Below are 56,993 nucleotides of genomic sequence, written 5' to 3'. Positions count from 1 at the left end.
GGCGGGCACCCGGCCGCGCTCGTTGATCGCGAGGTATTCCGGGGCCCTCTGGTCCCCCGCCGCGAGGTTCAGCTTGATGCCCTCGAACGGCAGCCCGGATTCCTCCAGGATGATGTGGGCGGCCAGCGAGCAGGCCCCGGGGGCGTAGTAGAGGGTGCGAGTCGTCATTCGGGTTCTTTACGCTTTGAGCATGGAGAGCAGCAAACCCGTGATCACAATCCCGGATCCGCGAAGTAGAGATATCAGCCTACAGGCCGATGCGTTTCGCGATCTGATGGCGAGCCTCGGCGAGAACCGCAGCGGGTGCGGCGCCCAGGCGTCTCAAGATGCGGGCACGCGGATCGATCGAGCGGACCTGATCCGTTAGAACCGCACCTGTGACGCCGAAGCCGGGTGGGAGCATGACTTTCGTCGGCCAGGGCTCGATGTTGCGCGTGATTGGGCACACGATGACCCGCCGCGTCGCGACGTTCATCAGCGCTTCCGAGATAACCAGCGCCGGACGGCGTCCGTCCTGTTCCGTGCCAAGTACGGGGCCGAACTCGACGAGGATCAGATCTTCGGCTTCCAGCACCCGATCAGCGGGGATCGTCGTCATCGACGATCTCGGAACCGCGGTCCGGCCCCCAATCGACGGTCGGCGGCTCAAAGTCCGAGCCAAGACGGCGCATCTCGGCGACCATCTCGTCGAGGGTATAAACCGGCAGGCCGTCGACATACCGGCGACCGTGCCATTGCCGAGACTCCACCGGCGGTGGAGTCTTCGACACAATCTCGACGGTTTCGCCCTCGCGGATGCCGAGTTCCTCGGCTTCCGCGCTGCTCAGCCGCACGGCGAAATCTTCGCCCCAGCGTATGACCTTGGCTTCCATCGCTCCGCCTCCCGCGAGGACAACGGAACATAGCAGATCCGGGCCGGCGCTTCCTACAGCGGCTCCGACCCACGCCCCATGGCGCTGATGCCGGTGCGGCAGATCTCCACCAGCCCGATCACGCTCATCAGGCGCACGAACCGGTCGATCTCCTCGGTGGCCCCGGTGAGCTCGAACACGAAGGAGTTGAGCGTGGCGTCCAGCGTCTTGGCGCCGAAGGCGGCGGCCAGCCGCAGCGCCTCGCTGCGGTGCTCGCCCTCGCCCTTGACCTTCACGAGGCAGATCTCGCGCTCCAACGCGTTGCCCTGGAGGGTCAGGTCCACGACCCGGTGGACCGGCACGAGCCGGTCGAGCTGCGCCTTGATCTGCTCGATCACGGCGTTGGTGCCGGCGGTCACGATGGTGATCCGCGAGATGTGGCGCGCCTCCTCGGTCTCGGAGACGGTGAGGCTCTCGATGTTGTAGCCGCGGCCGGAGAACATGCCGGAGATGCGGGCGAGCACGCCGGGCTCATTGTCGACGATCACGGCGAGCGTGTGCCGGTTCACCGGCTCGACGCGCACGGCGTCGGGATAGTGGGTGTTCATCGCGTTCATGCCGGCTTCGTCCTCGTCGTCCAGTCCGTGCTCATCGGCGTCCGCACGCCGCCCATACGGCAGGCGGCGATCCCGAAAGGGCCGCCGCCAAACCCGTCACACCAGCATCTTGCCTTCCTCGGAGATCACGTCGCCAAGCTCGACGCCGGTCTCGCCGAGGTAATCGGACAGCAGCATCTCGTTATGCGCCTTGCCCGAGGGGATCATCGGGAAGCAGTTCTCGGTCTTGTCGACGATGCAGTCGAACAGAACCGGCCCGTCATAGGCCAGCATCTCCGCGATGGCGCCGTCGAGGTCGCCCGGCTTCTCGCAGCGCATCCCCTTGGCGCCGTAGGCCTCCGCCAGCTTGACGAAGTCCGGCAGGCTCTCGGAATAGCTCTGCGAGTAGCGCGAGCCGTGCAGCAGCTCCTGCCACTGCCGGACCATGCCCATGTACTCGTTGTTCAGGATGAACACCTTGACCGGCAGCCGGTACTGAACCGCCGTCGAGAGCTCCTGCATGTTCATCAGGATCGAGGCTTCGCCGGCGATGTCGATCACCAGCCCCTTCGGGTGGGCGAGCTGCGTGCCGATCGCCGCCGGCAGGCCGTAGCCCATCGTGCCGAGGCCGCCCGACGTCATCCAGCGGTTCGGCTCATCGTACTTGAAGTACTGCGCCGCCCACATCTGATGCTGGCCGACCTCCGTGGTGATGTAGGTCTCGCGGTCCTTGCAGGCCTCGTAGAGACGCTGCACGGCGTATTGCGGCTTGATGATCGTCCCCGACGGCCAGTAGGCGAGGCAGTCGCGGGCCTTCCAGGCGCCGATCTTCTGGAACCACGGATCGAGGTTGGATGTCTCCGGCCGCGACGGCAGGGCACGCCAGGCCTCCAGCATGTCGGCCAGCACCGAGGCGCAGTCGCCCACGATCCCGACATCGACCTTGACCACCTTGTTGATCGAGGAGGCGTCGACGTCGATGTGGATCTTCTTCGAGAACGGCGAGAACGCGTCGAGCCGGCCGGTGATCCGGTCGTCGAACCGGGCGCCGACGCAGATCATCACGTCGCACTCGTGCATCGCGAGGTTGGCCTCGTAGGTCCCGTGCATGCCGAGCATGCCCAGGAACTTCGGATCCGTGCCCGGATAGGCGCCGAGCCCCATCAGGGTCGAGGTGACCGGGAAGCCGGTCTCGGCCACCAGCTCGCGCAGGAGCCGGGAGGCCTCCGGGCCCGAATTGATCACGCCGCCGCCGGTGTAGAAGACCGGACGACGCGCGGTCGCCATCAGCTCGACCGCCGCGCGGATCCGTTCGCCGTCGCCCTTGACCGCCGGGCGGTAGGTCTTGTGACTGGAGATCTCCGGGCGCTCGTAGAGGCCGGAGGCGAACTGGATGTCCTTGGGCAAGTCGATGACGACCGGGCCGGGCCGGCCGTTCGCCGCGACGTAGAAGGCCTCGTGCAGGATGCGCGGCAGGTCCTCAATCGATTTGACCAGATAATTGTGCTTCGTGCAGTGGCGCGTGATGCCGACCGTGTCGCATTCCTGGAACGCGTCGGTGCCGATGAGATGCGTCGGAACCTGCCCGGTGATGCAGACGAGCGGGATTGAGTCGAGCAGCGCATCGGTCAGGCCGGTGACGATGTTGGTGGCGCCGGGGCCGGACGTGACCAGCACGCAGCCGACCTTGCCGGACGAGCGCGCATAGCCCTCGGCCGCATGGACGGCGCCCTGCTCATGCCGGACGAGCACGTGCTTCACCGCGTCCTGGTGGAACAGAGCGTCGTAGATCGGAAGTACGGCACCGCCCGGATAACCGAACAGCGTGTCCACGCCCTGATCCCGGAATGCCCGGATGACCATCTCGGCCCCGGTCATGACCTCGCCGCCCATGCTCTCCTCCTCCGCTCCCCGGATCGCCGGCGGCGGTCGTGCGCCGCCGGACGGACCGGTTCCTTTCGTCCTGCACCTTCGTCACGCGAGGCGGCATCCGCCTCGCCCGAAAGCACTGTGTTCGTCGGTATCTCGAACGCGTGGATCTCGTTGGCCGTGATGCGTCACCGGGCAGCGGGCAATAAAAAAGGGCCCCGAGGGACCCTGCATGCGCCACCGCTCGGATTGCAGCCCTGAACTAGGGCCGCCCCGTCGGTGACGCTTCCGCTACAATAAGAACCGCGTTCATCGGATATCCGAGCCTGCCTCGCGGCGATCGACAAATCCAGGATCGGATTCAGTCCAGTCGCACGTGACGTGTTGGGCCTCATACCGGAGACCCGAGAACCGGTCAACGCGAAAGCCGAGGATCGGACGCGCGCTCAGTGCAGGGGCGGCGGGCGGCGGCGGACCCAGTTGCTCGCCGCGTCGTAGGCCGCGCCGAGCTGGAGGCAGGCGAGTTCGCCGTGATTGCGGGCGACGATCTGGATGCCGGTCGGCAGCCCGGCCTCGCCGAAGCCCGCCGGGATATCGAGGGCCGGGAGGCCGGACATGGTCACCGGGACCACGGTCTGCATCCACCGGTGATAGGTGTCCATCGGCTGGCCGCCGACCTCGCGGGGCCAGCGCAGGTTCTTGTCGAAGGGGAAAACCTGCGCGCTCGGCATGACCAGGAAATCGTAGCGCTCCATGAACCGGCGCACGGTCTCGTACCAGCGGGTTCGCCCCTCCAGGGCGGCGGTGAGCCGGTCGATTGTGAGTTCGAGACCGCGCTCGGCCTCCCAGATCGCCTCAGGCTTCATCTGCGCCCGGTGGGCGGGCACGTCGTAGAGAGGCCGGAGCACCGGCGCGACCATCAGGGCCCGCAGGGTGATGAAGTCGCGCCAGAGTTGCTCCATGTCGAACCGGGGCGCGGCCTCCTCGACCACGCAGCCGATCTCCGTGAAGGTCGCCAGCGCGGCGCGGCCGAGTTCGAGCACGCCGGGATCGAACGGGATCTGGCCGTCGAAATCCCCGAGCCAGGCGATCCGCGTCCCGCGGAAATCCCGGGCCAGCGGGCTCGCGAAGGCCGAGGGGTCCTGGCGGATCGTGTTCGGGCAGCGCGGATCGTAGCCCGCCTGCACCGACAGCATCAGGCCGATATCGGCGGGGCTGCGCCCGACGGCGCCGAGCACGGACAGGCCGGGGGTGAACACGTCCTTGGTCTCGACCGGGATCCGGCCCCAGCTCGGGCGCAGGCCGTAGCAATTGTTGAAGGCAGGTGGGTTGCGAAGCGAACCGCCGAAATCGCTGCCGTCGGCCACCGGCTGAAGCTTCAGGGCGACTGCCACCGCGGCGCCGCCGCTCGACCCGCCCGCACTCTTCTCCGGATCGTAGGCGTTTCCGGTGGTGCCGTAGACCGGATTGAAGCTGTGCGAGCCGAGCCCGAATTCGGGGATGTTGGTCTTGCCGATGAAGATCGCCCCGGCCGCGCGCAGCCGGGCGACCATGATCGTGTCAGCTTGCGCGATCCGGTCGGCGAAGATCGGCGACCCTTGCGTGAACGGCAGCCCGCGCACCGCATCGAGGTCCTTCACGGCGAGCGGAAACCCGTGCAGCGGCCCCACGGCCTCGCCGCGGGCGAGCGCGGCATCCCGCGCCTCCGCCTCCTGCAGGAGCGCCGCATCGTCCTGTAGCCCGACGATGGCGTTGACCTGAGGGTTGAGCCGGTGGATCCGCTCCAGATAGGCGCGCATCACCTCGACGCAGGAAACGACCCGGCCGCGGATGGCGGCCGCGAGATCGACGGCGCCGAGCGCCGTGATGCCGTCCTGTCGCGCGTCCTGCATGGTCGGGCTCCGATCGAGGTCTGCGGATTGGCATGACCAGTCACACGCCTGCGCGCGCGAAGGTCTAGTACTGGTGATCGTCGGAGAGGCAAGAGATGTGCTGAAATTCGGCCCACCATCCCGTCGCAGGGCTCCGCACCGTCATTGCGAGCGCAGCGAAGCAACCCAGGGAGACCCGACGACCTGAAATCGCCCGCTGCCCTAGGTTGCTTCGCTGCGCTCGCAATGACGGAGAGGGCCGATGCCCCCTATCGGCGTGGTGTCAGACCACCGCCCAAGGCAGCGTCTCATCCCCCCGGAACACCACCACGGCGGTGTCTTCGACGGTCACCGCCTCGATCACGTGGCTCTCGCGGCGCTCGAGGGTGACGGTCGCCGCGTTGGGCTCGAGCCCGTGGAAACGGGCCCCGTTCAGCGCCGCGAAGGCCTCGAACCGGTCGAGCGCGCCCTCCTCGTCGAAGACCTGCACGTAGGTCTGCAGGGCGGTCGGGCCGCAGAACACGCCGGCGCAGCCGCAGGACGCCTCCTTGGCGCCGCGGACATGCGGAGCGGTGTCGGTGCCGAGGAAGAAGCAAGCCTCGCCGGAGGTCGCGGCCGCCCGCAGCGCCAGGCGGTGCCGCTCGCGCTTGGCCACCGGCAGGCAGTAGAGATGCGGCCGCAGGCCGCCCTGGAAGATGTGGGTGCGGTTGATGACGAGGTGGTGGGGCGTGATCGTCGCCGCCACCCGGGTCCGGTTGGCCCGCACCACATCGAGGATCTCGGCGGTGGTGGCGTGCTCGACGGTAACCTTCAGGCCCTGGTGCCGGGCGAGCAGCGGAATCAGGCTGCCCTCCATGAAGGCGGCCTCGCGGTCGAAGATGTCGATCTCCGGGTCGGTCGCCTCGCCGTGGATCAGGAGCGGCATGCCGATCCGCTCCATCCGCTCCAGGACGGGCGCGAGCCCGATCAGGTCGGTGACGCCGGCATGGGAGTTCGTAGTCGCGCCGGCCGGATAGAGCTTGGCGGCGATCCAGATCTTCTCGGCAAAGCCGCGCTCGATCTCGTCCGGATCGGTGTCGTCCCGCAGGTAGCAGGTCATCAGCGGGGTGAAGTCGAGCCCCTCGGGCAGGGCCGCCAGGATCCGCTCGCGATAGGCGCGCGCGGCCGCCACCGTGGTCACCGGCGGGACCAAGTTCGGCATGATGATGCCCCGGGCGAACTGGGCGGCCGTGTAGGGCAGCACCGCCTTCAGCATCGCGCCGTCGCGCAGGTGGATGTGCCAGTCGTCCGGCCGGCGGATGGTGATCCGGTCGGCCGGCTTCGCCTCCTGGCGCTCGGCGGGAAACAGGTCGGCGACGCCCATCTCGAGAACCCCTCAGGCCTGCCCAAACGAAGAAATGCCGCCATGGGCCGCAGACCATTCCGCCGGCCCGTTGAGGAAGCTCTCGACCTCTTCCAACGTCTTCGGATCGAAGGTGCCCATCTCCTTGGCGACCGCCAGCACGTCCCACCAGGTCGTGAGGTAGTGCAGCTTGATCCCGGTCTCCTGCATCAGCGCGGCGCTGCCGGGGAAGATGTCGTAGTAGAACAGCACGAAGCAGTGATCGACCTGCGCGCCGGCATCGCGCAGGGCCTGACAGAAATTGACCTTGCTGCGCCCGTCGGTGGCGAGATCCTCAACCAGCAGGGTCCGGGCGCCCTCGACCACCTCGCCCTCGATCTGGGCGTTGCGACCAAAGCCCTTCGGCTTTTTGCGCACATACTGCATCGGCAGCATCAGCCGGTCGGCGATCCAGGCGGCGAACGGGATGCCGGCGGTCTCACCGCCCGCGATATGGGTGAGCGACTCGTAGCCGATCTCGCGCACGATCGTGGCGGTCGCGAAATCCATCAGCGTCGCGCGCAGGCGCGGGAACGAGATGATCTTGCGGCAATCGATATAGACCGGGCTGGCCCAGCCCGAGGTGAACTTGAACGGCTCGTCCTTGTAGAAATGGACGGCCTGGATCTCCAGGAACATCTTGGCCGCCTCGCGGGCGATCAGCGTCCGGTCGATGGGCAGGAAGGACGTGGTCATGCGGCGTGCGCGCTCCGCTGGGGGCACTCTCCGCCGGGGACCGGTTGAAGAGCGCGAGGATAGGGAAGGCCTGACCGGTCTCCTCCGCCCTGTCTTTGCCAGCGTCAACCCTGAAGCGGCCGCTATCCGCCGCTCAAGCCGCGCCGGCCTTGGCTCGCAGCTGCGCCAGATGCCGGATTGCGAGCGCGTAGCCGTGCGTTCCGAAGCCCGCCAGCACCGCGGTCGCGGCGAGCGCGATGTAGGAATGGTGCCGGAAGGCCTCGCGCCGGTGGACGTTCGAGATATGGCACTCGATCACCGGCACCTCGCAGGTATTGAGCGCGTCGAGGATCGCCACCGAGGTGTGGGTATAGGCGCCGGCATTGATCACGATGCCGGCGGACCCGACCCGGAAATCGTGGATCGCGTCGATCAGCGCGTGCTCGGCGTTGCTCTGGCGGAAATCCACATCGAGGCCGAAGCCGGCGGCGGTCTCGCGGCACAGGGCCTCGACATCGGCCAGGGTCTCGCGCCCGTAGATCTCCGGCTGCCGCTTGCCGAGCAGGTTCAGGTTCGGTCCGTTCAGGACCAGGATCGTGTCGTTCATCGCGTTCCCCGCCGCCCCGTGCGGCCGGCCTCGAGCCTCGATGCGCTGAGACCTTCGCTCGCTTGCTCCCACCCAAACCCTCATCCGGAGGTGCCCGCGCTGGCCGGAGGCCTCCTTCGAGGTCCCTGCTCCGCTGCGGAACGTCAGGATGCGGGCGCGGCATGGTCGCTGCGTTGTGGCCGTGCGTTGGATGAGCGTCAAACACGTCGCCGCAATCGCCCTGTCACCGGCGCCGAGATGTCCCGCCCCGGGCGCCCCCTCTCCGCCGCGGCGGTTCAGTTTCCCGGCCCGCGGCGCTATCCCGGGCTTGACCGAGACAAATGACCAGGGAGAACAGGCGGATGGCAGGATCCCGGAGCGAGGTGCCCGTCGTGATCGCGGTGGCGATCACCGGCTCGGTGCCGCGCAAGACGGACAACCCGGCCGTGCCGGTCACCGTGGCCGAGCAGATCGAGTCAACCCAGCAGGCCTTCGAGGCCGGCGCGACGCTGGCCCATATCCACGTGCGCAACGACGACGAGTCGCCCTCCTCCGACCCCGACAAGTTCGCCGCCGTGCAGGAGGGTCTGCGCAAGCACTGCCCGGGGATGATCGTGCAATTCTCTACCGGCGGCCGCGGGCGCGATCCGGCCGCCCGGGGCCTCTCGCTCAAGCACCGGCCGGACATGGCCTCGCTCTCCACCGGCTCGGTGAACTTCCCGACCATCGTGTACGAGAACAGCGCCAGCCTCGTCACCGACCTCGCCGGCCAGATGAAGCAGTTCGGGATCCGGCCGGAGATCGAGATCTTCGACCTGTCGCACCTTCATGGTGCCAGGAGGCTGGTCGAGGCGGGCCTCATCGATGCGCGCCCGCACGTGCAGTTCGTGATGGGCGTCCAGAACGCGATGCCGGCCGAGGAGCACCTGCTCGACATCCTGCTTGCCGAGACGCGGCGGATCCTGCCGGGAGCGACTTGGACCGCCGCCGGGATCGGCCGCAACCAGGCGGTCGTGATGGAGTGGGCGCTCGCCCGCGGCGCCGACGCGGTCCGCACCGGGCTGGAGGACAACATCCGGGTGACCAAGGACAGGCTGGCGGCGAGCAATGCCGAGCTGGTCACCATCGCGGCCGAGGCGGTGCGCCGCCACGGCCGCCGGGTGGCGAACCCGGCCGAGGCGCGGGCCGCTCTGGGCCTGGCCTGACCCGGGCAGCCGGAGGCCGGCGCGGGCCGCATTTTCACGCGGCCCGGACGGTCTCCAGGAAGTGCCGGACCTCGACCGCGAGGTGCTCGGACTGGCGCGACAGCGCGGAGGCGGCGCTCAGCACCTGGGAGGCCGCCGCCCCGGTCTCGTCGGCGGCTCCGGCCACGCCGGCGATGTTCGTCGTCACTTCGGCGGTGCCGGTCGCGGCCTGGCCGACATTGCGCACGATCTCCTGCGTCGCCGCGCCCTGCTGCTCCACGGCCGACGCGATCGAGGTCGCCACGCCGCTGATCTCCTGGATCCGCGCCGTGATACCGCCGATCGCCGTCACCGCCTGACCGGTCGTGCCGCGGACCTGCGTGATCTGGCCCGAGATGTCCTGCGTGGCCTTCGCGGTCTGCTCGGCGAGCGCCTTCACCTCGGACGCCACCACCGCGAAGCCCTTGCCGGCCGCGCCCGCGCGGGCTGCCTCGATGGTCGCGTTGAGCGCGAGCAGGTTGGTCTGCCCGGCGATGTTCGAGATCAGCCCGACCACGTCGCCGATCCGCGAAACCACCGTGCTCAGCTCCTCGACCAGCGCGCCGGTCTGGTCGGTCTCCGAGACCGCCAGCCGGGCGAGTTGCGCCGAGCCGTCGACCTGACGGCCGATCTCCTGGACCGAGGAGCCGAGCTCCTCGGCGGCGGCCGCCACGGTGTTGACGTTGACCGCCGCCGCCTCGGCCGCGGCTGCCACCGTCGTCGATCGGCTGGCGGTCCGGGTGGCCGTGACGGTCATCGTCTGCGCGGTGGCCTGGAGTTCGGAAGCCGCAGCCGAGACCTGGCCGATGATGCCGCCGACCGCGGCCTCGAAGCTGTCGGCCATCTGGCGCATGCCGAGCTTGCGCTGCTCCTCCGCGGCCAGCCGGGCCTGCGCGGTCTCCCGTTCGAGGCTGCGGGCGCGGATCATGCTCTCCTTGAAGATCTGGACGGCGCCGGCCATCGCGCCGACCTCGTCGCGCCGGCCGACGGCGGGGATGGCCGTCTCGGTATCGCCGGACGCAAGTTGATGCATGGCGGCGGTCATGCGGCCGAGCGGGCGGCTGATCTCCAGGACCAGCATCACGACCGCCCCAATCGCCAGGATCGCGGCAACCGCCAGGAAGACCATCATCTGCTGCCGGGCCTGATCGTAGGCGGCCTGCGCCTGCGCGCCGCTCGACTCGGCGGCTGCGTTTTCGAGGTCCGCCAGGGATTTCAAGGTCGCGACGAGGCCCCGGATCGAGTCGGACATGGTCGTGTTGTACTGCTCCTGCGCGCCGGCGCCGTCACCGGCATCGGCCTTGGCGAAAGTCTCCGCCTGCTCGTTCAGATACGCCGCCCATTGCTGCTCGAAGGTCCGAAACAAGGCCCGTTTGGCGTCGGTTTCCATCAAGCTCGTGTACCGCGTCTTGTAGCCCTGCAGCTCGGCCATCCGCTGGTCGATCGACGTCATCGCGTCCGCACGCTGCTGCGGTGTCTTGCCGAGGAGGAGACGGTTGCCGTTGACCCGGATGCGCAGCGTCATGGTCTGGATGCCGCCGAGCGCTTGCGTCGCCGGGAGACGCAGGGCGCGCAGGTCCGTGGCCACGTGATTGATCGTTTCGATCTGGTGGTAGGACAGGGCCGCCAGGCCGCCGATCAAGGCGAGCATGATCGAGAAGCAAGCGATCAGCTTGCCTTTGATAGACACAGAATCGAGCATTATACTTCCAGGTCGCGACAGTCTCCGCGCTGCATGCGCGCGGGATATGCCTTATCGTTATAAAAGAAATATATCCTTAAGCCCCGACAATTCTTCGCAGGCCATGATTTATAGTGTCGAATGTTACTGATGTCGGAGCCGCGGGATTGCCGGCGCGCCTGGGATGGCAGCTTTGCCCCACGTCGAATCAAGCACAGGGCCGCCGCTGTTCCCACAATGGGCCGGGTCGGAACCGGCCCTGGCCGGCCGCCGCTTCGAGCGGAACCGCCCCTAACTCCCACCTTCTCACGCGCCGAGCGGCGTGCTAACGATCCGCCCGCGCGGGTGTAGCTCAATGGTAGAGCAGCAGCCTTCCAAGCTGAATACCCGGGTTCGATTCCCGGTACCCGCTCCACCTTCTTTCCGGCGATAGCTTCAGTCTTCGCATCCGCTTAGGCGCCCTGCGGTGGTATCCCCGGCTGAATGCACGACCGCCGGATACCACCGGGATACCACCTCGATAGGCGGGATTCGTCCTAGGCCGCAGCGCCCTTCGCCACCCGGCGGACCTTCTTCTGGGCGGTGACGGTGTCCCGCATCAGCGCCACGAGGGACTGCCCCGGGACGCGGTAGTGCTCGGGCGCGGCGCACTCCAGGACCTCGCTTCCCCGGTTGACCACGAGGCGCGTTGGCAGGGTCCCGGTCCCGATGATGATTTGTCGGTCGACCGACCGGGCCCAATTGGCCAAATGACCGAGGTTGTAGATCTCGAAGAAGCTGTTGACGGCCCGCAGGCGGACCCGCTGTTCCTCGATCCGACGCATCAGGTCGCCGAGCTTCACGAGACCCAGCCGGATCTCGCGCGTCGTCACGCCCGGCTGGCGCAGGCTTTCGAGCGTCATCGCGACCTCGATCTCGATGTCGTACAACTGGTTGGACACCGACGGGCCGGACCGGAAGAGTTCGGCGCCGTGCAGGGCATCGCCCTGGACCATCACGCCCCGGACCCGCTCGCTCCCGCTTCCGTAGTCGCGCAGTTGCTCCTCGGTCGAGAGCATGCCGTCGCCGTTGGCGACCCGTTCGAGCCGCGCCCAGACGTTCTTCCCGAGCATCGCCCGCAGTTGCCGCTGAATGTCGGCGAAGGCCTTAACCGCCGGGTCCCGGGCCATATCGGCGATCTGGTCGACGAGATCGGTCCGCTGCGAGAGAACCGTCCGCTGGCGTTCAACGTAGTCGCGCCGATCCCGCGCCGCGTCGAAGTCCTTCACCAGCTCGTCGAAGACCACGCCGTAACGCTTGTGCGCGCAGTCCCGCCCGACGAGGCGGCGCCCGCCGGAGCGGTAGAGCATGACCACCCCCTTATCGTGGTTGGGGTGCTTGCAGAACACGCATTGGGCGCGGCCGCGCTCCCGGCCGGCGACGTTATAGGCTAGTTCGACCATCGCCTCCTCGTCGGGCGGCGGGTCGTTCGAGACGTTGTCCAAACTTTCCGGGTCATCGGTGGTGAACTCCATTTCGAGGAGTTCGTCGTCGGAGCGGGTCTTCCAGAAACCGGCACCCGAATTGTCGAAGAGAGCTTCGAGATCTGCCAAGGGCATCTTCCTCATGAGCAATCAAGGGAAGATGGAAACACAGTAAGCAGTCCGCCACCAGCGCGCAGCGAATCTTAACGCGATTCGCTGTGGATATCCCGGCCTGAATACCGCTAAATCGTCTGGACAAGCCTGGCTGGCGCAGACTATGCGCCCGCGTTCATGAGAGTAACGGCCTCGACGTCCGCCTCGTCCGAAATGAAGGTCTCGCCTTGAGATCGGATGCGCAGCCCACCGGCGAACACGTCGATCGCTTCCTCGACCGGGACGCCGGCCGGCGGCGCCCAGAGGCCTGCAACCACCGCCTGCCGAGCGAGAAGCAGCAGCAGCGGATACGGGAGGTCGACCCGCGCCTCCGGCTCGGACGCCAGCGCCCGGGCCAGGACGTGGCCTGCGAAGGGTGCGGTCACCGTCATGCCTCACCTCCCTCGATCCTGATCACCGGCGAGACGGGCTCGTCCGACCACGGCAGGACCGTCATCGGTCTGTTTATCTCGCGCCGCAGCCCCTCCCGGATCTCCTCCACGGTGCTCTCGGCTTCCCCGAGCGGGTAATCGAGGGGCGCCTCGTTGCCGCCGGCGTCGACCCGGAATGGCTCGACGCTCATCGGGGTCATGCGAATGGACCCGGGGAGCCCACCCGCCGCGCGGGCATAGAGACTCTGGAGGTACCTAACCGACCGGGTCGTGTTCGCTGAGCGCGCCTCGGCGATCTCCGTCTCGACCCGGGTGATCTCGGCCTCGATGGGCACACTTGGCTGTTCGAAGGCGGGCTCGATCCATGGCTCCGCGCGCCACAGGTTCGGGACCGCTAGAACGCCGCCATCCATCGTTCGGAAGACCCGGTGGCCGCGCACGTTCCTCGACGGGGCGATCCGGAACGTCACGGCATCCACCTCACCGAAGCCTACATCGCCAGTCGGCATGACCTTTGGAAACACGATGTCGCCAAGGTGCAGCTTCCAGGTGAGATCCTCGTTCATGGTCGCGAACTGGCTCACGTGACCCCGGGCGCGAACAGTCACCGTTTCAACGGTGGAGCTACCTAGGCTGATCTCGTGCCCGGTGAGGATGCCTCGGTTGATGGCCTGCTGGATCGCGGCTAGGCGCTCGCGACCCCTCAGGATTTGGAACGGCTCGTCCGGCCCGGCCCTGTATAGCACCACGTCATCCGGGCACTCGGGCACCTCGCCGGGTGGGTTGATTGGCCCATCCCCGACGACGTTGCGGATCATGCTCTGGGCCGCCATCCGAAGGTATGGGTCGTTCCGGATGAAGAAGGCGGCGTCGCGCCGGATGCGAGCACTTTCGGCCGCTGAGGCCTGCTCCTGCAGTTCCCGCGCCTCGACGGCGTCCCGGAGATCCTGAGGTGCCTTATCCGGCCGCCGAGTCATGCCGTCCGCCTCGGTTACGGCAATGCTCTGCGGGATGCAGCCGGCTGCACGAAAGGCAGCGACGAGGTGGCGGAGTTGGCGGACCGACCAGCCGGACGGCGCGCTGTTCTTCGGGCCGCGGGCTTCCTCGATGTCGGCTTCGGTGCGCTCACTGTTGGTGTCGACCTCGACCAGCAGGTAGCTGAGGCCGTCCGCCTTCCTGAGCGACCACAGCCCCTCCGAGACCATGTCCTCGTTGCCGGCGGTGTGACTGCCGTAGTCGCCGCTGTCGAGGCAGTTGCCCATGCAGACGCCCTCGCGCTTGAGGGCCTGCTTGGTGACGAGGCGGACCCAGTAGCCTCCGTCGTCGGCCTCGATCCGGTCGGCGGTGCCCTTGTCGGTCGCGGGGGTGCGCTCAGACATGGAAGGACCCTACCTGCGGGAGGTCGGCGTCCTTTGTCGGCGATCTCCGTGCCTGCGCAGCGGCAGCGCGCCGGGCGGCCCGGTTCGGGCCCTGCTCCGTGAGACCGGCAAGCGCGCGAACCATGGGCGTCGCGTGCACCATCTTCATGGCGAACTCTTCGGTGGTCTCGATGCGCCGCGCCACGTGCCTGGCGTACTCAGGGACGCCGACGCGCGTCATCTTCAGGCGCTTGCCCATGACGTCGATCTTGCCGTCGGGGCCTAAGGCATCCTCGTCCCCGTGCGCCGCGCCGGCGCGCGCGAGACCGTCCAGTTCGTCGTCCGTGAGCATCGTTGATCCCTTCCCACAGGGATCGTGGACCGCACATGCCGATTCGGCCACAGGGCGCTTGACGGCGGGGCAGCTTTCGGTCTTGGATCGAGTCGCCCCTCGCTCCGGCGGGGGCAAACCACTCCAGCCCTGCTTTAGGGTGACCACTACGCTGATCCACCCGCTTGCGGGTGGGCAAACCCGGACTGGCAAACGCTCAGGCCAAGTCGATGTGACCCTCCCGGTGGGAGGGCGAACCTATCCCGCCCGCACCCGAATCCCCGCGGGTTACCAAGTCTTCTCCCGGGTTCGGGAGGGCGAACCACGTGAAGACAGCGGCCGACCGAAGACCGCGCCAACCTCCCCGTGGGAGGGCACACCGAATGGGGCTCGCCGCGAGGCGGGCCTTTTTCGTTTCGGGGCTTGCAATCCCATTAATGTCGCTTTAAGTATGACATTACCGCCGCGGCACCGCCGGGTGGAACGACCAAGGGATCGCCATCATGTCCAACTCCTACGTCCGCATCTCCACCGAGGCCGCCGACCACATCTTCGAGGTCGAGACCTTTTCCGAGGCGCGTGACGCCTTCGCCCGCCAGGCCGGCTGCCGCGACTACGCCGAGCTCGCCCGGACGCTCGGTCAGACCGTCGACGAGGCCGAGGCCGACCTCATCATCAATTACGTCTCCGCCGCCGACGTCGTCCGCGGCATCGCCGACGAGGCCCTCGCCTCGGACCCGGCCGATGACGGCGCCGACCGGTTCGCCACCTCCGAGGACTGGGCCGACTGGTGCATCAAGGGCCAGGACGGCGACGCTGTCCGCTCGCTCGCCGAGCTCCACGGGCTCGACGCGGCTCCCCTGGTGAAAGCCCTGCGGGACATCCTCTCCGAGCGGGACCTCGCCGCGATCAACGCCGGATTCGCCGCCTGAGCGCGACGCTCCCTTCTCCCCCGTCGGTCACCGGCGGGGGAGCGGGGAGCGCCGACAGGGCGACTTCCCCGCCGCGGGTCCTCCGGGTGGGCCGACACCGAGGATCGAGACCATGTCCGAGACCACTATCGACACCGCCATCGCCGCCTGGAAGGCCGCGACCACGAAGTCCGGCCGCGACGTCGCCGCCGAGGCCATCGAGGAGCACATCGCGCACCGGACCCCCGAGGATGGGGACTACCAGGCCGCCACGGCGGAACTGCTCGCCCGTCTGGAGGCGGAGGCCGGCCCCCTCGGCAAGGAGCCCGGTGTCTACGATGACGACACCTTGCTCGACGGAGACGCCAGGCTCCCCCACGTGTTCGTCCACCTCGACGGCATGGGGAACGAGGCGCGCTACTGGTACATCGGCCTGGAGACCTACGAGGTCCACGATTACGACCGGGACCGGCGGGCGTGGATCGGGCGCGGCACGAACCGCTACGCCGACGACACCACCGTCGAGGACTTCCTCGCGCTGCAGGACGTCGACTGACCGCCCCACATCTCGAATCCCCTATACTCAGGGCGGTCCCGGCCGGGGCCGCCCTTCCGCATGCCGGGAGCCACCTATGCCTCGCCTCGTTCTCCGCCCCATGCCCCAGCCGCCCCGGGGCGCGTGCATCGGCACCCTCGACGGCGAGCCGCTTATGCTCGTCGGGCGGGACTACCACGTCGGTGACCGGGTCATCCCCCAGGCGGAGATCGGCGAGGACCTCGTCGAGGCCGTCGACGACGCGGCGACGCGCGTCCTCGGGCATGAATGGGTCACCTCCCTCGCCAGGCTGATGCAAATCAACCGGCGGTCGACGTCCAAGGACCGCATCGCGAAGTCGGGCCTGCCCGAGTACACGCTGCTGTTCCTCGGCGCGGCCGCGGCGCACGCCCATCCGCGCGCCCTCGGTCATGCCCTGCTCTGCGTCGTGGAGCTCCAGGAGGCGCACACGACCGCCTCGCACACGAGCGGGCGTCCCGCCGCCGTCGACATCGCCGAGCGGAACCTGGCGACCGCCACCACGTACCGCCGCGCCCTCCACGTGCTCGACGAGGTTCTGGCCGAGCGCGAGGCGTTCCGGCGCCGGAAGGACCCCGAGTGGGATTACAGTGGCAAGCCCTTAACCGACCGGTAAGGAATCCCTGCTACTACGGCCTCTGAGCTGCGCCTGCGGAACGTCCGAGGCGACTGGCCAAGGGGACCGAACATGACCAAGCGCACGCCTTTCGAGGCAGCGGCCGCGCTGATGCGCGCCGAGATCCAGGCCAGCAGCCGGACCACCCAGAAGCGGAACGAGGACACCGTCCTCAGCGCGCAGGACCTCATCCACGGGGCCGTGCCAGACGAGCCGCTCCGGCAGGCCGAGCTCGCCGCCCGCGCCGCCCTGGCCGCGCCGCGCCCCTACCGCCTCAGCCGAGAGGTTCAGGACGCCCTCGTGGCTGTCGCCGCTGACGCGACCCCGCAGGGGCTCCGCCGGTTCGTCTGCGCGTGCGACGCCGTCCTGCAGAACGACGACACCGTGCCCGTCTCGCGCATCATGCACGAGGCCTGGCGCGATCACTCGGCCATGCTCCTGATGATGATGGGCGACCGCGTCGGCGCCCGCATGGCCGTCCGCCGGGCGTACGCGATGATGACGACGGGGGACCATACGTCCCTCGGCTACCTGGAGACGTGGACCACGCTGATCGAGGCGATGGACGTCGTCGTTAACGGCCGCGTCGAGGAGGATGATCGCCCCGACTTCTACTACCGTCCCTCGCGCCGCGAGAGTGCCCGCCTCATCGCGAGGAACCACCTCGCCATGCTCACGGAGGTCGTGCTGCTGCACGAGGCTGCCACGGACATGCTGATCTTCGAGGGAGATCCCGATGCCGTGGACATGGTCGACCTGGAGCGACCCGGCCCTCTGCGTAGGGCGCCCCTCCGGCCCACGCCCAAGGCGGCGCCGAAGGCCATCCGGCCGGCTGCCGAACCGGAGCCGGAGCCCGGCCCGGCCCTGCGTCCGCTCGTATCGGGGAGCCTGGATCATCTCAAGGGCGGTCCCCTCAAGGATTACCGTCTGAGCGCCACGCAGCCGCTCAAGTCGGTGGCGGTCCCCGATCTCGCCGAGGTCCGCGAGCGGCTCGTCGAGGACAGGCCCTGGGCCGCGTCCGAGATCGCCCGCATCATCGCGCCGCTCGCCGGCCGGGACCGGGTGGTCTTAGGACCGTACCTATTCGTGGGCGGCCAGGGCACGGGCAAGACCGAAGGGGCGGTAGCCGTCGCCGAGGCCCTCGGCCTGCCGACCACGGTCATCCCCTGCGGCGGGCTCGCGGACGGCATGTACGGGGGCACGTCGAGGGCCTGGTCGACGACGCGCCTGGGCGGGGCCGGCCAGCAGATCCTGACGTTCGGCTGCATGACCGTCGCCGCGGTCCACGACGAGCTCGATAAGACCGCCCGGTCCGACCACAACGGGTCGCACCACTCTGCCCTCTTGGCGATGCTCGAACCGACCCGGCGCCACGCGTACCACGACCCGGCCTTGGAGGCGGCCTGCGACTTGTCGGGCGTCTCGTTCCTCGCGACGGCCAACTCCGTGGAGCCACTCCGTGGACCGCTCCTCGACCGGTTCACGGTCATCCAGTGGCCCGCCCCGCGGCGCCAGGACCTCCCCGTTGTCGCCCGCGGCATCCTCCGGGCGCTGCGCCGAGAGGGAGGGGACGATCCTGCCTGGACGCCCGACCTCGACGCCCCCGAGCTCCGGGCTCTCCAGGGCTGGCAGGGGGGCAGCATGCGCCCGCTCCGCAGGGCAATCGAACGGCTGGTCGCACTTCGGTCCGACCCGCGGCTGGCCAACTGAGGGAGGGGACGATGCAGCACAACGACACCGATCTCGCCCTCCGTCGCCAGCAACTTGGCGTGCTCGGGCTCAACGTGACTCGGTGGGCCATGGCAGGCGAGCTGAACGGCGCCGACGCCCTGGCCGTCGTCGAGGCCATCCGCGCCGTCCGCGACGCGCTGCCCGAAGCGCCCGTCGAGACCGAGGAGGCCTCCGATGCGGCAGCCTGAGGAGGGCCTCCACGCCATCCGCGACAGCGTCCACTCCGCATGGGCGACCCGCCGGGTCTGCGGCCTCATCGGCATCGCGATGACGCTCCGGGTCGAGCGCATCATCGCCCTGGACGAGGCCGGCCGGATCAGCCGGTCGGACGCTGTCCGGATGGCCCGGGAGGCGGAGGCGGAGGCGGTGGCGCTGTACCTCCCCCCTCTCCCGAGGCTGTAGAGGCGTACTGGAACAGGACGCGGCGGTTGTTTTCGGTCCGCCGCGACGGTCGCGTCGTCGCCCACGTGCCCGCCCTGACGCTCGCGGGATGCCGCTTCCGAGCCTCGGAGGCCGGCCGGTTGAGGTGCCTGCAGCATAGGTCTGGGGACGTCCATGCGGTCGTGGCCGGCGAACCCTGCGAGGCGCCCAGGCCCGCCCACGCGGTCCGCGTCGGGTACCGCCTGTCCGAGGCGGGCTTCCGGCGCCGAGACACCGGCGAGATCATCACCCACGCCGACGTCGTATGGCTGGAGCCAGACGGATCGGCGTGGGCCCTCAATCCTTCATAGGAGCCCCGAGAATGCGCACCCTGATCCTTGCGCTGGCCGTCGCCAGTCCTTCGGCCACCCTCGCCGAAGACCTCTTCCCGACGTTCGACAGCGGCTGGCGCTGGGCCATCACGGAGCCTGCACCGGGCGGCCTGCAGCGGTTCGGCTACGTCGACGGCGAGCCTGGGCGCCCCGGCTACTGGCGGGTCCGCGTCGAATGCGGGCTTCAGGATCCCCGCACCGGCCGGGTCCTCAAGCGCGTCATCGGGACCGGCGAGGGCACCCGCGGTCGGATGCCCGGGTTCGGGGGACGGTGGGACCTGCCGGACGGCCGCTGCGGCTCCTACATCGTCACCCAGGACGACCGGCATCCGGAGCGCCTAGACCTGTACGGCGAGATGACCGGCGTGGACGAATGCCCTCGCAGTGGCCGTGGCGCACTATCGACCGGGGACTGATCGCCTACCCTGACCTAGCGGGGTCGTCCCGAGGGGGCGGTTTGTTCCATGACCGGAACGCTGCTCGCGCGCCCCAGATTCGGCTAGTGGCCCACAATAGGAAAACGCCACCCCTACGCATTTTGGGCGGTAGTTCCCGCCCAAAGCGCACGCCGTCCCGTCAACGATGCTCGCGCCAATGATTTAGAGTGGCATCCTCGTCGACCCAGGGCGGCCCGAAGGCACGTCCCAATGTCGGCTTTGATTTTCGGAGACCAGGGTGCCGCATCCGTCGCTTTCGCCGTTGACCTATGCATCGACATCCGTACGCTCACCTATCGGGACGGGACCAAGCGGATTCGATTTGCCATGAGAGGCAAATTGAACGCCGTTCAAAAACGAGTTTCCGCCCGCCGATCCAGACGCAAACCCTCGCCGTCATGGGCGGCCCCACAGGCAGGCAGATGTCCCCGACGACACAAGAATTCCTACCGCCCGAGACCCCGCCCGCCATCGCCGACGTCCTCGCCCGCTACGGCGCGACGCTCGTCCGCGTCCGCGTCGCCTCGGAGATCGACCGCGAGACCGAGGCCGCCGAGGCCGCCGCCCAGGCCGCTGCCGCCGAGGAGCGCGCCCGCAAGGACGCGTGGGAAGCCGAGGCGCGCCGCCAGCGCTTCAGCGCCGTGGCCCCGACGTGCGTCGCCCACGGCTGGAGCCTGTTCCCGCAGGCGCGCTCCGGCCGGCGCGGCCCGATCCTCGTCAAGCAGCCCGGCCGCAGCCGGAAGGGCCTGGAATGGAAGCCGCTCCAAACCCGCCTGCCCACCGCCGACGAGCTCTCCTGGTGGGCCGAGAGCGACGGCCCGCGGAACCGGGCGAACACCGCGCTGATCATGGGCGAGGTCTCGGGTCGGGCCCTTTGCCTCGACATCGACGTCAGCGATCCGGCGCTCGCCGAGGCCATCCTCGCACTCGTCGACCGGCACCTCGGGCGGACCGAGTTCCGCCGCGTCGGGCGCGCCCCGCGCCTCGTGCTGATCTACCGCTCCGACGCCGCCGACCCGGTCCGGAACAAGGTTTACGCCCTCGACGCCAAAGACGCCGACGGTCACGACCAGGCCATAGAGGTCATCGCCGACCGGAAGCCGGTCACGGGTTTCGGCGCCCACCACAAGACCGGCCAGCACTTCGACTGGATCGGCGCCTGCCGCCCGGACACGCACGGCCCCGAGCACGCCCCCGTCATCACGCAGGTCCAGGTCGAGGCCCTCATCTCCGCTGTCGACGCGGCCGGCATCATCGTCCCGGGCCTGCGGAATGCCGTGGCCTGGGGCGACGGCGTCGCGCTCGATCCGGCGCTCGTCTCCGCAGAGGGATTCGTCCGGCCCGCCGTCAACACCGCCATGGCCGGCGTGAAGTGGGGCGCGAAGGGCAAGATCATCGCCGGCCGCGAAGCCTTCCTACACAGCCGGGCTTTCTCGTACGTCGTCAAGAACCCGGGCTTGGCCCTGACGGACGAGGGCCGCTACACCCTCGCCGGGCACCTGATCGCAGAGTGCGAGGAGATCTTCGCGCCGGGCGGCGACCGCTTCCGATCCTCGACGGAGCTCGCCCGCGGCTGCCGGGAGCGCATCGACAGCGCGGCGGCGAAGCTGGCCCGAGGCGAGGTCAAGGCGCGCGGCATCGTCCGGGACGAGGCGACCGGCAAGGTCTCGGTCGCCCCGGTCGTGCCCCACGCCGTCGAGCGCACCGAATCGGATGACCTGTCCTGGCTCCCGGCGGAGCGCGCGCAGCTCCCCGAGGACGTCGTCTTCACCCCCGCCGACCCGGCCCTCGCCCGCGACCGGGCGCTGATCTCGGACGCCGCGCGGGGCGAGCAAGCGGGCCGCGTCGCCACGCAGATCGTCGGCGTGATGGAGAACTTCCTCGCCGAGGTGCGGCGCGACCGCATCCTCGGCGCCGACGCCCCGGTCCGCCCGGTGCGGCTGCTGCGCGCCCCGACCGGCGCAGGCAAGTCGTCGACCGCGGTCAAGGTCGTCACCGAGGACCTCGCCCAGCGCGGCCCCATCGGGGGCGCGCTGCTGTTCCTCCAGCCGTCCTACGAGAACATTTACGAGAACGTGTCGCGCTTCCAGGCGACCTCCAGGGGCGCCTGGGCGGTATTCCGGAAGAACGCCGAGGCGGCCGCCCGCGACCTGCCGCAGGGGACCAAGTACCTCATCCTGGAGGGCAAGGAACGCGGCGGATGCCTCCGGACGGAGGAACAGGGTATCCTGCGCGCCGCCGGGATCTCGTCGGCGGGCCTGTGCAGGGCCTCAGTCGAGGACGGCGTCGGCGGCAGCGAGGAGAAGCGCTGCCCGCACTACGACGTCTGCCCCGTCGTCGCCGCCCGCGCGAAGATCGCCGAGGCCGAGGTGATTTTCGCGCCGACGGCGTTCCTCACGAGCCCGTCGCTCCCGGCCGGGCTGGAGAAGGCGGTCGCCGGGGTCATCGGGGACGAGCGGACGTGGACGGAGGTCCTGCGTTGGGCGACCTTCCCGACGCTGATGCTCGACACCCCCCGCGCCCCGCCGCGCACGTACAAGCGGGACGGCGGAGAGACCGGGGACGAGCTGATGGCCGCCCGGCACTACGCGGCCGCCACCGCCGCCGAGGCGATCCGTGGGCACTACGACGTCGCCGCGATGCTCGTCCTTCGGCATGGGCTGGAGAAGGCCGAGGCGATGGTCGAGGCCGCCGTGAAGGTGACGGGGCGCGCGCAGGAAGCGGGCCGGAAGCTCCGCCCGGATATGTCGGTCGAGGCCGTGCGCGCCCTGGCCGAGCGCCCGACGGGCAAGCACCTGAGGGATGAGTGGCGCTTCTGGAAGATCGTCGGCGAGCGGCTGCTGGCGCTGAAGATGGACGCGACCACGCGGGACCTCAACGGCGGCGTCGATCGGCTGGGCAACGACGGGCGCCCGATGCCCGGTCTCGCCCGGGGCGAGCGGGACTACCGCATCCAGAGCCTCGACGGGGGGAAGACCATCCGTATCTCGTGGCGGGCGGACGCCAACTTCGCCGAGCACCCCGTGCTGCTCCTCGACGCCTCGGCCGACGTCGGGCTGACGAGCAAGTGCTGGGGCGGCCGGGACGTGTCGGTCGCCGACGTCGACGCCAAGCTCAACCTCCGCACGATCCTGCTCGCCGACCGGACATGGCGAACCTCCGCATTCCGGATGGACTTGGCCGGGGAAGACAAGAAGGCCCGCCGCGCGGTCGCCATGACTATTGGGCAGGTCCGCTCGGCCATCACGACGGCGGCGGTCCTGTACGGTCACGGACGCATCGTCGTCGGGGCGCCGAAGAGCGTCCGGAGCGCCCTCATGAACACCTGGGCGGAGCCGCCGAACACCGACTGGATGCACTACGGCGCGGTGCGCGGCCTCGACTTCGCCCGTGAACACCTCGTCGCGATGAGCGTCGGAAGGCACGAGTTCCCGGTGCGGTTCATCGACGGCGTCGTGGCCGCGGCGACCTACGACGACGAGAAGCCCGAGCTCCCCATCGACGTGTGGGGCGACGGCTACCTGCACGCCGAGGACGGCTCGTTCCTGGTCGACGATTACGGCCACGCCATCGAGGTCCGCCCGCCGCAGGTCCGGCGCACCCACCCGCTTCGGAACGGCGGGACCGTGACCGTGACGGTCTCGGAGTACGCGGGCCCGTGGGCCAAGGTCATCTGCCAGCAGTTCCGGGAGGAGGAGCTCAAGCAGTTCGCCGGCCGTCTTCGGCCGGTCTACCGGCTCGGCGAGGCGCCCCTGTGGATCGCCGGGAGCCGGTGCCTGCCCGAGGACTTCGTCATCGACGAGGTCGTCAGCATGTCCGACCTCGCCGATCCCGCGCGGGTCGGCGCGGTCGCCGACGCGCTGCGGCGGACCGGCGTCGCGGACGTCGATGTCATTGGCGAGGTCGCGTTCGATTCTTGGCTTAAGGGCGCGCCGGCAACCGTCCTGCACGAGCTCGGCCTGGATGGAGCCGACCTGACCAGCCGGTGGGCCAAGTCAATGAAGGCGGTCCGGATCGAGGTCGACGGCGGCGAGGCGGTCGAGCGGCAGGTCCCGGCGTGGGTGCCCGACGCCGACCTGCGCGACCACGTCGTGGCCGCCTACCGCGCCGCCGGCCGCGAGGTCGAGACCGTGGAGTACCTCGGCCGCGGCGCCCAGCCGGCGGGCGGGATCGCCAGGTCTGAGGAGGGCGACAAGGTCGTGGCCTTCGTCGGGACCCGTGCCCAGCGCGCCAATGCCGAACTCGCCGCCCGGGACGCGGTCGCCGAAACGTTCGAGAAGATCGCCTCGAACTTCCGGACGGATGCCAGGAAGTTGTTCACGCCGGGCGGCATCGACATGGGCATCCAGGTCATCCTCCACGCCAACCCCCCGGTGCCGACCGAGGAGGGCGAGGTCATCGCCCTGCCGGGACCTGGGGACGCAGCGCCCGCAGACCCGATGGCACCGGACGAGGCCGCGGCCGCCGCATAGCCGTCGGCGTGCGCGTCCTCGCCGGCGCGCACGCCTCCCTCGGGTCGCTCACCCGTAGCCGCAGGCATTTGACCGCGTTCTTGATGGGCGAGCGTTCGTATGCCCACTCGAAGGTGATCCCGACCCGGCGGAGATCCTTCGCGATCGGGCGGAGGAGCTGCTGCTCCATTGCCGACGGCGTGGGAATGCCGCTGGCTCCGAGGGCCTCCTGCATCTCGACGGCGCGGATCTCCATGCTCATGAGACCTCCCCGGACGCGCTTGGCGCGCCATCCCGGCGGCAGATTCGCGCCGGCCTCGGTCCACGCCATGAGGCGCAGGTAGACGACCGGGCTGTACCGGCACGCAAGGGCCGCCATGACCGTGGGGTCGTAGCCGAACGGCGCGGCCTGGACCTCGTCGTCGTCCCCGTCGGCGTAGAGATGGGCGACCGCCGCCAGCGTCCGGTCGACGCGGAAGTCCAGCGACGTGGCTGCCTTAGCGATCCTGGGCTTGGCCTGACCGGCCTGCGCATGGACGCCGGCATAGAGGATGGGGTGCTCCCCGAAACTCGGCTCGCCGAGGATGCTCGCGCGGATGGTGGCTGCCCGACCGTGCGCCTCCACGAGCCCGCCCAGCGTCGCCCTGCCGAGGTCGACCCTCAGCCGGGCCAACGGAACCGTCACGGTCTCGCGTGGTCGTCCGGACAGGTGTTCGTGGTCCCATCGGGCGTCGAGCCAATCGTCGCGGTCGACCTGCCGCGTGGCGGCCCGGGACAGCACGGTCAGGGCGAGGCGGACCGCCTTGGCGTCAACGCGGTCGCTGGCCGAGATGGGTTTGCCGTCGGCGAGGACGGGCAGCTTCGAGGACAGGACGAGGTGGGTCGCCGCGTGGCGGCTGATGGGCAGCATGACAGGGTCCGAGGTGGTCCTATCGAGAATGATGGACCTCACGTAGGATTGTCACAATAGCTGTTTCGGCACAGTCGCTTGCAAAACGCAAAAAAGGCAGTCCAGGGGGATTATAGGGGGTTCCCACCCTACGGAGTTAAGCGAGCGAAGCGAGCGCTGAGGTAACCACCAGTGTCCTAGGGGTTCCTTGGCGCGCGACTTCGCGCCAGCAAGCTGGCACTCGCCGCGCGTAAAGGTTGGGCTTTCCGCTGTGGAATGCTGACCTCAGGGGTGGGCTTCGCCCCTACCTAGGGCGAGTGAGAACCGCCGCGCTACCGCCGCCGCCGCGTTGCCGCCGCCGCGACGCAGGGGCGGCCGGCATCGGGCCTCCTGCCGCCGTCGCGGGTCCTTCCTCATCCGCAGGTGCGAGGACGCTCCACGGGCCTCCCTGGACCGAGCCGGATCGCGGCGTCGGCCCGTTGGAAACTTCCGTCGCCCAGTGCTTCAATGCCTGCATGATCCCGACCCCCAACCTCGACAGCCAACACGAGACCGCCGCGGCCCGCACGGCCCGGCAGCGCCGCGACGCCGCGGACCGCGCCCGCGAGCACCGCGAGCGGCAGCGCGCGGAGGTCGAACGCCTGCGCGCCCGCGTCGCCGAGCTTGAGGCGCGGGTCGCCGAGCTTGAGCCACTGGTGACGAACGCCGAGGTCGATTGCCTTGTCGTAGCCGGCCTCGCTCGCGCCATTGCCAGGGCGCCGAGCCACCGCCCCGAGGCGCCCGTGGCGGGCAGCGTCGCCGTGGCCGCCATTATGGATCAGTGCGGCAAGGCCGGGCGCGCTGCGGGTGGTGACTACGCGGAGTGCGCCCACGCCGCCGGGGGCCGCATCCAAGCAGCGGTCAAGCAGTTCGCCCCGGTCAAGCGACAAGCTTCATGACAGGTCGCCTTGTCGCGAATCGCCTGCTACGCTACCTTAAGTGCGTCTGTTTGGAGGCACCGCACGCGGTGTTGTCAGCGACTGGATCAAGACTGGGCCCCAGGTCGGCTATCATGCCGCCGGGGCCACTTTTTTTGTGTCAAAGATCCGCCGAACAGGCTGTCGAAGTCGAGAACGCCGAGGGGGCACTGGCTCGCAAGCTCGTGGCCCCAGCCGAGCAGGAAGACCGTCGAGCTCTACCTGCCGCGCTCGGCCGAGAGTGCCGCCGAGGTCCAGCCCGAAAACCATCTCTCACTGCGGCGGGCGACCTCCGGCGAGGTGGTGCTCTTGGTCGAGGATGAGCCTGCGGTGCTGGAGATGGCGGTCGAAAGCTTAGGCGAGCTCGACTACCGGACGCTGACTGCGACCCAAGCCTCGGAGGCCCTGGAACGTGGGGCGGCCGCGAGCGCATCGACATCCTGTTCTCGGACGGGGCGATGCCCAGCGGCATGAATAGCGCGCAGCTCTAGGTCGCGAGGCCCAGCGCCTGCGTCCGCGCCTGCGGGTGCTCCTGACGTCGGGCTACACGGGCACTGCCCTCGACGAGCATACGGTGCCCGCCGACATGCCGCTACCGAGCAAGCCCAAACAACGGGAAGAACTCGCCAACAAGCCCAGGGTCGTCCTCGGCTGCCCCCTTCTGTGGGTGCGCGGTATTTCGGACCTGCCTTCACGCGGCTTCGAGGATGCGCCGCAACTCCCGCTTGGTCGTCAACGCATCCGCAGGCTTCGGCAATCGTCGCCGGGACGGGTCATGCCTAGGCTTACAATGGTCTCCATGGGTGCCGCCGCCCCGCCTCTTGGGGAACACCCAGGGCGGGGACCACTCCAGCTAGAACGCGTCAGGCCTCGCCGGTGGCGCGTACCCGGGCCATCCCTGTGTCAGTGTTCGGGGTGCCCAGCTGGACGCGCGGAGCCGTTCGGAGGTCACGCTGTTCGACGACCTGATCGGGAGCTACCGCGTCTTGGGCCAACTGACGGCGTAGGGCCTGAGGTCACGGACCACCAGGTAGGGCGCGCGCCCGCTGTCAAACGAGAGCGTCATCGCCCCGCAAGCAAGGCGAGACTCGCCTTACTTGGGAATGCCCTTGATCTTCGACCAAGAACCGGACGGTCCGCATCCGACCCAACGCAGTCGTTCACGTGCGGCTGCGCGCCCCCCGGAAGCGGACACAGCCGCGGACGCCGAGCAGAAGATAGACCTGGGATCTCCCGCAACCACTACATCAAGCCGCAGGACGAGGGCCTACACGCTTTTGAGGTCGGTTGAGGGTTGAGGTCGCAGTCAACCCTGGAGCCAGCTCAGGCCATCAGGCGGTGGGTGTTGTCGGCGACGAGCTCCCGGTAGCGGGCGATGACATCGCCGTGGCTGCCGCCCGCCATCAGGGTGTTGGCGGCCTCCATCGCGGCCACGACCTTCTCGCCGACCATCGAAACCATCTCCGCTTGGCCCTCGGCGCCGCCCCAGGCGATCCGTACGAGCCGCAACTCGATAACCTTCTGCGCCTCAACTGCGAGAAGGAACGCGGCATAGAACGGGTTCAACATAACGGCTCCGGTCGGTCGGTCGTGACCGACAACGCGGGGACGGGCCCCCGGTCACTGCGGACGATGACGCAGGTCGACCTCTGCCGGCAGCTTCAAGCCTCGGCGATGAGATCCTTGATGCGGGTGGCGAGAGTCTCCAGCACGAACGGCTTGGTCAGCACCTGCATCCCGGGGCGCAGGTAGCCGTTCCCGAGCACCGCGTTCTCGGCGTAGCCGGTGATGAACAGCACCTTCAGGTCGGGGCGCCGCTCGCGGCCGGCATCGGCCATCTGGCGCCCGTTCATGCCCCCCGGCAGCCCGACGTCGGTCACGAGCAGGTCGATGCGCACGTCCGATTGCAGCACCTTCAGCCCGGCGACGCTGTCGGCCGCCTCGATGGCGGTATAGCCGAGGTCCTCCAGCACCTCGGTCACCAGCATCCGCACCGAGGGCTCGTCGTCGACGATCAGCACCGTCTCGCCCTGGCCCGCCTGTTCCACCTCGGCGAGCCTGCGCGCGACCTCGTCCTCGTCGGCCTCGCCGTAGTGCCGGGGCAGGTACAGGCACACGGTCGTGCCCTCACCGACCTCGGAATAGATCCGCACCTGCCCGCCGGATTGCCTGGCGAACCCGTAGACCATCGACAGGCCCAGCCCCGTGCCCTCGCCGGTGGGCTTGGTGGTGAAGAACGGCTCGAACACCTTGTCGACGATGTCCGGCGCCATGCCGGTGCCGGTATCGGTCACGCAGACGCTCAGGTACTGGCCCGGCGGCAGGTCGTGCTGGCGCCCGCCGGCCTCGTCGATCCACCTGTTGGCGGTCTCGATGGTGATGCGACCGCCGTCCGGCATGGCGTCCCGCGCGTTGATGCACAGGTTCAGCAGCGCGTTCTCCAACTGACCGGCGTCGATCAGCGCCGGCCATAGTCCCGCGAGGCCGACGACCTCCAGGTGAACCGACGGGCCGACCGTCCGGCGGACGAGTTCCTCCATGTCCTTGACCAAGCGGTTCACGTTGGTGGGCTTGGGGTCGAGCGTCTGGCGCCGCGAGAAGGCGAGCAGGCGATGGGTCAGCGCGGCGGCGCGCCTGGCCGCGCCCTGGGCGACGCTCATGTAGCGGTCGAGGTCACCCATTCGTCCCTGGCTCATCCGCGTCTGCATCAGTTCCAGGGAACCGGAGATGCCCGCGAGCAGGTTGTTGAAATCGTGTGCGAGGCCGCCGGTCAGCTGGCCGACCGCCTCCATCTTCTGCGACTGCCGCAGAGCCTCTTCCGTCTTGGCCAGCGCCTCGGCCTGCTGCTTGATTTCGGTCACGTCGCGCACGGACGAGTAGATCAGCCCGTCGCGGGGCACCGCGTTCCAGGACAGCCAGACATAGCTGCCGTCCTTGCGGCGGTAGCGGTTCTCGAACGTGAGCTGGGCCTCCCCGCGCGACAGTCCCCCCGCCGCCGCCACGGTCGACGCGACGTCGTCCGGGTGGACAAAGTCGAGGAACGGGCGCGCCTTCATCTCCGCGTCGGTCCATCCGAGGGTGCGCGGCCAGGCCGGGTTGAGGCTAACGAAGTAGCCCTCGAAGTTGGCCACGCAGAGCAGGTCGGACGAGGCCTGCCAGATCTGGTCGCGCTCGGCGGTGCGGGCCGCGACTTGGCGGGCGAGGTCAGCCTCGGTCTGCACCCGGACGGTCACGTCCTGCACGAAGACGTGGAAGCCGTCGACGCGGCCGCCGGCGTCGCGGCGCGGCAGGTAACGGATCTCGGCGACGCGGTGGCGCCCGTCGCGGTGCGGCCAGTCCATCTCGAAGGTGACCGGCTCGCCGCCGAGCGCCCGGTCAATGAACGGTCGGCGCGCCGCGTAGGCGTCGGGCCCGAGCAGCTCGCGGACGTCGCGCCCGACGATCTGCCCGGCAGGGACGAAGAACCAGTCGTCGTAGGCCTCGTTGGCGAACCGGTAGACGTGGTCCGCGCCGATGAAGGCGATGAGCACCGGCAGTGCGTCGGCGATCAGGCGGAGATCCCGCTCGCCGGCCTCGGCGCGCCGCTCGACCTCCCGGCGCTCGGTGATGTCGGAGAAGAAGACGGCGACCCGCTTCGCCGTCGGCTCGCCGGTGCGCAGGGCGCGCACGTCGAACCAGCGCCCGAACACGTCGGCGTAGTGCTCGAAGTGAGCGGGCACGCCGGTCAGGGCGACGCGCCCGTAAGTGTCGAACCAGTGCCGTTCCAGGTTCGGCGCGAACTCGCTCACCCACCTGCCGGCGACGTCGGCGCCGGTCTGCCGCACGAAGGCGGGGTTAGCCTCGACGATCCGGTAATCGACGGCGCGGTCGCCCTCGAACCGCATCTCGATGATGCAGAACCCGACCTCGATGCTCTCGAACAAGGTCCGGTAGCGCGCCTCGTTCTCCCGCAGCGCCGCCTCGGCGCGGGTGCGCTCGGTGACGTCGTGGCCCTCGACGAAGATGCCGCTGACCCGCCCGTCCGCGTCGGCGACCGGCTGATAGACGAAATCGAGGTAGCGCTCCGTGACCGGGCCGCCGGGGACGGGCCGCAAGTCGAGCCTCGCGCCCGCGGCCGTGTGGGGCTCGCCCGAGCGGAACACCCCATCGAGGAGTTCGACGTAGCCCTGGCCGACGACCTCGGGCAGCGCCTCGGCGACGGTGCGGCCGACCACTTCGCGGCCACCCACGGCGCGCTGGTAGGCGGCGTTGGTCAGGATGAAGCGGTGCTCCGGGCCACCCAGGAGGGCGATGAAGCTAGGGGCTTGCTCGAACATCTGCGCGAGGGAAGCCGAGTGCCCGCGCAGCCGGCGGACCTCGGCTTCAAGCTGCTCGCGGGACATCGTGCCCGGGTCAGGTTGAGATGCGTTCATGCGGGCTAAAGGTGTGTCGGCCTGGTCGGCCGCGACGGGCCTCGGATGTGGATGCGCCCGGTCGTCGGCTACACCCGGGGGCGGGAAACGGCTGCGGGCCGAAGCGTCCGACGGCTTGCCGGATGTCCGGCCGCCAGGGAACCACGTTCATCGGGCCGCGGCGTCGCAACCATGGCGTCGCGGTCCGCAGACGCGTCTCGTCAGGACGCGCTGATCGGGCCGGGCGGCTGCGGCGCTGGCGGCTCGGTCGGCGGATCCCCCTCGGGCGGCGCCGGGTCGGGCGGCGGATCGCCGATGGGCGGCAACGGCTCCTCACCCGGGCGTGGCGTGTCCGACTCCATGGCTGTCCCCCTTGTCCGCCGACCTGGCGACGCACGTCAACGCGCGCGGGCCGCCGCGGGTGCGCTGCTGGCCCATGCTTTCCCCCGCTCTGTTCCCGCTCAGCCGAAGGTCAGGGCGGACCGCTCCCTCAGGGCCTTGCGCAGGGCCCGGCTGAGGTCGGCGACCGAGTAGGGCTTGCCCAACAGCGGGAAGCCGTCGGTGCCCTCGGAAGCCAGGACGTGGCTGTACCCGGAGGTCAGCACCACCGGCAGGTAGGGCCACCGGCGCCGGATCTCACGGGCGAGGTCGACCCCGTTCATGCCGGGCATCACCACGTCCGAGAACACCACCTCGAACCGTTGGCCCGACGCCTCGATCTCGGCTAGGGCGGACTGCGCGTCCTTCACCCAGGCGGCGTTGTAGCCGAGTTCCATCAGGGCCTGGGTCGCGAAGGCGCCGACCTCCAGGTTGTCCTCGACGACCAGGACGGGCGTGCCGTGTCCCTCGGTGGGCGGTCCCGGATCGTCCCGCACGACCTCACGCGCCTCGACGTCGGCGGAGCGCGGAAGGAACAGGGTGAAGGTGGTCCCGACGCCGACGACGCTTTCCACCGCGACGTCGCCCCCCGACTGCTTGGCGAAGCCGAACACCTGGCTGAGGCCGAGCCCGGTGCCGTGGCCGACGCCCTTGGTCGTGAAGAACGGCTCGAAGATGCGCTCCAGCAGGTCCGCCTCGATGCCCGCGCCGGTGTCCGAGACCGACACCGCCACGAAATCGCCCGGCACGGCCGGGTGCGCGCGCAAGGCCGGGATGCGGTCGGCGCGCCTGACCGCGACGCGCAACCGCCCCTCGCCCTTCATCGCGTCGCGGGCGTTCACCACGAGGTTCACGAGCGCCGTGTCGAACTGGCTCGGATCGGCATCGACGTGGCAGGGCAGCCGGTGGCCAAGCCCGTCCATCCCGGCATCGGTATCCATCTCGACGCGGATGCGCGCGCCGGTCAGCGTGCCCACCATGTCGGCGATGGCCGCCACCGACTGGGTGACGTCGAACACCGCGGGGCGCAACGCCTGCCGGCGCGCGAAGGACAGCAACTGGCTGGTCAACCTGGCGGCGCGGTCGACCGTGTCGGAGATGGCGTCGACGTAACGGACCCGCCGCTCCTCGGCGAGGTTCGGTCGCTTCAGTAGGTCGGTCGAGGACTTGATGACGGTCAGCAGGTTGTTGAAATCATGCGCCACGCCGCCGGTGAGCTGCCCGACCGCCTCCATCTTCTGCGATTGCCGCAGCTGCTCTTCCAGCGTCCGACGCTCCGTCACGTCGCGGCCGGTTGCATGGAAACGGTCCCCCTGCGGGATAACGTTCCACGAGATCCAGCGATGGCCGCCGTCCGCGGTCCTGAAGCGGACGTCCAGATCGGAGAGGGACCGTCCGACCCGGAGGGGCTCGAACGCCTGCGTCGCCGCCTCCAGGTCGTCCGGATGCACCAAGTCCTCGATGCGGGTGCCGACGAGGCTCCCCGCCGGCCAACCGAGCAGCTCCGTCCAGGCCGAACTGACCGCGCGGATCGTCCCGTCGAGGCCACAGACCACGAGCAGGTCTCGGCTCGTCCGCCAGACCAGGTCGCGCTCGACCAAGTGGTCGCGGTCCCGCGACTCCCGCCGCTCCTCGCCTTCCTGCCTGGCTGTGGCGTCCTCGAACAGTACCGCCACCCGGTTCTGGGCCTGGCTGCCGATGCGCACCGCGTGGACGTCGAAGATGCGACCCAGCCGTGACGCGGTGCCCCTGAACCGCGCGTCGCGTCCGGTGCGTGCGACCTCGCCGTAGGTATCGAACCAGTGCTGCTCAAGCTCGGGTTCGAGCTCGCGCATCCAGCGGCCCTCGGCGCCCGCGAGCCCGGACTGGCGCTCGAAGGCGGCGTTGACCTCGACGAAGCGGTAGTCCTCGGCTCGGCCCCGCGCGTCGAAGCGCATCTCGACGATGCAGAACCCGGCCTCGCCGTCCTCCAGCAGGCTGCGGAACGAGGCGCCCCGCCGGACGGCGTTGCCCTCCTGCTCGCGGAAGCGCGTCAGGTCGAGCTGGCTGCCGAAGAAGAACAGGAGCTCGCCGTGCGGCCCGAACACCGGGCTGACGTAGAGCTCGTTGACGAAGAGGCTGCCATCGCGCCGGTAGTTCAGCAACTCCACGACGACGTCGCGCCGGGCTGCGACCGCGTCTCGGATGCGCGCCACGTGCGCCGGATCGGTCTCCGGCCCCTGGAGGAAGCGGCAGTTGCGGCCGACGAGTTCCTCCGCCGCGTAGCCGGAGAGTTCCAGGAAGGCGCGGTTGGCGAAGACGATGGGGTTGTCGGGCAGGTTCGGGTCGGTGACGATCATCGCCATCCGGGTCTTGTCCGCGGCGGTGAACAGCAGGTCGGACCGGGCGGTGCCGACGCCGGCCTCCGCCGCGGTCGACGGTGCGTCCGGGGTCCGGCCGGCACGCAGGCGGGCGACCTCCGCCAAGAGCGCGGTCTCGCTCCGACGCAGCCGCTCGACCTCCCCCCGAAGATCCTCGATGTCCATGGGCTCGGTCTCTACCCGGCATCCGTACGGGGACCAACGCCTTCCAGGGCGCTTGTCCGGAAGTCGGGTGCATCCTTTGGTCTGGACGGTGCCCGGTGCCGACAGGCGGCAAGCTGACCGGTGGACGTCATCGGCGCGTGGTCCTGGCCGCCTCGGCCCGGTCAAGGGCGGCATGGAAGCCCTTTTCCAGGAACGGGCGTTCGACGAAGGGCACATGTTCTGGAAGGTCGCCGGGCCGCGGCGTCATCTGCGCCGACACGACGACGACGGCCACGTCCGTCCGCCGACGCGTGACCTCGCGCGCGAGCGCCAAGCCGTCCATCGACCCCGGCATGCGCACGTCGGTCACCACCAGCACGACCCCCTCGTCGAGCCGTTCCAGCGCCTGGGCGGCGTTGCCGGCCTCGACCACGGCGTAGCCCTCCGCTTCGAGGAGGTCGCGGACCTCCAGGCGGAAGAGCATCTCGTCCTCGACCACCAGGGCGGTCTTCGCGTTCGGAGCATCGGTCATGGCGAGCGGCAACGGTCCGCCCGACCCTTCGTTGCGTCGCGGCGTCAAGCGACCGCCTGGAAGTCGGCCAACGACGCCTCGACGACGCACACCACGCCCTCCGGGCGGTAGTCTAGAGAGAGGTCGGCGTTGACCTGCGCCGTCAGCCCGCGCTCGATCAGGCGCGACCCGAACCCTTTTCGCGATGGCGGCACGACCGGCGGGCCGCCCCGTTCGGTCCAGGCGATGCGCAGGCGCGGCGCGTCCTCCGCCCCGACCAGCGAGGCCGTCACCGCGACCTCGCCGTCGGGCACCGACAGCGCGCCGTACTTGACCGCGTTCGTGGTCAATTCGTGCAGGGTCAGAGCCAGGGACAGCGCGGCCTTGCCGCCGATCTCGACGTCCGGCCCCTCGAAGGCGACGCGCCGACCGGCCGATTCCTGAACGCCGACGCCCTCCCGGACCACCGCCGCCAGGGACGCACTCTCGGCGGCGCCGCCGAGAAGCACGTCATGCGCCTTGCCGAGCGCGACCAGCCGGCTGCCCAGCACCTCCCGCGCGGCGTCCATGTCGGTGGCGCCGCGGAGCGTCGAGGCGGCGATGGCCTGCACCATCGCCAGCAGGTTCTTCATGCGGTGCGAGAGTTCCTGGTTGAGCAGTTCCTGCCGCTCCTCGGCCCGGCGGCGGACGTCGATGTCCGCGACTGCCACGACCGCGCCGACCATCGTCCCGGCCTCGTCGCGCATCGGCACGCCGACGATCTCGATCCAGATGCGGCTGCCGTCGCCGCGCTGGTACTCGCAGCGCAGCTCGGCCTGCTCCGACCCCTCGCGGATGATGCGGCTGAGCGGATACTCCGAAGCGGCGACCGGCCGCCCGTCATCGTGGAAGGCGACCCACTCGCCGTAACTCTCGGCGTCGGGCGAGGGCAGGACAGGATGGCGGAAGATCTCCTCCAGCCGCCGGTTGCCGCCGACGATGCGGCCGGACGGCGCTTCCGCGAACAGGATGCCGACCGGCACGGTGTCGAGGACCGCCCGGAGCGACGCCTCGCTGGCCAGCAGGGCCTGACGCGCCCGCTTCTGTTCCGTGAGGTCGCGCGTGACGGTGCCGTAGCCGAGCCTGCGCCCGTCGGCGCCGCGCACGGGGAAGAGGTTGTACAGGACCGGAACCGCAGCTCCCGTGACCACGTGCCGGAAGTTCAGCTCGCCCTCCCAGAAGCCGTCCCGCTCGACCGCCGGCAGCACCTCATCCAGAACGCGCGCGCGCTCCTCCGGCATGAAGTAGTCCACGATGGGCATGGCCCGGGCCGCCGCGAGGTCGGGCAAGCCGATGAGGCGCCGGCCGGCCTCGTTGACGAAGTCGACGCTGCCGTCGGGGGCCGCCAGTCCGATGAAGTCCTGGCTCTGCTCGACCAGGGCGGCGAGACGGCGCGTCTCGGCATCGGCCCGGCGCTGGTCCCCGACGTCGACCAGCACGGTCACCGCGGCCTGGATCGCGCCCTCGGCATCGCGCACGGGTCCGCTCGAAACCTCCAGAAGGCGGACCTCGCCGGTCCCGGGGTTGCGGTAGCGCATCTCCTCGCCGCGAACCGTCTCGCCCTTCCGCAGGGCGCGCAGGGTCGGGTACTCGCTGGGCTCGTACCGGCGACCGTCCGGGTGCAGGGCGCCGTAGGAGACGTAGCGGGCGTAGCCCTCCGTCCCGATCCCGTGGCCGAGAAGCTCCTCGGCCTTGGCATTCAGCGACGACGGCATGGCCTCCTCGGCCCCGGCTATGGAGATGCCGACCGGGGCCTGGCGGAAGATCGCCTCCAACAGGCCGCGCTCAAGCCCGAGGCGGCGCTCGCTCTCCCGCATGGCGTCCTCGGCCCGCTTGCGCTCGGTCAGGTCCAGCATCGCGCGGATCATGCGGACGGCGCGCCCGTCCTCGCCGCGCAGCACGTGGCCGCGGTCGAGCACGTGCGCGTACGAGCCGTCCGCGCGCCGGAATCGGTACTCGTCCGTCCAGGTCGTGCCGTCGCCCTCGATGACCGCGTGGATCGAGGCCTCGATGCGCTCGCGGTCCTCGGGATGGATCTGCGCGACCCACCAGTCACCGGTCGGCTGCACGGCCTCGGGGGCATGGCCATAGGCCTCGGTGAGGGCTTCGTTCCAGAGAACTTGGTTTGAAACCAGGTCCCAGTCCCAGATCGCGTCGTTGGTCGCGCGGGCTGCGAGCCGGTAGCGATCCTGGCTCTCCTGCAGGCGGGCGGCGGCTTCCTTCTGCTCCGTCCGGTCGCGCAGGATCTTCACGAAGCCGATGGCGGTGCCGGCCTCGTCGCGCAGCACCATCATCTCGCCGTTGGCCCAGAAGCGCTCGCCGTCGCGGCGCAGATGCCACCGCTCGTCGATGCCGGTACCTTTCTCCAGGGCCGACTGCATCTCCATGGCCGGGATGCCGTCGCGCCGGTCCTCGGGCGTGAAGAACGCGTCTGCGGTCTGGCCGCACATCTCCTCGGGGCGCCACCCCAGGATGCGGGTCGCGCCGGCGTTCCAGTCCGTGACCCGCCCGTCGAGGTCGAGCAGGATGATGGCGTAGTCCTGCGCGCTGTCGAACACGGCGCGGCGCCGGTACTCGGTTCGTGCGGCCGCCTGCGTGGCGACGCGCTCGCCCGCCTCGGCGAGGCCGGAGGCGGCGGAACCGGCGAAGACGCCCAGGACCTGCAGGTCCCCCTCGGCGAAGGCGTCGGGTCGGCTCGACTGCAGCTTCAGGACACCGACGACGATGCCGCCCCTGCGCACCGGTACCATCAGGCAGGAGCGCAGTCGCAGCTTCTCGGCGAGTTCGCGCTCCACCCGATGATCGCGCAGGACGTCGGCGACTAGGAGCGGGACGTCGTCCCGGTAGCAGGCGCCCGCCAGGCTTCCCAGGATCGGGAGGCGCAGGCCAAGATGCGGCGCCAAACCGTCCGTCACGGCGCGATAGACGAGATCATCGCCCTCGCGGACCTCGACGACGCCGGCCTCGGCGGCGGGCACGGCACGCATCGCCCCCGCGAGCACGGCCCCGAAGCTCGCGTCCAGGTCGCCGCCCGCTGCTGCGACCCCGGCGAGCGTCACCGCGACCGCCTCGCCCTGGCGCCCTGCGCGGTCGCAGTCCGACAGCGACCGGCGCAGGAGGAGCTGGTCCATGACCTGCCGGGCGAGCGCCTCCAGGTCCTCGACCTGTTCCGGGGATAGGCCGCATGGGCGAGGCGCGTGGTCGATCACGCACAGGCTGCCGAGCACCTGCCCCTCGGGCGTCCGCAGCGGCGCGCCGGCATAGAAGCGCAGGCGCGGCTCGCCGGTCACAAGCGGGTTGGCGCGGGTGCGCGGGTCGCGCGTCATGTCCGGGATCTGCAGGACGCCCGGTTCCGTGAGGACGAACTTGCACACCGAGCGGTCGAGGTCGGTCTCGCAGGGCGGGAAGCCTGCGCGCGCCTTGAACCACTGGCGGTCGCGGTCGACCAAACTGACGAGCGCCACCGGCGCGGCGCACAGGCGGCGCGCGAGATGGACGATGTCGTCGAAGCCGCGCTCGGGCGGGGTGTCGAGGATGTCGAAGGCGGCGAGCGCGGCGATCCGCGCGTCCTCCTCGACCCGGGCGGGACGCATGACTTGGTTCACGGGGTCGCGTCCTTCACGAGCGGCGACGGGGGCTTCAGCCGTTCCGGTTCGCCGACGTCCACGGCGACGATGCGGCCGCCTGGCGCGTAGACTGCCCCCATCACTTCCTCGAAGTGCCGCCGCACGGCGGCGTGGCATTCGCACGAGCCGGCCTCCGCGCGGGCCCGGTCCGGGAGGGTGATGCGTCCGTGGCCGATGGCGATCAGGCCGTCGCGCTGCATCCGGCCGAGCACCTCGGTCAGGTAGGCTCGGCGCACCCCGAGCATATCGGCGAGGAGTTCGTGGGTCACCGGAAGTTCGGGCGTGCCGATCCGGTCCTGCAGCGTCAGGAGCCAGCGCAGGCACCGCCGCTCGATGGTGTGGGCTGCGTTGCAGGCGACCGATTGCAGCACCTGGGCCAGCAGGCAATCGGCGTAGCGCACGAACAGGTCGCGGATGCCCTTCGAGGTCTGCTTGGCCTCGGACAGGCGCGCCGCGTCGATCCGGATGACCGCGCCGCCGACCTGGACGACCGCCTGCCCGAACGCCGGGAGGTAGCCGTGGCTGACAACACCGCCCACGGCGCCCTCGCGACCGACCGTGGCGGTCTCCACCGACTTCCCGTCCATCAGCGGCACGACTAAGGTGACGACACAGCGTTGGGCGGGAAAGGTGACGTGGCTGACGTCGTCGCCGGCACGGAACAGCACGTCGCCGCGCCGGACCTCGCGGTGCTCGGCGTACGGCGCGATCAGGGCGCGGTCGTCGGCATCGAGGGCTTCGAGCAGCAGGTTGCCGTCGATGGTGGACGAAGGGCGGATGTTCACGGGGATGGTCGCAGAGGCGGCGGTCGGGTTGTCCAGTAGCGGACTTCCTGGCGCAAAGATGTCCGATATCTGACAACTCGCGCAGAAGCCCCGGGGCGAGCTTCGATTTTTTCAGCGGGCCGATGGCGTCAATCGCGTACGCGTAGGAGCGCCCCCTTCCGGACGGTCAGAATGCCGGAACGCAGTCGGCGTGAACCTGTCCGGGCACGAGGGGTGTCAGCAGCCGGAACCGGAAGGTCGTACCGCGGTCGATGGCGCTGGTCACGGTGAGCACGCCGCCCTGTCGCTCGACGAGGTCCCGACAGAGCAACAGCCCAAGCCCACTTCCACGCTCCCCCGCCGTGCCGTTCGTCGTTGTCCGCCGGTCGAGCCGGAACAGGTCGTCGACCTTCCCCGTCGGCATGCCGACTCCCGTGTCCGTGACCGAGATCTCGACTTCGTCCCCGTCGCGGCGGCCCGAGACGGAGATGGTCCCGCCGGGGAGCGTGAACTTGACGGCGTTGCCGACGAGGTTGCGCAGCACCGTGGTGAGCATGTCCCGCTGGGCCTGGACGACGATCCCACCGCAGGAGGCTTCGAGCTTCAATCCCTTGTCGGCGGCGGCTTCCGCGACGCCGTGCACAACCTCGGCGGCCACGGCGTCGAGGTCGACGTCGGTCAGGGTGACCGCCATCGTGTCCATCTGGAGGCTCGCCCAAGAAAACAGGCTTTCCAGAAGTGCGTAGGCTTGCGTCGCCGCCTCGTGGATGCCCTTCGCTCGACGCTCGATGGACGCAGGGTCGCGCGCCGCGACGGCCTTCCCCAGCACCTCAGACAGGCCGAGCAGCGCCTGGAACGGATTGCGCAAGTCGTGGGCGATGATGGAGAACAGCAGCGATTTCTGCCGGTTCAGCGTGTCCAGTTCGAGGGACTTCGCCTCCGCCTCGCGGCGCGCCGCGGCGAGCTCCGCCTGGAAGGCCTGCCTAGCCTCGGCGTAGCGGATCGCACGGGCCAGGCCGGAAGGCGTGACCTCCGCCTTGTCCAGGTAATCCAGCGCGCCAGCCCGCATAAGCCGGGTCGCGAGGTCGGGGTCGGCCTCGCCGGTCAGCATCAGCACCGCCCGCGCCTGCCCCTCGGCCGCCAGCAGGGTCCTGAGCAGCGCGAAGGTGTCGATGCCCGGCAGCCGGTAGTCGAGCAGCACGCAGTCGAAGGTTTCCGCCGCGGCGAGGTGCAGGCCCTCTTCGCCCCCGGACGCCTCGGCCAGGGTGTGCGCGAGGCCGGACTTGGAGAGCGCCCGCCGGACGGCGGCCCGGTCTACCGCGTCGTCGTCGATCAGCAGGATGCGGGTCGGGGTCGTCACAGGAGTGTCTATGCCGGGAACTCGACGACCTTCCAGTAGTGCTCCAGCAACGCCACCGCCTCCATGAAGGTGTTGGCCGGATCGCGCTTGACGATGTAGCCGGCGACGTTGTGCCCGTAGGCGCGCATCCGGTCCTCGTCGGCCTTCGACGTGGTGATCATGAACACCACCGCCGAGCGCAGGTCCTCATCGGCGCGCACCGCCTCCAGGAACTCGATGCCGTTCATGCGCGGCATGTTCAGGTCGAGCAGGATCAGGTGCGGCTTGGGCAACCGCTCGCGGCCGTTCTCGCCGCGCAGGATCTCCAGCGCTTCGATGCCGTCGCGAGCCACCGTGATTGGATTGCCGATCTTGCTCTTTTTGAAGGCGCGCTTGAGCCCCTGCACGTCGACCTCGTCGTCGTCGACCAGCAGGATGTTAACCGTCGAGCCCATCCGCCTGTCCCTTCCCGCCGTCGAGCGGCCACGTGAAATGCACTGCCAACCCGCGACCGTCCGGTCCGTCCGCGAGCCAGACCTTGCCGCCCTGACGGTCGACCAGCTTTCGTACGATGGCGAGCCCCATGCCGCTGCCCTCGACCTCGTCGCGGGGCTTGAGCGTCTGGAACATGCCGAAGACGCGCTCGCGGAACTGCTCGGGGATGCCCGGTCCGTCGTCAATGACGGTGAACTCGACCGCGTTCCCGGACGGCCTCGCCTCGATCCTGATGTGTCCTTCGGCCGGCCGGTCGTGATGCTTGATGGCGTTGCCGATCAGGTTCTGCAAGGCTTGAGTGAGCGGTGCCCGGGGGGCCTGGAGCGTCGGCAGAGAGTTATCCGCCGTGATGGTGAACCCTTCGGGCGGGCTGACCAGGACGGCGAGTTCCTCGACGAGCGACCTGGTGTCGATCCGGTCGACGGCAGACTCGCCACGGCCCGCCCGCGAGTAGGCCAGGAGGTCGTCGAGCAGGCTGTCGAGTCGGCGCACCCGGCTCTTGAGCAGCTCCATGTTTGTGAGGACGTCGCCAGTCAGCGAGCCTTCCAGGTCCTCTTCGATCCATCCGACGAGGTTCTCGATCCCGCGCAGGGGCGCCTTCAGGTCGTGCGAGGCGACGTAGGCGAACTGCTCCAGTTCCTCGTTGGAGCGGCGCAGGTCGATGGCGTGGCGCGCGAGCCTGCGCTCCATACCCTTACGCTCGGTGATGTCCGTGTTGGTCCCGAACCAGCGCAGAATGCGTCCGTCCGGCCCGCGATGCGGTTGCGCCAGCGACAGGAACCAGCGGTACTCGCCGTCGGCGCCGCGGAGCGGGAAGGTATCCTTCCACGGCTCGCCGATCCGGAACGCCTCGCTGATGCGCTCCACGACGCGCTCGACGTGGTCCGGGTGGTGGACGTCGCGCCAGCCCCACCCGCGCATCTGCTCGATGGTGGTGCCGGTGTAGTCGTACCAGCGGCGGTTGTACCAGATGATGTCGCCGCTCGGCTCGGCGACCCAGGCCATCTGCGGGAGCGCGTCCGCGAGCGCGCGAAAGTCGTCCGCCGTCAGGTTCGCGGCTCGCTCCACGCATGCTCTCCTTCGTCTATGGCGGTAGGGGCGAAGATGCCGGCCACTCGCGCCGGGATACGTCGGGCGCGCAATGTGATGACAAAGCGGCGGCGGCAAGGCCTGCCAAGGTGATCGAATTGACTGGCCGTTGTTGCGCCGACATCTCCACTCCGGCGGGCCTAAGCCCTCGGGCAACGAAGCGACGCGGAACGGGATGCGCGACGGGACACACGGTTTGATGCACCGTCTGCTGGACGAGGCCGTCGGGCGCGAGATCCATGCCACTGCCCTGACGGACCTGACGGTACGCCGGCCCGGGGACGTGCACGTTCCGACCTTGCGCGTTCTGGCCCGCAGTCAGCGCATCCGTGCCATGGAGTTGCGCGGCACGGCGGCTGCCCTGCTTCATCTGCAAGGACTTGGCGGCCAATCCACCCCAAGCTGACGGACGCCCAATGCGGTTCGGGCAGGGCGATCATTGTTCGCTTAGGCGCGGCATCGCGGGCTAGCAGCCTAGGTCAGCGGCCTAGCAGACGTCGAGGACCCTCGGACCGGCATCACGTTCGCGCAGATGGCACACTGACGTTCTTCCGGGGCGCTCGTCAGGTCCGGGCCGCCTGACGGCGTCGACGGATAACCGAAGAGTTCGAAGGTTCTCTCCCGAACCGGGTCACCGGTCGCGCTGACCGGAAGGCATCGCTGGATCGACGCGCGTTACGGCGCGGCAGCGGGTTCATGGATCGGGCAGCCGTTGAAGCGCTCCCTGAACTCCGCCGAGTGCCTGTAGGGGGCGTTGCGAGCGCGATTGATGTTGCCGAGCGGCCGGTGGGCCGCGAGACCGGTCCAGACCGCGAACCGCATGCGCTCGTTCACGGCGTCAACGCGGCCAGCGTCCCAACTGTCCTGCGGACGCACGGTGATGGTGGCGACGCGCTGGAACGGCGCCTCCCCCTCGTCCCACGGCACCGTCGGGTCTTCCACCGGCTGGCGTTCGAGGTCGCGGCAGAGCTGCACCCGGAACTCCCAGACGCCCTCGATGCCGGCCATCTCCGACCGTACGGTCTCACGGATCGCGTCGGGGCGGCCGGAGGCGTCGATCTCGGTGCCGGTGAGCGCGGTCAGCGCCGGGGCGACGGGCGCCACCGAGAACTTGGCGATGTGGTCGCCGTACCGGAACGGGGTGACGCTGTAGTAGGTCTCTCCGAGCGGGTCGACGTTCGGCGCGCCGCCGAGCGAGCCCAGGGTCGGGCTCTCGATGCCGACCGCCGTAAGCGCCTTGTTCACCCCGCGCAGCACGGTGGAGGCGGCGACCTTCACGCCCTCGATCCGGTCGGTGGTCTTGGCCAGCAGCTTGAGGCTGCCCAGGAACTTCTCGGCGTTCGGCGCCTGGAAGACAGAGCCGTTGACCATGACGAAGTCCTGGGTCGTCCCTTCCGCGTCCGGCAGGCGCTCGCCGGCCACGTCCAGGACCTTCAGGGCGAGGCCGCGGGGCAGCGAGACCGCATCGGGCAGGATGTCGCCCGCATTGGTCGACATCCGCATGTAGACCTTGTGCTCGCCCGGCGTCGCGAACAGTCCTTGCGCGAGCTCGGGGGGAAGCCCCGCGTCGATTGCCAGCGTGCCCTCAAGGATGCCGTGCGACTTGGCGTGGACTGAGCGGACGGCATGGCCGGAGTTGTCCGCGACCGTCTTCAGGATGGTGTCGAACGTCTCGTTGAGCTGCTCGATGGTCCGGCCCTCGTCGGGCAGCACGTGCTCGACGTCGGGGCTGTAGCGGACGGGTGCTTGCAAGGTCCGTTATCCTTCGTTGGTCTCCGGACAGAACCGGTCGGAGCGGCCGACGTTCCGGATTGCGCCCCATTCAATCGCCCGTGAACGATATCGGGAACGCCGCGTTGCCGGCATGCTTGTACCGAGGCGGGCCTGGCTGGGTTCGCTGTCCCGAGACCTCGGGGCGGGCAGGAACGGAACGCGTTCGGCTCACCCGCCGGTCGAGGCGCACGGGAGAGACTGGCATGACCTACCTTCGCTACGCCCCCGACATCGAGCGGCCCGCTGCGGACGAGCAGGCGACCATCGACGGCATCATTCAGGGCATGACGCAGCAGTCGCAGACCGTGGAGAAGCGCGAGCACCATGCGGTCCGCGCCAGCCACGCCAAGAGCACCGCTTGCGTCACGGGTGAGTTGACGGTTGCCGCCGACCTGCCGCCCGAGCTGGCTCAGGGCCTGTTCGCGAAGCCCGGCACGTACAAGGTGGCAGTGCGCTTCGCCCAGGGTCCGGGCGAGACCCTTCGTGACCGCGTCTCGACCCACCGCGGCATGTCCATCAAGGTTTTCGGCGTGAGCGGCGAGAAGCTGCCGGGCCACGGGGTCGACACTCAGGACTTCGTGCTCGCCACCGGCACGACCTTCCCGTCCGGCACGGCGGCGGGGTTCCTTCGCGACGGCACGGTCATCGGGAAGTCGACCGGCCTACCGGAGGGGGTGAAAAGCGCCGTCTCCTCGACCGCGCGCAACCTCAACAAGGTGCTGCACGCCTTCGGGACGGAGAGCGCGATGGCCGACTTCTTCGGACATCCCTACAGCCACCCGCTCGCCGACAGCTACTTCAGCCAGGCGCCCGTGCGCTTCGGCGATTACGTGGCCAAGCTTGGGGCGGTGCCGGCTACCGAGGCCCAGCGCTCGCTCTCCGAATGGCGCCTCGACCCGCGCCAGGACGAGGACGGCTTCCGGCACGCCGCGCTCGCCTTCTTCCGCGAGAACGACGTGGTGTTCGAGTTGCGGGTGCAGCTCTGGGCCGATGCCGAGAAACAGCCCATCGAGGACGCCTCGGTCGAGTGGCCGGTCTCGGTCAGTCCCTTCCGCACGGTGGCCACGGTCCGCCTGCCACGCCAGAACGCCTACTCGCCGGAGCGGGTTCGCCACTTCGACGAGGTGATGACCTTCCGCCCCGCACACAGCCTCGCGGCTCACCGACCCCTCGGGTCGGTCATGCGGGCGCGCCTTCAGGTCTACCGGGCGCTCAGCGAGTTCCGCCATCGTGAGAACGGTGTGGCGGAAGAGGACACGGGCTGCATCGACCACATCCCGGCTTGAGTAACCGTGCCGTCGGCGGCTTGTCATGGGCCACCACGAGTACCGGGAGCGTTGGATGCGCGAGCAGTGGGGCGGAGTCGTGGTCGAGTGAAACTTCCGCCGAGGCGGAGACGGGCATGTGGCTGGACTACGGCATCGCGTGCGAGGGCAAACGCACCGTCGTGCTCGTCCACGGCTACCTGGAGAGCTACCCCAACTACGACCGAGAAGAGTGGCCATTTGTCTGTAGAGTATTGGAGGCGGGGAAAAACGAATCAACCTCTTCAGTATTTGAAAGTCCGTTATCCGCTACGACAACAGCGAATGACAGTCGTATCACAACTCCATCACCGCACCGGCTTGCGGCCTGATAATAGCTCGAACCCAGTATCCTTGACGATTTCTCATCGCATCAATGCGGATCGATGCGTCATTGGCAACGATGAGGGCGAAAGCGGCGCTTGGACGGGGTCGATCATATAGGATGTGGAGATCGAGGTAGCTAAAGGACCCCGTTAATGCCTCTCCGAAGATGAAGCTCACGATTGCGTCCGGCCGCGCCCCACGGTGCCGGTTGCAGAAGGACAGCGAACAACCCGGCGTCTTCTAGAGCCCATAGGTACACCGATCTCATGTCCGTCGGGTCGTACCTGACGTGTAAGCCGGGGGCGGCGGGAGAACGACATCGACCCGACGGGATTAGCCGACCAAGGCATGCCCCACTCGGGTGCTTTGAAGTCTGGACTAGGGAGGGATCATGAACGCCGAACCCGCATCGAACCTGCTGCGGCGCCCCGGTCCGCCCAAGCCCGTTCCCCACGTCGATCCACCCCGGGCGTCCGACCCGCGCTTCACCGAGGCGGTGCCCCACCGTGCCCGCCTTGTCTCGCTGTACGACCAGGCAATCTTCAGCGAGGGGCCGACCTGGTGGCCGGCACGGGGCATATTGGTCTGGTCCGATGTCGAGGGGCGCCGGGTGCTTGGCTGGCACGCCGACGGCTGTGTGCGGGTCGTCATCGACGCCACCCCGTTCATCAACGGCAACACGGTCGACCGGCACGGCAACCTCGTCCATTGCGAGCACGGCAACCGACGCCTGTCACGTACGACCCCGGACGGACGCTACGAGGCCCTGGTCGGGACCTACGAAGGCCGCCGCTTCAATGCGCCGAACGACGTGGTTTGCGCCGCCGACGGCGCCCTCTGGTTCACCGATCCAGCCTACGGTCTGCGCCTGCCCCGGCAGGGGGTGTTGGCGGCGTCCGACCTGGGCCATCACAGCGTCTACCGTTTCGACCCGACGGATAAATCCGTTCGGCGCATGGCCGACCTCGGCCAGCCGAACGGGCTGGCCTTCGCGCCGGATGGGCGCACCCTGTACGTCAGCGACACCTCACGAACCGAGGGGGGCGACGGGCACACGATCCATGCTTATCCGGTCCTCGATGACCAAACGCTAGGCGAACCGCGCGTCTTCGCCGAGATCGAGCCCGGTGTGCCGGACGGCTTCCGTGTGGACGATCGAGGCTGGATCTGGACGAGCTCAGAGGCAGGGGTCCAGGTCCTCTCCGCGGAAGGGCACCGGCTCGGACTGATCCCGACGCCCCAGGTGTGCTCCAACCTCTGCTTCTCCCCAGAGCAGCAACGGCTGTTTATCACGTCCAAACAGCACCTCTACGCCCTGGACCTCGCCGCCCGGTAGATCGGGATGAGATCACGGCATCGTCAGAACGCTTCGGAAACTCCTAGGAACCTGGGTTCTCACGCGAGGTTGGCCTCGCACGAAGGAAGCCGTGTGCCGGTACACGCAGGCTCCATCCCATGCCGCCCCCGACCACGTTCGCCAAGCGGGCGGCACCAATACCCATTCCCAAGGACCTGCCATGGCCGAAGCCGTCGCCGACTTTTTCTGGAAACGCCTGGCCGAGTGGGGGGTGAAGAAGATCTTCGGCTATCCCGGTGACGGCATCAACGGCCTACTTGGCGCCCTCCAGCGCAACGACCTGCCGTTCGAGTTCATCCAGGTCCGTCACGAGGAGATGGCCGCGTTCATGGCCGCGGCCTACGCCAAGTTCACCGGCGAGGTCGGCGTGTGCATGGCGACCTCCGGTCCCGGCGCAACGCATTTGCTCACCGGGATGTACGACGCCCATCTCGACCACGTGCCGCTTCTCGCCATCTGCGGGCAGCAGGCGCGCAACGTCAACGGCGCGCACTACCAGCAGGAATTCGACCTCACGAGCGTCTTCAAGGACGTCTCGGCCTACGTGCAGCAGGCGTCCTCGCCCGCGCAGGTCCGCCACATCGTCGACCGCGCCATGCGGATCGCCAAGGCCGAACGGAAGGTTTCGGCCATCATCCTGCCAAACGACCTGCAAGACGTTCCCTACGAGGAGCCGGTGCGCAAGCACGGCAACACCTTCTCGGGTGTCGGCTACACCGCCCCGAAGGTCGTACCATTCGATGCCGATCTGCGCCGCGCTGCCGACGTGCTGAACGCCGGCAAGAAGGTCGCGATCCTGGTCGGTGCGGGCGCCTTGCACGCCACCGACGAGGTCATAGCCGTCGCCAATAAGCTTCAGGCCGGCGTCGCCAAGGCGCTGCTCGGCAAGGCGGCGCTGCCGGACGACCTGCCGTTCGTGACCGGCACCATCGGATTGCTCGGGTCCAAGCCGTCCTCGGACATGATGGAGGACTGCGACACCCTCCTGATGATCGGCTCCGGCTTTCCCTGGGCCGAGTTCCTCCCGAAGGAGGGGCAGGCCCGCGGTGTGCAGATCGACATCTCACCGGAGATGCTGTCGCTGCGGTACCCGATGGAGGTGCCGCTCTGCGGCGAGTCCGCCGAGACCCTGCGTGCCCTGCTGCCGCTGCTGGAGCAGAAGAAGGAGGGTGGCTCCTGGCGCACCGGCATCGAGAAGGGGATGGTCTCTTGGTGGAAGGAGGCAGAGGACCGGGCCATGGCCAAGGCCAACCCGGTCAACCCGCAGCGGGTCACCTGGGAACTGTCGCCGCGCATGCCCGAGCGTGCGATCATCACCTCCGATTCCGGATCCTGTGCCAACTGGTTCGCACGCGACCTGAAGATGCGCCGGGGCCAGATGTGCTCCCTATCCGGCGGCCTCGCTTCGATGGGGGCGGCGGTGCCCTACGCCATCGCCGCCAAGGTCGCCCATCCCGACCGCCCGGTGATCGCGCTGGTCGGGGACGGGGCGATGCAGATGAACAACATGGCCGAACTGATCACGGTCTCGAAATACATGCACCGCTGGTCGAACAAGACCTGGATTTGCTGCGTATTCAACAACGAGGACCTGAACCAAGTCACCTGGGAGCAGCGGGTGATGGAGGGTAATCCGAAGTTCGAGGCGAGCCAGACCATCCCGAACGTGCCCTATCACAAGTTCGCCGAGCTGATCGGCCTGAAGGGCATCTACGTCGACGATCCCCAGCGCATGGGGGCGGCCTGGGACGAGGCGCTGGCGAGCCCCGTGCCGGTGGTGCTGGAGGTAAAGACCGACCCCGAGGTGCCGCCGCTGCCGCCGTTCTTCACGCTCCAGCAGGTGCAGAACTTCATGTCGATGCTCGGCAAGGGCGACCCGAAGGAGCGCCACCTCCTCGTTGATACCGCGCGTCAGGTGCTGAGTTCCGTCCTACCGGGCAGCAAGTAGGACGGCTTTCACGGCATGCATGACGATCCGAGGATCGGAACGGTGCGGGCGCGAGCCTACACCGTTCCCACAGACGCGCCGGAGGCGGACGGGACGTTCAGCTGGGACAGGACGACCCTCGTTGTCGTCCATGTCGAGGCCGGGGGCGAGACCGGCCTCGGCTACAGCTACACCGACGCCAGTGTCGCGCGCTTGATTGTAGGCACGCTCGCATCGCGTCTTACCGGGTTGTCCGCCTTCGACATCCCGCGGGCCAATGCCGTGCTGTGGGGCGCCGTGCGGAACCTCGGGCGCTCCGGGTTGGCCGCCACGGCGATCTCGGCATTGGACACCGCCTTGTGGGACCTCAAGGCACGCCTCCTCGACGTATCCCTGGCGAGCCTGTTCGGGCAGGCGCGGGAACACGCGGAGATCTACGGCAGCGGCGGCTTCACGAGCTACGGCGACCGGCAGTTGCGCGAGCAGCTTGCCGGGTGGGTCGAGCGAGACGGCTGCCGGGCGGTGAAGATGAAGGTCGGCGGCGCTCCCGAGCACGACCCGGCGCGCATGGCGGTGGCGAAGGCAGCCATCGGCGATGCACGTCTGTTCATCGACGCCAATGGCGCCTTCACCCCGAAGCGCGCCGTCGCCCTCGCGCACGAAGCACACCGCTACGACGTGGCGTGGTTCGAGGAGCCCGTGTCCAGTGACGATCCCGCAGGTATGGCTTCCGTCCGTGCCTCTACGCCTGCCGGCATCGAAGTCGCCGCGGGCGAGTACATCTACACCTTGAACGATTTGCGTGGACTGCTCGACGTAGGGGCAGTCGACGTGGCCCAGGCGGACGTGACCCGCTGCGGCGGCTACAGCGGGTTTCTGAAGATCGCGGCCCTGTGCGAGGCGGCGCATATCGATCTGTCCGGCCACTGCGCCCCCGCCTTGCACCTCCCGGTGGCGGTTGCGGCTCCCCGCTTCCGACACCTCGAATGGTTCCACGACCACGTCCGCATCGAGCGGATGCTGTTCGACGGGGCGCCCGCACCGCGCGATGGCGTGATCACCCCCGATCTGACCCGGCCGGGACACGGCCTCACCCTCAAGACCCGGGATGCCGATGCCTATGCCGTCTGATCGCGGCCCACCCCCGCCGAAACGTCAACATGCGCCAGGCATGAAGCGGCGCGTCGCACCTGTGAGAGTTGAGGCGGCCGTGCATCCGGTGGTGGTCCTCGCCGCGACCGCGGTGGCGGCCGGCATTCTGACGTGGTTCGCCGCCGGGCGTTCCAAGCCACTGACGCGCGCCACGGAGGGCCGCCGCTTCAGCCCGCGCGGGCGCGCGGTGACCGCGAGCGCCGCCCAACGCCTCAACCACGCCTCCACGATGCTCGCCGCCTCGGTGCTGTTCGATTCCGGCCTGGAGCACTACCGCGGCCAGTTCTTCAACCGGGCGATGTATACGCCCATCGTGATGTCGAGCATCACCCTTGCCTCGTCCCTGCACGGGGCGGGCGACACCGACCCGGGCAGCTCCCGCGTTCGGCACGGAGTGCAGGCGCTCGCCGGCCTGACCGGGCTGATCGGCTTCGGCTTCCACACCTACAACGTCGGCAAGCGCGAGGGCGGCTACTCCTTCCAGAACCTGTTCTATTCCGCCCCCATCGGCGCGCCGATGGCTCTGACGCTGGCCGGCGTGCTCGGGGTCGTCGCCGAGCGCGTGCGCGACGCCGACCCCGACGAGCCCCGGCTCGGTGGATTGCCGGCGGGGCGTTCCCTGGCAGTCGCCACGGCGGGTATGCTCGCCGGCACGACCCTGGAAGCCGGGCTGCTTCACTTCCGCGGGGCCTTCCAGAACCCGGCGATGTTCGTTCCCGTCACCCTGCCGCCGCTCGCCGCCGTCCTTCTCGTCCGCGCGGCGACCAAGCCGGAGGGAGCGAATCAGGCCGGCGCCAAGTGGGGGATGTGGGCGGTGTCGGCGATGGGTGTCGGCGGCGTCGCCTTCCACGCCTACGGCGTCGCCCGGATGATGGGGGGCTGGGCCAACTGGCGCCAAAACCTCATCGACGGACCGCCGCTGCCTGCCCCGCCCTCCTTCTCCGGTGTCGCGCTCGGGGGGCTCGCGGCCCTCGAACTCATCGAACGCAGCCGCATCCGCTTTTGAGCCGAGAGATCATCATGCGTTCGAGACTGGACCTTTATCCGGGCTACGACGTGCTCGCGAAGCGCGACGGCCCGTCCTGGAACGCCAAGACCCGTGCGGTTTTGGAGGAACGGCTCGCCATCGGACCGGAGACGCGCCGGTTCTTCGACGAGGTCGAATGGTTGACGATGACGGCGCTGGCCGAGCGGATCGTCCCGCAACCCGCCGACCGGGTGGATCTGGTTCCGGTGGCCGCCCTCGTGGACCATAAGCTCGCGACCGATACCCGCGACGGCTACCGCAACGCCGAACTGCCGGAGGAGCGCGAGGCATGGCGCCTGGGATTGCGGGCCCTTGATAGCGAGGCACAGTCACGGTTCGGGGCACGCTTCCACGAGCTCGGCGCCTGGGCGCAGGACGAGCTGTTGAAGCTTGCCGAGAAGGGTGACCTGACCGGTGCGGTCTGGGAGGGCATGCCCTCCAAGCTGTTCTTCCACCAGCGCATCCTCGCCGACGTGGTGAAGGCGTACTACGCCCACCCCACGGCCTGGAACGAGATCGGCTGGGGCGGCCCGGCAAGCCCGCGCGGCTACGTGCGCATGGATTTCGACCGCCGCGACCCCTGGGAGGCCGCCGAGGCCAAGCCCGGTCGCGAGGACGAGGCTTACCAAGAGAACCTCCGGGTCGGCCGATAAGGATACCTCCTCTGATGCGCATCCCCGGCCTCGGCAACGCCGCCGACAACCCCAAGCACGCCCCCCCCGGCGACGACCCGGAGCACCATCCCCGTGCTCGCGACGGCCGCGCGCCCAACGTTATGCGGATCGGCGAATGGGTGCCGATGCGTCAGCACCGGGACGAGGATGAGGTCGACTTCGCCATCGTCGGTACCGGGGCGGGCGGCGGAACCCTGGCCTGTCGGCTCGCAGAGGGCGGCCTGTCGGTGGTGGCCTTCGATGCCGGACCGTATTTCCGGCCGCTGGAGGATTTCGCCTCGGACGAGAGCCACCAGTCCAAGCTCTACTGGACGGACGAGCGTATCGTCGACGGCGAGAATCCGTTGCAGATGGGCTCGAACAATTCCGGCAAGGCGGTCGGCGGTTCAACCGTGCATTACGCCATGGTGGCCCTGCGCTTTCGACCGGAATGGTTCAAGACCCGCACCCTGATGGGCTATGGCGCCGACTGGCCTCTCGATTGGCGCGAGATGTGGCACTACTACGATCAGGTCGAGGACGACCTGAAGATCTCCGGCCCGGTCTCCTACCCATGGGGACCGCACCGGCGGCGCTACCACCGCCGCGCGCACGAAATCAATGCCGCGGCCAAGGTGCTGGCGCGGGGCGCGGAGGCGATGGGCATCGACTGGACGCCGACGCCGCTCGCTACGGTCTCGGCGCCGCACGGCGACGCACCACCTTGCGTCTACCGGGGTTTTTGCACGCTGGGCTGCTCGACCAACGCCAAGCAGAGCGTGCTCGTGAGCTACCTGCCCCGCGCCCTGAAGGCCGGCGCGGAGATCCGCGACCTCGCAATGGTCGGGCGGATCGAGACGAAGAACGGGCGCGCCACCGGCGTCCACTATTTCCGCGAGGGGAAGTGGCGGTTCCAACGCGCGAAGAACGTCGTGGTGGCGGGCTACGCCATCGAGACGCCGAGGCTCCTCCTGAACTCGGCGAACCAGGAGTTTCCGAATGGGCTCGCCAACTCCTCTGGCCTCGTCGGCAAGAACCTCATGGTTCAGGGTAACCAAGCGGTCTGGGGCGTCTTCGACGAGGAGATCCGCAGCTACAAGGGCCCGCCCTCCCTGGCGATCAGCGAGCACTGGAACTACGACGACAAGGGCTATGGTCCCTTCGCCAAGGACTTCTTCGGCGGATACTCATACATGAGCCAGGGGCCGCTACCGCAACTCTGGGCCAACACCCAGGCCTCAGCGCACGGCCTGTGGGGCGAGGCGCTCGTCTCGGAGATGCAGCGCTACAACCACGTCGCCGGGCTGAAGGTCGTCTCCGAGTACATGCCGCAGGAGCGCAACCGGGTGACGCTCGCGGACGTGAAGGACCAATACGGGTTGCCGGTGGCCCGCATCACATACTCCTGGTGCGACAACGACAAGGCGCTGAACCGCCACGCCCTCAAGTTTATGCGCGAGGCCCTGTCAGCCGCGGGCGGGCGCGAGGTCTGGGATCAGGGCGACGACACCTGTCACCTCAACGGCACGGTTCGCATGGGTGCCGACCCGCGCACCTCGGTGGTGGACGCCGATTGCCGGTCCTGGGACATCCCGAACCTATACGTTTGCGATGGTTCGGTCTTCCCGACGGTTGGCGGCGTGAATCCCTCGCTCACGATCCAGGCGGTCGCGTTGCGCACCGCGGACCGGATACTCGCGGGAAGGCGGTGACCGGCATTGCTGGTTGGTGACATGACGGCCGGGTCGGAACGGCTGGCTATCGTGACAGCGGATCGTCACACCGCCTGGGACGCTGCCAGTCACCGGTTGGCGTCTACGGTACGGGTCGCGCTCGATATGGAACGCATGACCAGGGCTGGGTCGGCCGCTGGCCTGGACGTCGTCCACGAGGACGGCGGTAGCCGAAATGCCTGGTCGCCCGTTTCTAGTTGACGTTCACCCGCACCCGATGCCAGCAGGCGCATAGGTAGCCCTTGTGGTTCCATGTCTCGTCCGGCAGTGCCGGCTGCGTCTGCCCCGCTTCGTCCCAGGCGCGCACGGCGAGTTCATGCCCGCCCGGAGGCAGGTCGAGGTCGGTGCTCCAGAACGTCCAGGCGAACGGGGCGTCGGCCTCGTGTTCGAGTTCGGCCTGCACCCAGGACCGGCCGCCGTTCCCGGAGACGTCGACGCGTACGACCGCCCGGTCGCCGCTTACCGCGTAGCCGCGGACCTTGTTGCTCCCCGACTTGAGGGTGGCCCCGGACCCGGGCTCGCAGATCGCCGCGTTCAGTGGCATCGTGTTGATGGTGTGCCCCTTGGCCGGATCGGCGGTCTCTGCGGTCACGTCGGCCGGGTACAGCTTGTAATCGCCGGCCTGGATCGGGTTGTTGGAGGGGTGGTCCTGGACGCTCAGGCGCCGGAGCCATTTGGGGCTGCGCACGCCGGCGAAGCCCGGCACCACCGCGCGGACCGGGAAGCCGTGCTCCGGCAGCAAGGCTTCGCCGTTCATGGCGTAGGCGAGCAGGGTCTCGTGCGCCATTGCCTTCGCGAGCGGGATGGAGGTGCCGTAGGGATGGCCTTCCACCATGTCGTGGCTCTCGAAGGCGACATGCAGGTTCACGCGCTCGGCGACCCCTGCCTCGCGCAGGACGTCGCCGAGGCGCACCCCGGTCCATTCGGCGGTGCCGATGGCGCCTGCGTCCCACGGGTCGCCCGAGACCGGGGCGACCGCTCGCATGTCGGCGCGGCGATTGCCAGCGCACTGCATCGTGGCCGTGACCGTGGCTTCCGGAAAGCGGGTCCGCAGGTCCGATAGCGACAACTCAAGCGCGGTGCCGGATCCGCCATCGACGGTGAGGCGCCAGGTCGCCTCGTCGAGGTCCGGCAGGTCGCCGTGCGAGCGGATATAGAAATCCTTCGCCGGTGTCCGGTAGGAGGCCCGCAATCGGTCGAGGGGCGGTTCGGCGTTGTAGGGCCGGTCGCCGTGGACGATCAGGCGTGCCTTGCGTTCGGTCAGGCTCGACATCGAGGCTCCTGTCCGGGTGGGATTACGGGAGTGAACGCATCGGCGGCGGTAAGGGGCATGACCGCTCTCGAAGGACCCAACTGGCCTTGGTGCTCGTTCGCCCGGACGGTCACATCGCGTCCCGTGGGCCCATCGATCAGCCCCGGTGCCTCACGACGTACGCGTGTTCGGCGACGCGATCCAGCCGTAGGTCACCGTCCACCAAGCGACTGAGAAGCGGACCTTCCCAGGGGCCGCGAAGGATAGGAGGTGAAAGTGGGGTTGGCGCCCGCTTCAGAACCTTGCCTCCCCGACATCCGCGAGCGACGGCACCTGCGACGCCCCTCCGTGCGACCGAGTACGGAGGGGCAGACCTTCCTCAGGTACGGGCGTTGCCGTCCCGCATCTGGCCCGTTGGCTCCTGGACGTGGGCTTCGAGGAACCAGAGCTGCTTGTCGACGGCGCGGGACACCTCGGTGAATAGGTCCGCCGTGCCGGGGTCGCCCGCCTCGTCTGTCTCGTCGATATTCTGACGCACGGCGTTAGCGTAGGCGGCATAGCTGTCGATCAGCGCGGCGACGTGGTCGGCAATGGCGTAGATGCCGGTCGGGTAGGCGGGGAGCTTTGTCGATCCCGCCACGACCTGCGCCGTTCCCAGGGCAGTGCCGCCGAGCTGAACCGCCCGCTCGGCCACTTTGTCGTTGAGGTCGCTGATCTCGGCGCGGAAACCGTCCAGCATCAAGTGGATGCCGATGAACTGCGGCCCCTTGAGGTTCCAATGGGCCTGCTTGATCGCCAGGGCGAGGTCGATGCCGTCGGCCAGACGCGCGTTCAGGGCCTCTATGGACACCCTCTTGGCATTGGAATTGGTGTCGTTCCGGGTCTGGTGAGTACGCGGGGTGCCGCTCGTAGCCATGCTTGTGGTCCACTCTGTCGGGGCGGCAATGGTGGGGCGGTGGGGAGGTTCCCTCCGTTGGATTATCACTGGAGGTCCCTGGCCTCCTGGCCCATCCGGCGAGGCACGGATACGCGGTGGGGTCCTTGCGGCCTCGTTGACCCGACCGCGGCGGCGCCAGTCCCGAGGGCGGGCGCCGTCAATCGTGCCGCAGCATGTCCTGGATCAGCGCATGCTCCCGGTCGCCCTGGGTGGCGGGCTCGCACGCGAGCGCCTGGGGCGCGGCCACGACCGGGCGTGGAACGGACACCTCTTGGTGCGAGCGCGCCGGGAGCGCCTGGGCTGTCGCGACGAACGCGACCAGGACCGCCAACCGAAAGGCCACGATGCTCAGCAAGGTTTCGGAGACACTCATGGCGCGCTTCCCCGTGCCTGGTTTGTGGTTCCAGGATGCGGGGCCCGAAGCGCGGCACAATGCGGAAGGTACGAGGGCAGCCTTTGCCTGGGACGAAGTCTCGGAGGGCCGGGCGGAGTGGAGGGCATCTTGCGGTTTGACCTGACGGACCTGCGCCTGTTCCTGCAGGTCGTGGAGGCCGAGAGCATCACGCACGGCGCCGAGCGTGCAGGCTTGGCGCTGCCGTCCGCGAGCGCGCGCATCCGGGGCATGGAGGAGGCCGGCGGGGCGCCGCTGCTGGACCGCAACCCGCGCGGCGTGCGGCCGACCCCGGCCGGCGAGGCGCTGGCGCACCATGCCCGGATCGTGCTGGGCCAGCTCGAACAGATGCGCGGCGATCTCCGGCGGTACGCCCACGGGTTGCGCGGCCACGTGCGGGTGCTGTCGATCACCGCCGCGCTGACCCACCTGCCCGACGTGCTGCGGCGTTTCCTCGCCGCGCACCCGGCCATCGACGTCGACCTTGAGGAAAAGCCGAGCGCTGAGATCGTGGCCGCCGGCGCCGGCGGCTTGGCCGACTTCGGCATAGCCGCCGACACGGCGAATACCGGCTCCCTCGAATCCCGCCCCTTCTTGACCGATCGGCTGGTGCTCATCGCGCCTCCGGGGCATCCCGTCGCCGCCAAGCCGGCCGTGGCGTTGCGGGACGTGCTGGACGAGCCCTTCGTCGGCCTGCCGCATGGCAGCGCGCTCCAAGGTCACCTCCCTGGTCGGGGCAGCCCCTGCGGTGATCTTCGGCGGCATCGCGACGATGCTGCTGGCGCCGCTCTGGGGTTGGCTCAATCCCGCCCTGCGAACCCGTGACCGGCTGATGCGGACGAATGGCGCCTAGGCGGCAAGCCAGGGCTGTGTGCGAAGATCAGGCGCTTGTCCGCTTTCGGGCGGCACTCGCGGTGACTTGAGCGACGAGGTTGGGTCGATAGGAGCCTGCCTGCTTCCGAGCGGCATGCGTACTGAGGCTCGTGTGGAAGTCGGATTGCGGCGCAAGAACCGGGAAGCGTCGCAGCCGCGAGCGGTCCCATACGTGGTTCATCGTCAAGCCACGGAGCCTCTCGTGACCGATCCCCACGTCACAATCGAACCGTCGATTCTGTACCTCGGAACCCCGGTCGTCCTCATCAGCACGCAGAACGAGGACGGCACTGCCAACCTCGCGCCGATGTCGTCCGCGTGGTGGCTCGGCTGGCGGTGCATGCTTGGTCTCCAGACTGCATCTCAGACCCCGCAGAACATGATCCGCACAGGTCAGTGCGTCCTCAACCTGCCGTCACCGAAGCAGGCCGACGCGGTGAACAGGCTGGCGCGCCTGACGGGCACCGAGACGATACCCGAACTGAAGAAGCGGCTGGGCTACGCGTACGAGCCCTCCAAGTTTGAGGTGGCTGGCTTGACGCCCATCGCATCGCAGACCGTCTCTGCGCCGCGCGCGTTGGAGTGCCCCATCCAACTGGAAGCCGTCGCCGCCGCCCAGCACGGGATCATGGACGACGATCCCCAGGTCGCGGGACTGCCCTCCGCCTTCGAGGTACGCATCACCCGTGTCCACGTGCATTCGAGCCTGCTCATGGACGGACACGAGAACCGCATCGATCCTGCCAAGTGGCAGCCATTGATCATGAACTTCCAGAAGCTCTACGGCGTCTCCAGCACCGAGATCGTTCCGTCGCGGCTCGCGGAGATCGAGGAGAAGGCCTACCGGATGCCCGACGTGGATCGCGCTCGCGACGGTGTGCTTGAACCAGCAAGGTGGCATCACACCGGCCGGGATGGGTACGACCCGAACAAGGATCTCAGGCTCGGTTAGCTTCCGTCCACGCGAAGCCTACCTCCCGTGCGCGGCGCCGCCTTCCAGCGACGACCTCTTGGCGGGGGTGGTGCCCGTCCGCGCACCCTTCGATGCCCATTCGGGGTCGGAGCGCGGACCGCCTGGGCTATCGGTCGGCCCTTGGATTTGGCCGGGGACGACGTCGGCCACGCGCTTCCATGACTGCGAAGCGCAAAACACCAGCATGCAGCCCTTCACGGTCAGTGCCGACGGCTGGTCGCTCCACACCGTCACGTCGTAGGCCTTGCCGTTGTCGGCGTTGTAGATCTTGCCCTCGAAGCGCCCCTCGGCGTTCGGTTTCAGGCCGAGCAGCATCTGGTGGCCGAGCTGGGGCCGAGCCTGCCAAGCCGGGTTCGGGTTGTAGCGGTCGACCTTCGCCTTGCCGTCCTTGTCCAGCGGCTCGCTGCCCCAGACGACGAAGCCGCACAGGC

At 69.1% G+C, this 56,993-nt stretch carries 49 protein-coding genes, 1 tRNA gene and 1 pseudogene (1 of these 51 running past the window's edge); 21 read left to right on the top strand and 30 right to left on the bottom strand.

Going from position 1 to position 56,993, the window contains the following annotated elements; translation table 11 throughout:
- The 9 genes from AKJ13_RS10400 to aroQ form a co-directional block, all read right to left on the bottom strand.
- On the bottom strand, positions 1 to 168 hold the 5' portion of the coding sequence (locus tag AKJ13_RS10400) for a glutathione S-transferase N-terminal domain-containing protein (RefSeq protein WP_050733277.1). 477 nt of this gene lie to the left of the window's left edge; 168 of the gene's 645 nt are visible here — the first part of the coding sequence; it begins with the start codon at positions 166 to 168; its stop codon lies off the left edge, out of view.
- Between the two features lie 79 nt (positions 169 to 247).
- The gene (locus tag AKJ13_RS10395; RefSeq protein ID WP_050733276.1) at positions 248 to 598 is read right to left on the bottom strand and encodes a type II toxin-antitoxin system PemK/MazF family toxin; all 351 of its coding nucleotides are present in this window, start codon (positions 596 to 598) and stop codon (positions 248 to 250) included.
- A complete protein-coding gene (locus tag AKJ13_RS10390; protein WP_050733275.1) occupies positions 579 to 872 on the bottom strand; it encodes a MazF family transcriptional regulator in 294 nt (97 codons plus the stop codon). The genes AKJ13_RS10395 and AKJ13_RS10390 overlap by 20 nt, the downstream gene beginning before the upstream one ends.
- A gap of 53 nt (positions 873 to 925) precedes the next feature.
- A complete protein-coding gene (gene ilvN / locus AKJ13_RS10385; protein ID WP_007561879.1) occupies positions 926 to 1,468 on the bottom strand; it encodes an acetolactate synthase small subunit in 543 nt (180 codons plus the stop codon).
- A gap of 96 nt (positions 1,469 to 1,564) precedes the next feature.
- Positions 1,565 to 3,340, bottom strand: a complete 1,776-nt coding sequence (locus AKJ13_RS10380) for an acetolactate synthase 3 large subunit (protein ID WP_050733274.1) — start codon at positions 3,338 to 3,340, stop codon at positions 1,565 to 1,567.
- Positions 3,341 to 3,762: 422 nt separating this feature from the next.
- The gene (locus AKJ13_RS10375) at positions 3,763 to 5,208 is read right to left on the bottom strand and encodes an amidase (protein WP_050733273.1); all 1,446 of its coding nucleotides are present in this window, start codon (positions 5,206 to 5,208) and stop codon (positions 3,763 to 3,765) included.
- Between the two features lie 262 nt (positions 5,209 to 5,470).
- Positions 5,471 to 6,550: a dihydroorotase gene (gene pyrC, locus AKJ13_RS10370; protein WP_050733272.1), complete on the bottom strand. Its 1,080-nt coding sequence runs from the start codon at positions 6,548 to 6,550 to the stop codon at positions 5,471 to 5,473.
- A gap of 12 nt (positions 6,551 to 6,562) precedes the next feature.
- Positions 6,563 to 7,264: an orotate phosphoribosyltransferase gene (locus AKJ13_RS10365; RefSeq protein WP_050733271.1), complete on the bottom strand. Its 702-nt coding sequence runs from the start codon at positions 7,262 to 7,264 to the stop codon at positions 6,563 to 6,565.
- Positions 7,265 to 7,397: 133 nt separating this feature from the next.
- Positions 7,398 to 7,850, bottom strand: coding sequence for a type II 3-dehydroquinate dehydratase (gene aroQ, locus AKJ13_RS10360; protein ID WP_050733270.1), 453 nt, complete (start codon positions 7,848 to 7,850; stop codon positions 7,398 to 7,400).
- A gap of 341 nt (positions 7,851 to 8,191) precedes the next feature.
- On the opposite strand from aroQ, the gene AKJ13_RS10355 reads away from it, so the two are divergent.
- On the top strand, positions 8,192 to 9,034 hold the full coding sequence (locus AKJ13_RS10355; protein WP_050733269.1) for a 3-keto-5-aminohexanoate cleavage protein: 843 nt from the start codon (positions 8,192 to 8,194) through the stop codon (positions 9,032 to 9,034).
- A 34-nt stretch (positions 9,035 to 9,068) separates the two neighbouring features.
- Here AKJ13_RS10355 and AKJ13_RS10350 read toward each other — a convergent pair whose 3' ends face one another.
- On the bottom strand, positions 9,069 to 10,754 hold the full coding sequence (locus tag AKJ13_RS10350; protein ID WP_050733268.1) for a methyl-accepting chemotaxis protein: 1,686 nt from the start codon (positions 10,752 to 10,754) through the stop codon (positions 9,069 to 9,071).
- 320 nt (positions 10,755 to 11,074) lie between these two features.
- On the opposite strand from AKJ13_RS10350, the gene AKJ13_RS10345 reads away from it, so the two are divergent.
- Positions 11,075 to 11,148: transfer RNA gene (locus AKJ13_RS10345), tRNA-Gly, on the top strand.
- A gap of 121 nt (positions 11,149 to 11,269) precedes the next feature.
- Here the strand turns inward: AKJ13_RS10345 and AKJ13_RS10340 are convergent.
- The 4 genes from AKJ13_RS10340 to AKJ13_RS10325 all read right to left on the bottom strand — a co-directional run bounded on the left by AKJ13_RS10340 (position 11,270) and on the right by AKJ13_RS10325 (position 14,451).
- A complete protein-coding gene (locus AKJ13_RS10340) occupies positions 11,270 to 12,325 on the bottom strand; it encodes a hypothetical protein (protein WP_050733267.1) in 1,056 nt (351 codons plus the stop codon).
- A gap of 146 nt (positions 12,326 to 12,471) precedes the next feature.
- Positions 12,472 to 12,741, bottom strand: coding sequence for a hypothetical protein (locus AKJ13_RS10335; RefSeq protein ID WP_050733266.1), 270 nt, complete (start codon positions 12,739 to 12,741; stop codon positions 12,472 to 12,474).
- Positions 12,738 to 14,120 carry a hypothetical protein gene (locus AKJ13_RS10330; protein ID WP_050733265.1) on the bottom strand — a complete coding sequence of 461 codons (1,383 nt, stop codon included), beginning with the start codon at positions 14,118 to 14,120 and terminating at the stop codon, positions 12,738 to 12,740. The genes AKJ13_RS10335 and AKJ13_RS10330 overlap by 4 nt, the downstream gene beginning before the upstream one ends.
- Positions 14,113 to 14,451, bottom strand: a complete 339-nt coding sequence (locus tag AKJ13_RS10325) for a hypothetical protein (protein WP_050733264.1) — start codon at positions 14,449 to 14,451, stop codon at positions 14,113 to 14,115. Before AKJ13_RS10325 ends, AKJ13_RS10330 begins: the two co-directional genes overlap by 8 nt.
- Positions 14,452 to 14,933: 482 nt before the next feature.
- Between AKJ13_RS10325 and AKJ13_RS10320 the strand changes: the two genes are divergently transcribed.
- The 8 genes from AKJ13_RS10320 (at position 14,934) to AKJ13_RS10280 (ending at position 23,923) form a co-directional block, all read left to right on the top strand.
- A complete protein-coding gene (locus tag AKJ13_RS10320; protein WP_050733263.1) occupies positions 14,934 to 15,362 on the top strand; it encodes a hypothetical protein in 429 nt (142 codons plus the stop codon).
- A 112-nt stretch (positions 15,363 to 15,474) separates the two neighbouring features.
- Complete coding sequence (locus tag AKJ13_RS10315) at positions 15,475 to 15,897, top strand: hypothetical protein (protein ID WP_050733262.1); 423 nt, start codon at positions 15,475 to 15,477, stop codon at positions 15,895 to 15,897.
- Between the two features lie 76 nt (positions 15,898 to 15,973).
- The gene (locus AKJ13_RS10310; RefSeq protein ID WP_050733261.1) at positions 15,974 to 16,531 is read left to right on the top strand and encodes a hypothetical protein; all 558 of its coding nucleotides are present in this window, start codon (positions 15,974 to 15,976) and stop codon (positions 16,529 to 16,531) included.
- Between the two features lie 72 nt (positions 16,532 to 16,603).
- Positions 16,604 to 18,241, top strand: coding sequence for an AAA family ATPase (locus AKJ13_RS10305; RefSeq protein WP_050733260.1), 1,638 nt, complete (start codon positions 16,604 to 16,606; stop codon positions 18,239 to 18,241).
- A gap of 11 nt (positions 18,242 to 18,252) precedes the next feature.
- On the top strand, positions 18,253 to 18,450 hold the full coding sequence (locus tag AKJ13_RS10300) for a hypothetical protein (protein ID WP_050733259.1): 198 nt from the start codon (positions 18,253 to 18,255) through the stop codon (positions 18,448 to 18,450).
- Positions 18,437 to 18,664, top strand: coding sequence for a hypothetical protein (locus AKJ13_RS10295; protein ID WP_050733258.1), 228 nt, complete (start codon positions 18,437 to 18,439; stop codon positions 18,662 to 18,664). The genes AKJ13_RS10300 and AKJ13_RS10295 overlap by 14 nt, the downstream gene beginning before the upstream one ends.
- Before the next feature lie 340 nt (positions 18,665 to 19,004).
- Complete coding sequence (locus AKJ13_RS10285) at positions 19,005 to 19,430, top strand: hypothetical protein (RefSeq protein WP_050733256.1); 426 nt, start codon at positions 19,005 to 19,007, stop codon at positions 19,428 to 19,430.
- Positions 19,431 to 19,873: 443 nt separating this feature from the next.
- Positions 19,874 to 23,923: a bifunctional DNA primase/polymerase gene (locus AKJ13_RS10280; RefSeq protein WP_160320599.1), complete on the top strand. Its 4,050-nt coding sequence runs from the start codon at positions 19,874 to 19,876 to the stop codon at positions 23,921 to 23,923.
- Here the strand turns inward: AKJ13_RS10280 and AKJ13_RS10275 are convergent.
- Positions 23,847 to 24,812: a hypothetical protein gene (locus AKJ13_RS10275; RefSeq protein ID WP_050733254.1), complete on the bottom strand. Its 966-nt coding sequence runs from the start codon at positions 24,810 to 24,812 to the stop codon at positions 23,847 to 23,849. The genes AKJ13_RS10280 and AKJ13_RS10275 overlap by 77 nt on opposite strands.
- Positions 24,813 to 25,270: 458 nt before the next feature.
- Here AKJ13_RS10275 and AKJ13_RS10270 point away from each other — a divergent pair, with 458 nt between their 5' ends.
- On the top strand, positions 25,271 to 25,729 hold the full coding sequence (locus AKJ13_RS10270; protein WP_144426228.1) for an accessory factor UbiK family protein: 459 nt from the start codon (positions 25,271 to 25,273) through the stop codon (positions 25,727 to 25,729).
- A 1,341-nt stretch (positions 25,730 to 27,070) separates the two neighbouring features.
- On the opposite strand, the gene AKJ13_RS10265 is transcribed toward AKJ13_RS10270, so the two are convergent.
- The 9 genes from AKJ13_RS10265 to AKJ13_RS10225 form a co-directional block, all read right to left on the bottom strand.
- Positions 27,071 to 27,316: a hypothetical protein gene (locus AKJ13_RS10265; protein ID WP_050733252.1), complete on the bottom strand. Its 246-nt coding sequence runs from the start codon at positions 27,314 to 27,316 to the stop codon at positions 27,071 to 27,073.
- A gap of 92 nt (positions 27,317 to 27,408) precedes the next feature.
- Positions 27,409 to 30,129: a PAS domain-containing protein gene (locus tag AKJ13_RS30320; RefSeq protein ID WP_244471580.1), complete on the bottom strand. Its 2,721-nt coding sequence runs from the start codon at positions 30,127 to 30,129 to the stop codon at positions 27,409 to 27,411.
- Positions 30,130 to 30,599: 470 nt separating this feature from the next.
- Positions 30,600 to 33,041, bottom strand: coding sequence for a PAS domain S-box protein (locus AKJ13_RS10255; RefSeq protein WP_050733251.1), 2,442 nt, complete (start codon positions 33,039 to 33,041; stop codon positions 30,600 to 30,602).
- A gap of 127 nt (positions 33,042 to 33,168) precedes the next feature.
- The gene (locus AKJ13_RS10250) at positions 33,169 to 33,552 is read right to left on the bottom strand and encodes a response regulator (protein ID WP_050733250.1); all 384 of its coding nucleotides are present in this window, start codon (positions 33,550 to 33,552) and stop codon (positions 33,169 to 33,171) included.
- 44 nt (positions 33,553 to 33,596) lie between these two features.
- A complete protein-coding gene (locus AKJ13_RS10245; RefSeq protein WP_050733249.1) occupies positions 33,597 to 37,163 on the bottom strand; it encodes a PAS domain S-box protein in 3,567 nt (1,188 codons plus the stop codon).
- A gap of 8 nt (positions 37,164 to 37,171) precedes the next feature.
- A complete protein-coding gene (locus AKJ13_RS10240) occupies positions 37,172 to 37,981 on the bottom strand; it encodes a Crp/Fnr family transcriptional regulator (RefSeq protein WP_144426227.1) in 810 nt (269 codons plus the stop codon).
- Positions 37,982 to 38,147: 166 nt separating this feature from the next.
- Entirely contained in the window at positions 38,148 to 39,320 is a 1,173-nt protein-coding gene (locus AKJ13_RS10235) for a hybrid sensor histidine kinase/response regulator (RefSeq protein WP_050733248.1), read from the bottom strand.
- 8 nt (positions 39,321 to 39,328) lie between these two features.
- Positions 39,329 to 39,754, bottom strand: a complete 426-nt coding sequence (locus tag AKJ13_RS10230; protein WP_043759363.1) for a response regulator — start codon at positions 39,752 to 39,754, stop codon at positions 39,329 to 39,331.
- Entirely contained in the window at positions 39,738 to 40,862 is a 1,125-nt protein-coding gene (locus tag AKJ13_RS10225) for an ATP-binding protein (protein WP_050733247.1), read from the bottom strand. The genes AKJ13_RS10230 and AKJ13_RS10225 overlap by 17 nt, the downstream gene beginning before the upstream one ends.
- Before the next feature lie 220 nt (positions 40,863 to 41,082).
- Between AKJ13_RS10225 and AKJ13_RS10220 the strand changes: the two genes are divergently transcribed.
- Positions 41,083 to 41,289: a hypothetical protein gene (locus AKJ13_RS10220; RefSeq protein WP_144426226.1), complete on the top strand. Its 207-nt coding sequence runs from the start codon at positions 41,083 to 41,085 to the stop codon at positions 41,287 to 41,289.
- Between the two features lie 269 nt (positions 41,290 to 41,558).
- Here the strand turns inward: AKJ13_RS10220 and AKJ13_RS10215 are convergent, their stop codons facing one another.
- Positions 41,559 to 42,635 carry a catalase family protein gene (locus AKJ13_RS10215; RefSeq protein WP_050733245.1) on the bottom strand — a complete coding sequence of 359 codons (1,077 nt, stop codon included), beginning with the start codon at positions 42,633 to 42,635 and terminating at the stop codon, positions 41,559 to 41,561.
- 224 nt (positions 42,636 to 42,859) lie between these two features.
- Between AKJ13_RS10215 and AKJ13_RS10210 the strand changes: the two genes are divergently transcribed.
- A complete protein-coding gene (locus AKJ13_RS10210; RefSeq protein WP_050733244.1) occupies positions 42,860 to 43,942 on the top strand; it encodes a catalase family protein in 1,083 nt (360 codons plus the stop codon).
- Positions 43,943 to 44,257: 315 nt separating this feature from the next.
- Here AKJ13_RS10210 and AKJ13_RS31330 read toward each other — a convergent pair whose 3' ends face one another.
- On the bottom strand, positions 44,258 to 44,464 hold the full coding sequence (locus tag AKJ13_RS31330) for a hypothetical protein (protein WP_144426225.1): 207 nt from the start codon (positions 44,462 to 44,464) through the stop codon (positions 44,258 to 44,260).
- A gap of 214 nt (positions 44,465 to 44,678) precedes the next feature.
- Between AKJ13_RS31330 and AKJ13_RS10205 the strand changes: the two genes are divergently transcribed.
- The 6 genes from AKJ13_RS10205 to AKJ13_RS10180 all read left to right on the top strand — a co-directional run bounded on the left by AKJ13_RS10205 (position 44,679) and on the right by AKJ13_RS10180 (position 52,115).
- Complete coding sequence (locus AKJ13_RS10205) at positions 44,679 to 45,623, top strand: SMP-30/gluconolactonase/LRE family protein (protein WP_050733243.1); 945 nt, start codon at positions 44,679 to 44,681, stop codon at positions 45,621 to 45,623.
- A 181-nt stretch (positions 45,624 to 45,804) separates the two neighbouring features.
- Positions 45,805 to 47,592: a thiamine pyrophosphate-requiring protein gene (locus tag AKJ13_RS10200; protein WP_050733242.1), complete on the top strand. Its 1,788-nt coding sequence runs from the start codon at positions 45,805 to 45,807 to the stop codon at positions 47,590 to 47,592.
- A 15-nt stretch (positions 47,593 to 47,607) separates the two neighbouring features.
- Positions 47,608 to 48,702, top strand: a complete 1,095-nt coding sequence (locus AKJ13_RS10195; protein ID WP_050733241.1) for an enolase C-terminal domain-like protein — start codon at positions 47,608 to 47,610, stop codon at positions 48,700 to 48,702.
- Between the two features lie 40 nt (positions 48,703 to 48,742).
- Positions 48,743 to 49,729: a hypothetical protein gene (locus tag AKJ13_RS10190; protein ID WP_064774614.1), complete on the top strand. Its 987-nt coding sequence runs from the start codon at positions 48,743 to 48,745 to the stop codon at positions 49,727 to 49,729.
- Positions 49,730 to 49,743: 14 nt separating this feature from the next.
- Complete coding sequence (locus tag AKJ13_RS10185) at positions 49,744 to 50,403, top strand: gluconate 2-dehydrogenase subunit 3 family protein (protein WP_050733239.1); 660 nt, start codon at positions 49,744 to 49,746, stop codon at positions 50,401 to 50,403.
- A 14-nt stretch (positions 50,404 to 50,417) separates the two neighbouring features.
- The gene (locus AKJ13_RS10180; protein ID WP_050733238.1) at positions 50,418 to 52,115 is read left to right on the top strand and encodes a GMC family oxidoreductase; all 1,698 of its coding nucleotides are present in this window, start codon (positions 50,418 to 50,420) and stop codon (positions 52,113 to 52,115) included.
- Between the two features lie 214 nt (positions 52,116 to 52,329).
- Here the strand turns inward: AKJ13_RS10180 and AKJ13_RS10175 are convergent, their stop codons facing one another.
- The 3 genes from AKJ13_RS10175 to AKJ13_RS10165 all read right to left on the bottom strand — a co-directional run bounded on the left by AKJ13_RS10175 (position 52,330) and on the right by AKJ13_RS10165 (position 54,698).
- A complete protein-coding gene (locus AKJ13_RS10175) occupies positions 52,330 to 53,409 on the bottom strand; it encodes a molybdopterin-dependent oxidoreductase (RefSeq protein WP_050733237.1) in 1,080 nt (359 codons plus the stop codon).
- 358 nt (positions 53,410 to 53,767) lie between these two features.
- Positions 53,768 to 54,304 carry a DNA starvation/stationary phase protection protein Dps gene (gene dps, locus AKJ13_RS10170; protein ID WP_050733236.1) on the bottom strand — a complete coding sequence of 179 codons (537 nt, stop codon included), beginning with the start codon at positions 54,302 to 54,304 and terminating at the stop codon, positions 53,768 to 53,770.
- Positions 54,305 to 54,482: 178 nt separating this feature from the next.
- Positions 54,483 to 54,698 (bottom strand): hypothetical protein, encoded by a 216-nt coding sequence (locus AKJ13_RS10165; RefSeq protein WP_050733235.1) that lies wholly within the window; start codon positions 54,696 to 54,698, stop codon positions 54,483 to 54,485.
- Positions 54,699 to 54,827: 129 nt separating this feature from the next.
- Between AKJ13_RS10165 and AKJ13_RS10160 the strand changes: the two are divergent.
- Positions 54,828 to 55,442 (top strand): annotated as a pseudogene (locus AKJ13_RS10160) (LysR family transcriptional regulator); the annotation flags it as partial.
- 349 nt (positions 55,443 to 55,791) lie between these two features.
- Entirely contained in the window at positions 55,792 to 56,541 is a 750-nt protein-coding gene (locus tag AKJ13_RS10155) for a flavin reductase family protein (protein ID WP_050733234.1), read from the top strand.
- An 18-nt stretch (positions 56,542 to 56,559) separates the two neighbouring features.
- Here AKJ13_RS10155 and AKJ13_RS10150 read toward each other — a convergent pair.
- Positions 56,560 to 56,993 (bottom strand): DUF2147 domain-containing protein (locus tag AKJ13_RS10150; RefSeq protein ID WP_144426224.1); only part of this gene is annotated, 434 nt, incomplete at its 5' end.

The sequence above is a fragment of the Methylobacterium sp. ARG-1 genome, assembly GCF_001262595.1.
Lineage (GTDB): Bacteria > Pseudomonadota > Alphaproteobacteria > Rhizobiales > Beijerinckiaceae > Methylobacterium > Methylobacterium brachiatum.
The sequence above is the reverse complement of the archived record's forward strand: the minus strand, read 5'-3'. Positions and strand labels throughout refer to the sequence as shown.

Bases quoted from the DNA above. Each gene is read 5' to 3' on its own strand.
- AKJ13_RS10285 (WP_050733256.1), top strand. From the start codon at position 19,005: ATGCGCACCCTGATCCTTGCGCTGGCCGTCGCCAGTCCTTCGGCCACC.
- AKJ13_RS10245 (WP_050733249.1), bottom strand. From the start codon at position 37,163: ATGCGTCCCGCCCGGGTCGAGGAGGACGCGCGGATCGCCGCGCTCGCC.
- AKJ13_RS10165 (WP_050733235.1), bottom strand. From the start codon at position 54,698: ATGAGTGTCTCCGAAACCTTGCTGAGCATCGTGGCCTTTCGGTTGGCG.
- dps (WP_050733236.1), bottom strand. From the start codon at position 54,304: ATGGCTACGAGCGGCACCCCGCGTACTCACCAGACCCGGAACGACACC.
- AKJ13_RS10390 (WP_050733275.1), bottom strand. From the start codon at position 872: ATGGAAGCCAAGGTCATACGCTGGGGCGAAGATTTCGCCGTGCGGCTG.
- pyrC (WP_050733272.1), bottom strand. From the start codon at position 6,550: ATGGGCGTCGCCGACCTGTTTCCCGCCGAGCGCCAGGAGGCGAAGCCG.
- aroQ (WP_050733270.1), bottom strand. From the start codon at position 7,850: ATGAACGACACGATCCTGGTCCTGAACGGACCGAACCTGAACCTGCTC.
- AKJ13_RS10395 (WP_050733276.1), bottom strand. From the start codon at position 598: ATGACGACGATCCCCGCTGATCGGGTGCTGGAAGCCGAAGATCTGATC.
- AKJ13_RS10250 (WP_050733250.1), bottom strand. From the start codon at position 33,552: ATGACCGATGCTCCGAACGCGAAGACCGCCCTGGTGGTCGAGGACGAG.
- AKJ13_RS10205 (WP_050733243.1), top strand. From the start codon at position 44,679: ATGAACGCCGAACCCGCATCGAACCTGCTGCGGCGCCCCGGTCCGCCC.
- AKJ13_RS10185 (WP_050733239.1), top strand. From the start codon at position 49,744: ATGCGTTCGAGACTGGACCTTTATCCGGGCTACGACGTGCTCGCGAAG.
- AKJ13_RS10230 (WP_043759363.1), bottom strand. From the start codon at position 39,754: ATGGGCTCGACGGTTAACATCCTGCTGGTCGACGACGACGAGGTCGAC.
- AKJ13_RS30320 (WP_244471580.1), bottom strand. From the start codon at position 30,129: ATGTCCCGCGAGCAGCTTGAAGCCGAGGTCCGCCGGCTGCGCGGGCAC.
- AKJ13_RS10355 (WP_050733269.1), top strand. From the start codon at position 8,192: ATGGCAGGATCCCGGAGCGAGGTGCCCGTCGTGATCGCGGTGGCGATC.
- AKJ13_RS10265 (WP_050733252.1), bottom strand. From the start codon at position 27,316: ATGTTGAACCCGTTCTATGCCGCGTTCCTTCTCGCAGTTGAGGCGCAG.
- AKJ13_RS10330 (WP_050733265.1), bottom strand. From the start codon at position 14,120: ATGTCTGAGCGCACCCCCGCGACCGACAAGGGCACCGCCGACCGGATC.
- AKJ13_RS10190 (WP_064774614.1), top strand. From the start codon at position 48,743: ATGAAGCGGCGCGTCGCACCTGTGAGAGTTGAGGCGGCCGTGCATCCG.
- AKJ13_RS10220 (WP_144426226.1), top strand. From the start codon at position 41,083: ATGCACCGTCTGCTGGACGAGGCCGTCGGGCGCGAGATCCATGCCACT.
- AKJ13_RS10280 (WP_160320599.1), top strand. From the start codon at position 19,874: ATGTCCCCGACGACACAAGAATTCCTACCGCCCGAGACCCCGCCCGCC.
- AKJ13_RS10310 (WP_050733261.1), top strand. From the start codon at position 15,974: ATGCCTCGCCTCGTTCTCCGCCCCATGCCCCAGCCGCCCCGGGGCGCG.
- AKJ13_RS10325 (WP_050733264.1), bottom strand. From the start codon at position 14,451: ATGCTCACGGACGACGAACTGGACGGTCTCGCGCGCGCCGGCGCGGCG.
- AKJ13_RS10300 (WP_050733259.1), top strand. From the start codon at position 18,253: ATGCAGCACAACGACACCGATCTCGCCCTCCGTCGCCAGCAACTTGGC.
- AKJ13_RS10320 (WP_050733263.1), top strand. From the start codon at position 14,934: ATGTCCAACTCCTACGTCCGCATCTCCACCGAGGCCGCCGACCACATC.
- AKJ13_RS10275 (WP_050733254.1), bottom strand. From the start codon at position 24,812: ATGCTGCCCATCAGCCGCCACGCGGCGACCCACCTCGTCCTGTCCTCG.
- AKJ13_RS10180 (WP_050733238.1), top strand. From the start codon at position 50,418: ATGCGCATCCCCGGCCTCGGCAACGCCGCCGACAACCCCAAGCACGCC.
- AKJ13_RS10375 (WP_050733273.1), bottom strand. From the start codon at position 5,208: ATGCAGGACGCGCGACAGGACGGCATCACGGCGCTCGGCGCCGTCGAT.
- AKJ13_RS10175 (WP_050733237.1), bottom strand. From the start codon at position 53,409: ATGTCGAGCCTGACCGAACGCAAGGCACGCCTGATCGTCCACGGCGAC.
- ilvN (WP_007561879.1), bottom strand. From the start codon at position 1,468: ATGAACGCGATGAACACCCACTATCCCGACGCCGTGCGCGTCGAGCCG.
- AKJ13_RS10195 (WP_050733241.1), top strand. From the start codon at position 47,608: ATGCATGACGATCCGAGGATCGGAACGGTGCGGGCGCGAGCCTACACC.
- AKJ13_RS10380 (WP_050733274.1), bottom strand. From the start codon at position 3,340: ATGGGCGGCGAGGTCATGACCGGGGCCGAGATGGTCATCCGGGCATTC.
- AKJ13_RS10295 (WP_050733258.1), top strand. From the start codon at position 18,437: ATGCGGCAGCCTGAGGAGGGCCTCCACGCCATCCGCGACAGCGTCCAC.
- AKJ13_RS10305 (WP_050733260.1), top strand. From the start codon at position 16,604: ATGACCAAGCGCACGCCTTTCGAGGCAGCGGCCGCGCTGATGCGCGCC.
- AKJ13_RS10350 (WP_050733268.1), bottom strand. From the start codon at position 10,754: ATGCTCGATTCTGTGTCTATCAAAGGCAAGCTGATCGCTTGCTTCTCG.
- AKJ13_RS10200 (WP_050733242.1), top strand. From the start codon at position 45,805: ATGGCCGAAGCCGTCGCCGACTTTTTCTGGAAACGCCTGGCCGAGTGG.
- AKJ13_RS10315 (WP_050733262.1), top strand. From the start codon at position 15,475: ATGTCCGAGACCACTATCGACACCGCCATCGCCGCCTGGAAGGCCGCG.
- AKJ13_RS10210 (WP_050733244.1), top strand. From the start codon at position 42,860: ATGACCTACCTTCGCTACGCCCCCGACATCGAGCGGCCCGCTGCGGAC.
- AKJ13_RS10255 (WP_050733251.1), bottom strand. From the start codon at position 33,041: ATGGACATCGAGGATCTTCGGGGGGAGGTCGAGCGGCTGCGTCGGAGC.
- AKJ13_RS10365 (WP_050733271.1), bottom strand. From the start codon at position 7,264: ATGACCACGTCCTTCCTGCCCATCGACCGGACGCTGATCGCCCGCGAG.
- AKJ13_RS10335 (WP_050733266.1), bottom strand. From the start codon at position 12,741: ATGACGGTGACCGCACCCTTCGCAGGCCACGTCCTGGCCCGGGCGCTG.